This is a genomic window from Pseudomonas sp. UM16 (assembly GCF_050312595.1).
Lineage (GTDB): Bacteria > Pseudomonadota > Gammaproteobacteria > Pseudomonadales > Pseudomonadaceae > Aquipseudomonas.
The window spans coordinates 114,997-172,667 of sequence record NZ_JBNPJT010000005.1; the positions used below are offsets into that span (position 1 = coordinate 114,997).

The following is a 57,671-nucleotide window of genomic DNA, read 5'->3' on the forward strand; positions in this document are numbered from 1 at the left end:
TTTGAGCGCCTTCAAGGAACTCGAACAACAACCAGCCACCCTCGCCTTCGCGCAAGCCGTCGGCGAGCAACAGTGGCGTGGTCAACCTTTGCGCAGCAAGCAGGCGCGCCCCTTCGAGCTCACGCTGGAAATGCCGGGAAGCACTGCTGCCCACCAGCAGTTTTGCCAGCACCGGCGTACCACGCCAGATCCCAGCCCCCACATAACGCTGGCCAGGCAGCACCCGTAGCAAGCTGAGCAGCTGCAGATCGGCATCGCCAGCGGCGTCGGCCAGGCGGATGGTCAGGGGCAGATCCGGGTGTCGCCCGGCATCTTTGAGTTCGGACAAACGCATCAGCGAGCCTCTTTTTCGCGGCGGCGGCGCGTCAGGCGCTGTAGCCAGGTATCGACCAGCGGGCTATCGGCGGGCTGTTCCAGATAAGCGGACAGCATCACGCGTACTTCAGCTTCGCTCCACACCGGGGCACGACGCAACAACGGCTCAAGGTCCTTGAGTCGATCACGCATACCCAGCAGCAGGGGTCGGGTTTTCTCCAGGTCGATCAGTTGCGCCAGCCAACCATCACCGCGTTCACGCAGAAAAATGTGCTTGGGGTAGAAACAGCCATGTACTTGACCGGCAGCATGCAGCGTCCGCGCCAGCAGGCCACAGGCACGAAGAATGCCCTGGCGCTGACCAATACTCAGCGTCGGCCATAGTCCGAGCAGACTGTCCAAATCGCTCCAGTCGTCCAGGGCGCGAGTCAACAGGATCGCCCGACGCTCACCATCAATCTTGCGCTCGGCGTAAAAAACTGCCTGCAGCGCCGGAATCCCCAGCTTCTGGTAACGGCTGATGTTACGAAATTCACGGGCAAAGGTGGGTTCACCAAAGGGCCGGTGCAAGGTGCGGGTCAGGTAGTCGCTCTGGCGCTTGAGGTAGTAGCCTTTGCCCTCCAGCTCCAAACGGTAAACGCTGCTCCAGCCACCGCGGCCGGTATTGGGCTCATCCACCGCATCAAGCTGCAGCGCCCAGAGTTGGTCGAAACCGTTCAGACCATGGCGCTCAAGCAGTGCCAATTCAGCACTGGCGAGGAAATCAGTCATTCACGTCCCTCAAAAAACGTCACGACATGCCGGATGCGGCGCTTGTCCGCGGCATTCAGGCGCTCGCGCCCGCGATACTGCAGGTAAAAGCGCAAACGCTGAGTGGCCGAGAGGTGATACTTGGCCACTTTGTCCAGGCATGCCAGGTCCTTGGTAATCCGGTAGCGCAACATGAAGCCCCACCAGAAGTCACCCGTCGGGCAATCGATGAAGAATAGCCGGGCCTGGTCGTCGACCAACAGGTTGCGCCACTTCAGGTCGTTATGGGTGAAGTGGTGATCATGCATGATCCGCGTGTGGCGAGCCAATTGTCGGCTGATATGATCGACCCAGCCACGATCGGCCAGGCGTACATCCTTGCGCTCGGCCAGCAACGACAGGTCTTCGGTGCGTGGCAGCTCACGGGTGATCATCGCCCCACGACCAAAGGCCAGACCGTTACGCTCCAACCCCCAGGCGACAACTTCGGCAGTGGGGATATCCCACTTGGCGAATTGCTTGAGGTTCTGCCACTCGGCCTTGATCCGCGGGCGCCCCAAATAGCGGCGCAAGCCTTTACCGGCACCTGTGTAACGTTTGACGTAATAGTTGACCCCGTCGCGCTGGACGCGAATGACTTCACTGAGCGGGTCGTGAGTCAGGCGCTCGCCTTTGAGGGCGAAAACTGCATCGATGCTGCCAAAATCCGGCGCCAGTGCCTGGTAGTCAGACGCCAGTGTCCATCCCGCCATCAGAGCGCGTCCCCGTATCGTTGTTTACGCTCGTAGAGCTTCTGTGCCTTGCCTTCCAGCCAGCGCAGCAACGCAGCTTCTTCAGCCAGGATCTGGCGCAGCGGTTGCTGGAAGTAACCGCGCAGGAAGCGCAATTTGTCACGCTGGGTCAGGCCAATGTCCAACGCGGAGAAGTACAGCGCGGCCAGGTCCTTGTTACGCCAACGCCGGGAAATGGTCGCCCGGGTCTGCGCACGGTGCAGGTCAATGACCGACAGTTTGAAGTCATCGGCCGTCACTTCACGGTCGGTGTGCAGCAAAAAGTGGCAGATGTAGCAGTCGCGGTGATTCACCCCGGCGCGATGCATCATCCCGGTCATGCGCGCCACTTCAGCAATCAGTGCACGCTTCAGGCGCATTGGCGGTGGTTGCCTGACCCAGTCGATACTGAAGTCTTCGAGGCTGATGGTTGGCGCCAGTTCTTCAGTAACAATGAACGAATGCTGCGAGGCCGGATTGCTGCCGCGCTCGCCATAGGCCACCGCAGTCATGGTCGGTACGCCAACTTCATGCAGACGCGCAATCGCCTTCCATTCCTGGCCAGCGCCCAACACCGGCAGCTTGGCAGTGAACAGGTTCTTGAAGATCTCACCCCAGCCGATGCCGCGGTGAATCTTGACGAAATAGCCACGCCCCTCGACTTCGGTGCGCAGCGTGCGACGGCCTTCGAGCTCGCGGTACACCTGGCCCTGCAGGCCCTCCACGGCATCGAATGCATCGCGCCCAGCCCACAGGCGTTTGAACGGCTCGGCCAGTATCAGTTTCATTTACGCTCCGGGGCCAGAATCACATCGGCGGCATGCTCGGGCATGCTGTAGAGGTCGGCAGTATCGGCAAAGGCCAGGCCATTGCGCGCCCAGGTGCCGCGTGCGGCGTCGTCTTCGAGCATACGTTGCAGGTACTGATTCAGCTGCCCCTGCTCGAACGGCTCATCGAGCACCAGGCCACTGTCGGCTTCGGCAATGTAATGGGCGTAGCCGCACACTGCCGAAACCAACACTGGCAAGCCAGCAACCAGTGCTTCGAGCAATACCGTGCCGGTGTTTTCGTTGTAGGCCGGGTGGATCAGCAGGTCAGCACCGAGCAGAAAGCGCGGAATATCACTACGACCCTTGAGGAACTGCACCTGATCGCTCAAGCCGAGGGTCGCGCTTTGCAACTGGAACACCTTTGGATCGTCCTGGCCGATGACCATCAGCCGGGTACGCTTGCGCAGTGCCGATGGCAAGGCCGCCAGGGCCTTGAGGCTGCGGTCGACGCCCTTGGTCTTGAACCCGGAACCGATCTGCACCATCAGCAACTGATCGTCCTTGAGGTCGAACTCGCGGCGAAATTCAGCGCGGATCTCGGCAGCATTGGCTGGCGCCCGGCGGTCCTGGGAGATACCCGGCGGCAGCAAATGGAAACGCTCGAGCGGCGTGCCGTAGTGTTTGATGAACAAGGGTTGCTGGACTTCCGAAATCATCAGGACTTCGGTTTTGGCGTCCTTGGCAAACACCGCCCGCTCGTACTCGGCAAAGTGCCGGTAGCGGCCCCAACGTCGGTACAGCGAATTACGCAGGTTCTGCGCTTTGTCTTCGAAACAGCCGTCGGCGGCGTAGTAAACATCGAGCCCCGGCATCTTGTTGAAACCGATCAATCGGTCGACTGGGCGCTTGGCCAGGTCTGCCTCCATCCAGGCACTGAGTTTCTCGTTGCGCCGATGGTTGAACAGCGCCTTGACCGGCGCCACCAGCACTTCGAAGCCCTCGGGTACATCACCTTCCCAGATCAACGTGTAAACACGGATCTGGTGGCCACGACGCTGGCACTCCAACGCGATGCGCATGAAGTCACGCTGCAGGCCGCCGAAGGGGAAGTATTTGTACAGCACAAAAGCCAGTTGCATTAACGAACATCCTCAGCCAGCAGCAACGCGCGCAATTGGCTCGCCACACGCTCGGGATTCAGGCGAGTGAAGCACAGCGGCCACTCGCGTTTGAGATCGAACCGGCGCTGATCGTCAGCGCTCGGTTTATACGTACATTTTTTCTGCAGGCAAGGCGCGCAGGCAAAGTCGCTGGCCAGGTGTACCTGCGATTTGCCGTAGGCACCGGTCAACCCTGGATTAGTCGGGCCGAACAGCGACAGGGTCGGCACATCCAGTGCCGCCGCCAGGTGGCCGAGGCCAGTATCCACTGCGACACAAGCTTTTGCGGCCGCCAGTACGCGAGCAACGCCTGCCAGGTTCAATTTGGGTAGTACCTGGCAGTTGCTCAAGCCTTTGGCGATTCGCTCGGCGCGGGCCTGCTCGGCCGGGTTGCCCCACGGCAGGCGCACCTCAAGACCTTGCTGACCCAAGCGTTCGGCCAGCTGACGCCAATAGGCTTCAGGCCAATGCTTGGTCGCCCAGGTGGTGCCATGCAAGAACACCACGAAAGGCGCTGCGGGTGGCAACTGCAGGCGATTGAGGTCCAGGCCGTAGTCACCCAGGCCGGCGGGCAGGTCATAGCCCAAGGCCAGGGCAAACAGTTGGCGCACGCGCTCTACAGCGTGCTGCCCACGCTGCACCGAAAAACGTCGGTCATAGAAGCGGCTGGACAGCCCTTCACGCGCCGAATAGCGGTCGAGTCCGGCCACCGGCGCCTTGACGTAACGGGTCAGCCAAGCCGATTTGACCAAGCCCTGGGCGTCGATCACCAGGTCATATTTGCTTTCCCGCAGACGCTGCTTGAACTGGCGCCACTCACCGTTCTTGAAGGTCTGCCAGAGGTTCTTGCGCCAGCGCCGGATGGCGACCGGGATCACCTTGTCCACGGCCGGATGCCAGCTGGGGATTTCGGCAAAGCCTTCCTCGACCACCCAATCGAAGCGAATCCCGGGAATCGCCCGGGCGGCATCGGTCAGCGCCGGCAGCGCGTGAATCACATCCCCCAGCGAAGAGGTTTTGATCAGCAATACCCGCACTTAGTCGACCTCAGCCATGACATCGATCAGCGTCGGGCCATTGAGGCGCTGCAACGCAGCCTCCACGGCCTCGGGCTCAAGCTGGCGCAGGCAGTTGTAGTGGCCAAAGCGGCAGGTGCGGTCGAAACACGGACTGCATTCCAAGCCCAGGCGCACCACTTCAACCTGATCGGCCAGCGGCGGGGTGAAGCCCGGCGAAGTCGAGCCATACACAGCAACCAGTGGACGGTTGAGCGCGGCAGCCACATGCATCAGCCCCGAATCGTTGGACACCACCGCGTCACTGCAGGAGAGCAAATCGATGGCCTCAGCCAGCGATGTTTCACCGCTGAGGTTAGTCGCCTCTTCGCGCAGGCCAGGGATCAGCCGATCACGAATCGACTCGCCCACCGCATGATCGTTCTTCGAGCCGAACAGCCAGACCTGCCAACCCTCACGGATCTTGGTCTCGGCCACTTTGGCGTAATGCTCCGAAGGCCAGCGCTTGGCCTCACCGAATTCGGCGCCAGGACACAACGCCAACACCGGACGGTCCAGGCTCAGGCCAAACTTGGCCAGTGCTGCCTCACGGCTGGCGGCTTCGATCTGCAGGCTCGGGCGCGGATACGGCTTAGGCAGCTCGGCACCCACCGGGTAGGCGAGGGCCATGAAGCGCTCGATCATCAGCGGGTAACGCGCCTTATCCAGTTTGCGTACATCGTTGAGCAGGCCGAAACGCAGCTCGCCACGCCAGCCAGTACGCTTGGGGATACCGGCAAAAAACGGCACCAACGCCGACTTCAGCGAGTTGGGCAGCAAGATGGCCTGGTCATACTGACCGGCCAGGGACTTGCCGATACGCCGACGGGTCGCCAGTTCCAGCGCGCCGTGGCCGAGCGGAAAGCTCAAGGCCTGGCGAACTTCAGGCATGCGTTCGAGGATCGGCCGGCTCCACTCGGGGGCCAGCACGTCGATCACACACGCCGGATGTTGCTGCTTCAGGCAATGGAACAAGGTTTGCGCCATTACCATGTCGCCCACCCAGCTGGGGCCAATGATCAAAATTCTCATGCTTTATCCAGAAACGATCAGGGAGGCTGCAGCCTGTCCGCAAACAGCCTGGCCTCCCCTCTTTATATTCAGGCTATATGGCGACCAGTGTACGCCACTCGGGCTGTAGTGTGGTCGTGGCAGGCTTCCTGCCGCCTGATTCGCCTGGTTCAACCGCTTAGGTCAGTCCCAACTCAGCCCAGATCCGCCGCACCTCACGACGCTCCTGCACAAACTGCGAAGCATCGATCACCCCAGCCTGTTTCTGCAGTGCCTGGCGGTGCGCCGCCGAACGGAACGCTTTGTACACCTCGCGCAGCAGTACAGCATCACTGGCGGGCATCAGCCCGGCCTGTTCGAGCTCTTCGAGGATGCGGATGTTGTCGGTCCAGCGCAGCAGTTCCGGGTGGTCGTGAGACCAGGCCAAAGCGGCGTATTGCACCATAAATTCGATATCGACGATACCACCTGCATCCTGCTTGATATCGAAGGGCACACCAGGCTCGTAGGCGTTGCCAGCGGTGCCGGCAGCGCTGAGCTTGGTCCCCAGGTTGTCGCGCATTTTCGCGCGCATTTCACTGACTTCAGCCTGCAGTTTTGACAGGTCACGCGCCTGGCCAAGAATCTGTGCCCGCACGGCCTCGAACGCCGAGCCCACATTAGGGCAACCGGCGAGCACCCGCGCCCGCACCAGCGCCTGATGCTCCCAGGTCCAGGCCTCGTTTTGCTGATAGCGCTCGAACGCACCCAATGAGCTGACGAGCAAACCCGAAGCGCCGGAAGGCCGCAGGCGCATATCGACGTCGTAAAGTTGCCCGGAGTTAGTCTGGGTGGTCAGCAAGTGGATGATGCGTTGACCAAGGCGAGTAAAGAACTGAGCGCTGTCGATCGGTTTGGCGCCATCGGTTTCGGCCTGTGGATCACCGTCATGGATGAACACCAGGTCAAGGTCCGAACCATGGCCAAGCTCGATACCACCGACCTTGCCATAGCCAATAATAATGAACCCCGGATCGCACAGGCTGCCGTCGCTGCGTTTGGGCTGACCATGGCGCGCCACAGTCTGGCGCCAGGCCAGGGCCAGCACTTGGTTTAGGATGGCTTCGGCTAACCAGGTGAGGTAATCGCTGACCTTCATCAGTGGTAGATTGCCAGCGATTTCCGACGCCGCCACCCGCAGGTTGTGAGCCAGTTTGAAGTGGCGCAGCGCTTCCATCTGCTGCTCAAGATCGTCCTCGGGAATCCGCGTCAAGCGCTCACGCAGCTCGGCCGCCAGCTCTGGCGCCAGCGGCGGGCTGAACAAACGGCCTTCGTTAAGCAGCTCATCGAGCAGCAGCGGAAACCGGGTGATCTGTTCGGCGATCCACGGGCTGGCGGCGCACAAGGTCAGCAAGCGACGCAGCGCCCCCGGGTTCTCGGTCAGCAATACCAGATAGGCTGAACGCCGGGCCACCGCCTCGACCAGTGGCAACACGCGTTCCAGCACCAGGTCCGGGTCGGCATGTTCCACCGCCTGGGCGAGCAAGCGCGGAATGAAGGCGTCCAGGCGCTCGCGCCCCAGACGCTGCATCGCCCGCAACTGCGGGCTGGCACGCAGCCCGGCAAGCTGCTTGAGTGCCTTGCCCGGGTCGGCGAAGCCGGCGTCTAGCAACTGACGGCAAGCGGCTTCTTCATTCTGGGCTTCTTCCCACAGCGGCAGCCATTCACCGCCGACGATGACTTCGCCCTCCTCGTTTTCATCTTCATCCGGATCGGCGATGACCTGACGGAAGTGCCAGTCGATCCGCCCGCGCCAATGCATCAGCTGGTCACGGAAGCTCGCCCAGTTGGGAAAGCCGAGCATAAAGGCAATACGCACGCGGTCCAGCTCATCATCCGGCAACATCTGGGTCTGACGGTCGGCAATCGCCTGAATCGCGTGCTCGGTGTAACGCAGGAACTCATAGCCTTCGCGCAGCTCGGCAACCACAGCAGGCGGCAGGTAACCTTGCCCTTCAAGGGTCGACAGGACTTTAAGCAAAGGCCGCTGCTGTAGGCTCAGGTCGCGCCCACCATGAATCAACTGAAAAGCCTGGGCGATAAACTCGACCTCGCGAATGCCACCAGCCCCCAGCTTGATGTTGTCGGCCATGCCCTTGCGCCGTACTTCCTGCTGGATCAACTGCTTCATGGTGCGCAGTGCTTCGATGGCGGAGAAGTCCAGGTAACGCCGGTAAACGAAGGGTCGCAGCATATCCAGCAACTGCGCCCCGGCCACCTGGTCACCGGCCACTACCCGCGCCTTGATCATCGCGTAGCGTTCCCAGTCGCGGCCCTGGTCCTGGTAGTACTGCTCCAGTGCATTGAAGCTGAGCACCAGTGCGCCGGCGGATCCGTAGGGGCGCAGGCGCATGTCGACGCGGAACACGAAGCCGTCGACCGTAATCGGGTCCAGGGCCTTGATCAGGCGCTGACCAAGGCGCGTGAAGAACTCCTGGTTGTCCAGCGAGCGTTTGACCCCTTCGGTCTCACCGCCTTCAGGGAAAGCGAAGATCAGGTCGATGTCCGAGGACAGGTTCAACTCTACCGCGCCAAGCTTGCCCATGCCCAACACGACCATATGTTGTGGCAGGCCACTACGATGCCCAATGGGGGTACCGAACTGCTGGCAATGACGCGGGTACAGCCATTGGTAGGCCTGATCGATGCAGGCGTCCGCCAGGTCCGACAGGTCACGGCAGGTCTGCACCAGATCGGCTTGACGGTTCAGGTCACGCCAGATGATCCGCACCTGCTGGCGGCTACGCTGGCGACGCAGGTTGCGCGCCAGTTCGTCTTCGCTCTCGGCTGCCTGGGCGGCGTCGGCAATCTGTGTGCACAGCTCGCCCGGCGCGAAACTGCGCTCGAGTTCGCCACTGGCGACCAGATCGAGGAGCATGGCCGGGTCGCGTAGGGTCTGCTCAAAAACAAAGTCGCTGGCCGCGGTTACCCGGGCGAACTGCGCCCAGTGCTCGACCGTCCAGCCATCGAGCGATAAAGAAGGTGCCTGGGCGACCGCTGCACGCAACGATTGCTCGCTGCGACTGGCCAACGGCGCAAGGGTGGCTGGCACATCGGCAAGCAATGGCAGGCTCATGGTCTATCCTTGATCGGCGAGAAAAGATTGGCAGCGAGCAGTCGAGAGAATCCTGGCCACGGTTGGACTGTCATACAAAAGTTAGAAATAGCTGAAAAACCTGATTCTCTGGCATAAACCATCGCGGCAAACCTTTTCGTAACTTGCTTTTAACCACCGGTATCGTTTTTTCCCACAACCTGAACAGCGGCCACGAGCCATTTTTGTGTAGTTTTACTACTGCTTCTTCACTTCAAAAGCATGAAATGGTGATTCATTTGTAGTAAAACTACACAACGCCGGTACACTCTCCGGTAATCCAAGAATTTCATGTCGTCTGCCCAAAAGGCCAGTCGCAAACTCAGGCAACCGATTCTGGAAGCCTTTCCGCCCTGGAGCAAGCCATGCAAGACCTCGATCCCGTCGAAACCCAGGAATGGCTGGACGCCCTGGAGTCGGTTCTCGACAAAGAAGGCGAAGACCGCGCTCACTATCTGATGACCCGTATGGGCGAGCTGGCCACCCGTAGTGGCTCCCAGCTGCCGTACGCCATCACCACGCCATACCGCAACACCATCCCTGTTACCCACGAAGCACGCATGCCTGGCGACCTGTTCATGGAACGCCGCATTCGCTCGTTGGTGCGTTGGAACGCGCTGGCCATGGTGATGCGCACCAACCTCAAAGACTCGGACCTGGGCGGCCACATTTCGAGCTTCGCCTCCAGTGCCACCCTGTACGACATCGGCTTCAACTACTTCTTCCAGGCCCCGACCGACGAGCACGGCGGCGACCTGATCTTCTTCCAGGGCCACGCCTCGCCTGGCGTCTACGCCCGCGCCTTCATGGAAGGTCGCATCAGCGAAGACCAGATGAACAACTTCCGTCAGGAAGTTGATGGCAAGGGCCTGTCGTCCTACCCGCACCCATGGCTGATGCCTGACTTCTGGCAGTTCCCGACCGTATCCATGGGTCTGGGTCCGATTCAGGCGATCTACCAGGCACGCTTCATGAAGTACCTGGAAAGCCGCGGCTACATCCCTGCAGGCAAGCAGAAAGTCTGGTGCTTCATGGGCGACGGCGAGTGTGACGAGCCGGAATCCCTGGGCGCGATCTCGCTGGCTGGCCGCGAGAAGCTGGACAACCTGATCTTCGTCATCAACTGCAACCTGCAGCGCCTCGACGGCCCGGTTCGCGGCAACGGCAAGATCATCCAGGAACTCGAAGGCGTGTTCCGTGGCGGTGGCTGGAACGTCAACAAAGTGGTTTGGGGCCGTTTCTGGGACCCACTGCTGGCCAAAGACGTCGACGGTATCCTGCAGCGTCGCATGGACGAAGTCATCGACGGCGAATACCAGAACTACAAGGCCAAGGACGGCGCGTTCGTCCGTGAGCACTTCTTCAATACTCCAGAACTCAAGGCGATGGTCGAAGACCTGTCCGACGACGAGATCTGGAAGCTCAATCGTGGTGGTCACGACCCGTACAAGGTCTATGCAGCCTACCACCAGGCGGTCAACCACAAAGAGCAGCCGACCGTCATTCTGGCCAAGACCATCAAGGGTTACGGTACCGGTGCTGGCGAAGCCAAGAACACCGCGCACAACACCAAAAAGGTCGACGTCGACAGCCTGCGTCAGTTCCGTGACCGCTTCGACATCCCGGTCAAGGACGAAGAGCTGGAAAACCTGCCGTTCTTCAAACCAGAAGAAGGCAGTGCCGAAGCCCGTTACCTGGCCGAGCGCCGCAATGCTCTGGGCGGTTTCGTGCCTCAGCGTCGGGCCAAGAGCTTCAGCATCCCGACTCCGCCACTGGAAACCCTCAAGGCAATCCTTGACGGCTCCGGCGATCGCGAAATCTCCACCACCATGGCCTTCGTGCGGATCCTCGCGCAGTTGGTCAAGGACAAGGAAATCGGCCAGCGCATCGTCCCGATCATCCCGGACGAAGCCCGTACCTTCGGTATGGAAGGCATGTTCCGTCAGTTGGGCATCTACTCGTCGGTCGGCCAGCTCTACGAGCCAGTCGATAAAGACCAGGTGATGTTCTACCGCGAAGACAAAAAAGGTCAGATCCTCGAAGAAGGCATCAACGAAGCAGGCGCCATGTCCTCCTTCATCGCTGCCGGTACTTCGTACTCGAACCACAACCAGCCGATGCTGCCGTTCTACATCTTCTACTCGATGTTCGGCTTCCAGCGTATCGGTGACCTGGCCTGGGCCGCTGGCGACAGCCGCACCCGTGGCTTCCTGATCGGCGGTACCGCCGGCCGCACCACCCTCAACGGTGAAGGCCTGCAGCACGAAGACGGTCATAGCCACATCCTGGCCGCGACCATCCCGAACTGCCGCACCTATGATCCGACCTACGGCTACGAGCTGGCGGTGATCATTCAGGACGGCATGAAGAAGATGACCGAAGAGCAACAGGACGTCTTCTACTACATCACCGTGATGAACGAAGCCTACACCCAGCCTGCAATCCCAGCCGGCGCCGAGGAAGGCATCATCAAGGGCATGTACCTGCTCGAGGAAGACACTCGCGAAGCAGCGCATCACGTCCAGCTGATGGGCTCCGGCACCATCCTGCGTGAAGTGCGTGAAGCGGCGAAGATCCTGCGTGAAGAGTTCAACGTCGGTGCCGACGTCTGGAGCGTCACCAGCTTCAACGAACTGCGTCGCGACGGCTTGGCCGTAGAGCGCAGCAACCGTCTCAAGCCTGGCCAGAAGCCACAGACCACCTACGTCGAAGAGTGCCTGGCTGGCCGTAAAGGCCCGGTCATCGCCTCCACCGACTACATGAAGATGTTCGCTGAACAGATTCGCCAGTGGGTGCCGAGCAAAGAGTACAAAGTCCTGGGTACCGATGGTTTCGGGCGCAGCGACAGCCGTAAGAAGCTGCGTCACTTCTTCGAAGTCGACCGTCACTTCGTCGTGCTGGCTGCCCTGGAAGCCTTGGCTGACCGTGGCGATATCGAACCTAAAGTCGTGGCCGAAGCCATCACCAAGTTCGGCATCGATCCGGACAAACGCAACCCACTGGACTGCTGAGGAGTATTTTTAAGTGAGCGAACTCATTCGCGTACCTGACATCGGCAGCGGTGAAGGTGAAATCATTGAGCTGTTCGTCAAAGTCGGCGACCGCATCGAGGCTGACCAAAGCCTGCTGACCCTGGAGTCCGACAAGGCCTCCATGGAGATCCCGGCGCCTAAGGCCGGTGTAATCAAGTCGCTGAAGGTCAAGCTGGGCGACCGCCTGAAAGAAGGTGACGAGCTGATGGAACTGGAAGTCGAGGGCGCAGCTGCTGCGCCTGAGGCTCCGGCCGCAGCACCGGCTGCCGAAGACAAACCTGCCGCAGCTCCGGCCGCTGCAGCGGCTCCGGCTCCGGCTCCGGCTCCGGCTGCCGCCACTGTTCAGGACATTCACGTTCCGGACATCGGCTCCTCGGGCAAAGCCAAGATCATCGAAGTACTGGTCAAGGTTGGTGACACGGTCGAAGCTGACCAGTCGCTGATCACCCTGGAATCGGACAAAGCCTCGATGGAGATCCCGTCTCCTGCCGCTGGCGTGGTCGAAGCCGTGATTGCCAAGCTGGACGACGAAGTCGGTACCGGCGACCTGATCCTCAAGCTGAAAGTTGCTGGCGCTGCACCCGCTGCCGCTCCAGCACCTGCTGCGGCCCCAGCGCCAGCCAAAACTGAAGCTGCACCGGCCGCTGCTCCCGCACCTGCTGCCGCCCCAGTTGCCCCTGCGGCCGCTCCAGCCGCCAGCGGTGCCAAGGTTCACGCCGGCCCTGCCGTGCGTCAGCTGGCCCGTGAGTTTGGTGTTGAGCTGAACGCTGTATCGGCCACTGGCCCGCACGGTCGTATCCTCAAGGAAGACGTGCAGGTTTACGTCAAGGCCATGATGCAGAAGGCCAAGGAAGCGCCAGCCGCCGGTGCCACCGGTGGTGCAGGCATCCCGCCGATTCCGGAAGTCGATTTCAGCCGTTTCGGCGAAATCGAAGAAGTGCCGATGACCCGCCTGATGCAGATGGGTGCTACCAACCTGCATCGCAGCTGGCTCAACGTGCCTCACGTTACCCAGTTCGATACGGCCGACATCACTGAGCTCGAAGCCTTCCGCGTTGCGCAGAAAGCGGTAGCAGAGAAGGCTGGCGTCAAGCTGACCGTACTGCCGCTGCTGCTCAAGGCCTGTGCTCACCTGCTCAAGGAACTGCCAGACTTCAACAGCTCGCTGGCACCTAGCGGCAAAGCAATCATCCGCAAGAAGTACGTTAACGTCGGTTTCGCCGTCGACACTCCGGATGGCCTGCTGGTCCCGGTGATCAAGAACGTCGACCAGAAGAGCCTGCTGCAACTGGCTGGCGAAGCGGCGGCACTGGCTGAAAAAGCCCGGACCAAAAAACTGTCGGCTGACGACATGCAAGGCGCCTGCTTCACCATCTCCAGCCTCGGCCACATTGGCGGCACCGGCTTCACGCCGATCGTCAACGCGCCGGAAGTGGCGATCCTCGGTGTTTCCAAAGCCACCATCCAGCCAGTCTGGGACGGCAAAGCCTTCCAGCCGAAACTGATGCTGCCGCTGTCGCTGTCCTACGATCACCGCGTGATCAACGGTGCAGCCGCTGCGCGCTTCACCAAGCGCCTGGGCGACCTGCTGACCGACATCCGTACCATGCTGCTGTAATGCTGTTCCCTGTCTCCCTCTACCGAGGGAGACAGGCTCCCTTTTCGAGCTGCCACGCTCGTACCTCAACCCCGTCACTTTGGCGGGGCTTTTTTTGCCTGTCTGAAATGATCACGCGGCACGTGTCCCGCGATGCTTTTTCAAGAATCGCCCCAGCCTGCCGACACAGTGGCATCAGGCCCTCTGCTGTATCGCTTGTCAGCCTCAAGCACATGATGCAACCTTGCCTGAACGCCAGGTAGCAGATTGCGCTATCTTCGCGAACAGCCTTCTTGAAGCGAGCTCTCCATGAAAAGCCAACCCGATGCCGCCAGCCGTATGGTGGCCGAGGTCGTGACGCAGTTGCCCGTGCCCTCCCGGCTCGGCATGCTGCGTTTCGAGCGGCTGAATGAAGCCAGCTGGGCGCTGCTGTACCTGGATCCGGCCTGTGAACGCCAATTTGGCATGGCTGCGGTCGACCTGTGCGCGCTGGTCGGCTCGCCCTACGCCAGCCTGATGGAACCTGAAGCTCGCTACAAACTGCATGACGCCATTCAACTGCAATTGGGCGAGCGCTCGCACTACCTGGTACGCTACACCTTGCACACCGCGCAAGGGCCGTTGCACTTGCTGGAATTGGGCGAAGCCTACAAGCAGCACAATCGCCAGTTGTTGCGCGGTTACCTGATGGTGATTGACACCCAGCCCGGCGATGGCCCGGACCTCAGCGCCGCCGACCTGGAAACCCGCAACAATCGCCTGCAGATCGCCCTGCAACTCAACCAGCAGGCACAACAGGAACAGCTCGAACACCTGGAACGGGTACGCGCCCAGCAGGAGCTGATCCTGCACCTGGCCCGTCATCGCTATAACGCCAGCAACTCGCTGCTTGAGGCTGCCGAGCTGATCACCCGCAGCGCCTGTGAAATCTACAAGATCGACTGTGCGAGCATTTGGTACCTGGAAGGGCAGCGGCTGGAGCCGATTTCCGCGTACTACCGCAACACCCAGGAATACCGCCTGCCCGATCCCATCGACGCCAGCCGCTTTCCTGACTACCTCGAGGCCCTGCACACCAGCCGCGCTATCGACGCCCACAATGCCTGCCATGACCCACGCACGCGGGAAATGGCCGAATGTCTTCGCCCACGCGATATCAACGCCATGCTTGATGCCAGTATCCGCATCGATGGCCAGGTGGTCGGCGTACTCTGCCTGGAACACACCGGTTCCCCACGGGCCTGGCAGTCAGATGAAATCGCCTTTGCCGGCGAGCTGGCCGATCAGTTCGCCCAGGTCATCAACAATCACAACCGCCGTACCGCCACCAGCGCCCTGTATCTGTTCCAACGTGCAGTAGAGCAAAGCGCCAACGCCTTTTTGCTGGTTAACCGTGACGGTGTGGTCGAGTACGTCAACCCAAGCTTCACCGCCATCACCCAGTACAGCACCGACGAGGTCCACGGCCATCGACTGTCGGAGCTGCCGGCCCTGGAAAACCTCAGCGAGCTGTTGTTCGATGCGCCCTCGAGCCTGGCCATGAGCAACAGCTGGCAAGGCGAGTTCAAGAGCCGCCGTAAAAACCTCGAGCCCTACTGGGGCCAGTTGTCGATCTCCAAGGTCTACGGCGACAACCGCGAATTGACCCATTACATCGGCATCTACGAAGACATTACCCAAAGTAAGCTGGCCCAGCAGCGCATCGAGCGTCTGGCCTACACCGACAACCTGACCAACCTGGGCAACCGTCCGGCATTCATCCGCAACCTCGACGAACGTTTCGCCTCCGACAACGACAGCCCCATTTGCCTGCTGCTGGTGGACATCGACAACTTCAAGCGGATCAACGACAGCCTCGGCCACCAGACCGGTGACAAACTGCTGATCAGCCTGGCCCGCCGCTTGCGCAACAGCCTCAGTGCCGGCGGCAGCCTGGCGCGATTTGCCAGCAACGAATTTGCCGTGTTGCTGGAAGACACCGACCTCAAAGGCGGCCAACAGATTGCCCAGCAACTGCTCAAGACCCTCGACAAACCGTTGTTTGTCGACAACCAGTTGATCAACGTTACCGGCTCCGTCGGCCTGGCCTGTGCGCCACTGCATGGCCGCGATCCGCAGACACTGATGAAAAACGCCGGGCTCGCCCTGCACAAGGCCAAGGCCAACGGCAAACATCAGGCCCAGGTATTCACCGAAGCGCTAAATGCCGAAGCCAGCTACAAACTGTTCGTCGAGAACAACCTGCGCCGTGCCCTGACCCAGAACGAGCTGGATGTGTTCTACCAGCCCAAGCTGTGCTTGCGCAGCGGTCGTCTGCTGGGCCTGGAAGCCTTGCTGCGCTGGAACCACCCGGACAAGGGCATGATCCGCCCGGACCAGTTCATCAGCGTCGCCGAAGAAACCGGCCTGATTATCCCGATCGGCAAATGGATCGCCCGTCAGGCCTGCCGTATGAGCCAGCAATTGCGCACACAAGGGTTGGGTAACCTGCAGGTGGCGATCAACCTGTCGCCCAAACAGTTTTCCGATCCGGACTTGGTCGCCTCAATTGCCAACATTCTCAAGGAAGAAGCCCTGCCGCCGCACTTGCTGGAGCTGGAGCTGACCGAAGGCCTGCTGCTCGAAGCCACCGACGACACTCACCGCCAGCTCGACCAGCTCAAGCAACTGGGCCTGACCCTGGCCATGGACGACTTCGGCACCGGTTATTCCTCGCTCAGTTACCTGAAGAAGTTTCCGATCGACATCATCAAGATTGATCGCAGCTTCATCCATGAAATCCCCGACAACCAGGACGACATGGAAATCACCTCCGCGGTGATCGCCATGGCCCACAACCTCAAGCTCAAGGTGGTCGCCGAAGGCGTCGAGACCGCCGAGCAACTGGCGTTCCTGCGCCGCCATCGCTGCGACGTGGGCCAGGGCTACCTGTTCGATCGGCCGATTCCCGGCGCTGAGCTGGTCAACAAACTCAAGCGCTATCCACGCGGTCCCGGTGCCTGACAGCGGCGTAACACTCGGGCACACTACGACTCTATCCCTTATCGTCCTATCTTGAAGAGGAATGGGTTCATGGTCCTGCGCTCGGAAATCCTGGTGAACAAAAACGTCCTGCCTACCGCGGAACAGGCCCTGCCTGGCCGCGAAACCCCGATGACCCTGCCGGAGAAGCATTTCGTCTTCAAAGATACGCCGCTGCTCGGGCCGTTCTTCGAAAACGTCGACTTCGCGATCTTTGGCCTCGGATGCTTTTGGGGTGCAGAGCGGCGCTTCTGGCAGCGTGAAGGCGTGGTCAGCACCGTCGTCGGTTATGCCGGCGGCTTCACCCCGAACCCGACTTACGAAGAAGTCTGCTCGGGCCTGACCGGCCACACCGAAGTCGTACTGGTGGTGTTCGATAAAGACAAGGTCAGCTACAAAGAGCTGCTGGCAATGTTCTGGGAATTGCACAACCCGACCCAGGGCATGCGCCAGGGCAACGACATCGGCACCCAGTACCGCTCGGTGATCTACTGCACCAGCCCACAGCAGCTGAAAGAAGCGCTGGCCAGCAAAGCAGCTTATCAGGCTGAACTGACCAAGGCCGGTTTCGGCGAAATCACCACCGAGATCGACCAAGCGCCGACCGTGTATTTCGCCGAGGCCTATCACCAGCAGTACCTGGCAAAGAATCCCGAAGGCTACTGCGGCATTGGTGGCACCGGTGTCTGCCTACCGCCCAGCCTGCAAGGCAACTGAGGGTTCGCCATGTCCACCGCGAGCATGACCCTGTTCCACTCGCCGGCTTCGCCGTTCGTGCGCAAAGTCCTGGTGGTGCTGCACGAGACCGGACAGACCGACCGCGTGGCGCTGCAAACCGTTAACCTGACGCCGGTCAGCCCGGTGGCTGAACTCAACCAGGGCAATCCGGCCGGTAAAATCCCAGCCTTGCGTTTGGCCGACGGCACTGTTCTGCACGACAGCCGGGTGATCTGCGAGTACCTCGACCTGCAACATGTCGGTAATCCATTGATCCCCAAGGAAGGCTGGTCGCGCTGGCATCGCCTGACCCTTGCCTCGCTGGCCGATGCGATCATGGATGCGGCGGTACTGGCGCGTTATGAGACCTTTCTGCGCCCGGAGGAAAAGCGTTGGGACAGCTGGATCGACGCGCAGCAGGACAAGATTCGACGTGGCCTGGTCAGCCTTGAGCAGGAACACATTGCCGAGCTGACCGCGGTGTTCGACATCGCGGCCATCGGTGTGGCCTGTGCCCTGGGCTACATCGACCTGCGCATGCCAGGCTTCGGCTGGCGTGAGCAGCAGCCGCAACTGGCAGCCTGGTATGCCCAGGTCAGCCAGCGGGCTTCGATGCGGGCGACCGACCCTTCACTCACCTGACTGGCTTCCCCTCCCGTGGAGGCCGGACCTGCCAGCGATGCAGACGCCGCGCCATACCTGACACCGCAGCGATCTCATCGCCGGCAAGACCGGCTCCGACACTGACTTCAACCGTCCACAAGTTGGCAATACCCAGCGCCAACACCAGCCCCAAACGCCTTTCCTCGCGCAAGCCACTCATTGCGAGCGCCCCACGCGGGACCAATCCAAGCGGCGAGTCAGCACCATAAACACCCCCAGCAAGCCGAACAGCAACAGCGATCCCATCAACAAGGCATAGTCCTCGGCGCTGAGCAGGCCGTAGAGCATGCCGTAGAGCACCGCCAACCCCAGGGCAAAGCCCAACGCCCGCAGCAGGCTGTGCAGCACGTGGCTCAGGTAGAAACCAATCAGCAACACACAGGCACCGGCAGACAGCAGATAAGCCAGGCCAAAGCCCAGGTGTTCGGACAACGACAACAACAGCAGATAGAACAGCGCCAATGCCGCACCGACCAAGGCGTACTGAATCGGGTGCACACTGAGATTCTTGAGGATCTCAAAGAGGAAGAAGCCGGCAAAGGTCAGGGCAATGAACAGCAAGGCATATTTAATCGCCCGCTCACTCTTGAGGTACTGATCCACCGGGTCGACAAAGCTGACACCGAACGCCCGGCTATTGAATTCCTCGCACCCTTGACTGTTCACACACTGGCTCAGGGCGTCTTCCAAATTGGTGGAAAAGAACGAGGTCTGCCAGCGCGCCGAAAAGCCACCCGCGTCGACCTTGCGGTTGCTCGGCAAGTAGTTGCCGACAAAACTTGGGTGTGGCCAGTCAGCCGCCATACTGACGCTGGTGCTGCGCCCTACCGGCAATACTTGCAACTGGCCGGTGCCTTGCAGGCTGAGGTCGAAGGCATAGTCGAACAAGGTCTCAGCTTTACCGTCCAGGCTGTTGAGGACCACATGGACACCACCGCCGAACCAGCTCAGCCGAGTACCGGCCTGAAAGTCCAGGCGCTGGTCGTTGAACTGCAGTTGCAGGCCCTTTTCGATACCGCGAATGTCGCTGATCCCGACCGCGAGAAAAGCAGGGTCGAAACGGTAGTCCTCCAGGTCTTGGGTTATCCCCCAATTAGCCGGCACTTTGAATTGACCGCTGATGTGGTTATTGGCATGGAACAGACGCGTTTGGTAGATCCCTCGCGAGCGTAACTCGGTATCGATGCCGGCCTTGAGCTCGAAGGTTTCCGGCAGAAAGTACAGATGACCACTGACTTGCTTGGTTTCCTTGAAGGTTTTGCCCTCTTCGGTCTTCCAGCGTCGTTCGGTCTTGCTGTACGGCACCACTAGCATTGGCCCGCTGATCTGCTGGCTGAAGCTCGCGCTTTGAGCAATGTTCTCTACGACGTTGTCGCGCAACTCCTGACGTTCACCAATCAGACCACTGATCATCAGCAGCGGGATCAACAACAGCACAATCAGCAAGGCGATAGCGCCAAGTTTGATATTCAAGGTTCGGTTCATGGGGGCAAGACTCCGTTTTCGATGGGCAGAGTCTGCGCAATCAAAATGGAGCCCTTGCGGACGTGTGTGGAGCCAATGTGCAGAGTGTGTGAAGTTTCAATCCACGCGTTTGGCTGGCAACCACAAGCGCACGCGGACACCGTCTTCAACGTTGGCAACTTCAAGCGATCCGCCGTGCAGTTGCATGACCTCTTCGACGAAGTTCAGCCCTAGCCCTGTGCTCTTGCGCCCACTGAACGGACGCGGCAACGAGTAGAAGCGTTCACTGAGTCGAGCCATGGCATAGTCAGGAATCGCCTCCCCCTGATTGAACAGGCTCAAGGCGACCCGGGTGTCCTGTTTCTCCAATTCGAACGAAAGCAAGCCGCCGGGTGGTGTGAAGTCCAGCGCGTTGTCCAGCAGATTAGCGATGGCCTGGCGCATGAGGAAAGGCTCACACAGCAATCGGGTACTGGCCGGTACGCGCTGGCGCACCTGCAAGCGGTTGCTTTCGATTCGAGCACTCTGGGCCACTAACAGCTCGTCGATCAAGGCTGCCAGCGACACCTGTTGCTGCTCTTCCAGGGCTTGCAGTTGCTCGACCTGGGCCAGATTGAGCAAGCGCTCGATCAGATGTTGCATACGCGCGCTTTCGCTATCGATGTTGTCGGCAAAACGCTGGCGTTGCGTCTCCGGCATCGGCCCCTGGAGCAACTCTGAAGCGCCACGGATGGCCGCCAAAGGGCTCTTGAGTTCGTGGGTCAGGGTATGCACGTAACGCTCGACATAGTCCTTGCCTTCCAACTGAGTGCGCATGCGTTCCACTGCCGCCGCCAACTGCCCCAACTCGCCACCGCGATAATGTGGCAGCGCGGTACGCTCACCTTCGCTGACGGCTTGGGCGTAGTGGGTCAGGCGACGTAACGAACGGGCCAGCCACCATGACAGCCCGGCACCAACCAACAATCCCAGGCCGATCAAGCCCAGCCCCAGGTACAGCAAACGCCGCTCGGAGCGGTCGATATAGGGCTGCAAGGATTTGTTCGGCTTGGCCACGGTGACCACGCCGATAATCTCGCCTTCATCGAGAATGGGTGCTGCCACATGCATCACTGACGATTCAGGATCATCGGCATCGCTGCGGGTTGACCGCGCACCATACTCCCCGCGTAAAGTCAGGTAGACGTCGTTCCAGCGTGAATAGTCCTCACCCACCGCCACGCCACTGGAATCGAGCAAGACAATGCCCTTGGCATCCGTGACATAGATGCGGTGGTTGACCTGATTTTTCGACAGCCCCCAGATATCCGCCTTCGGTTGCCGCTGGCCGTAAGCGCGTAACAGCTGGGGCAAACGGCTCTGGCCCAAGGTGCCGGCCTTGACGTCATCGTGGAGGATTTCGGCCAGCAGATTGGCGGTATCGACCAGGGTTTCTTCGGTGGACTGGCGCACACCGGGGCGGATCTGCTCACGTACGGTGCTGAGAATGAAAAAGCCTGTCAGCCCGACAAACAGGAAGTAGACCAGGAAAATCCGGATCCCCAGGCGCATCAGCTGTGGCTCGGGCTGTAGCTGTAACCCAGGCCGCGATGAGTCTGGATCGGCTCGGCGTCGGCGGCCACCTGGCGCAGCTTGGCGCGCAGGCTCTTGATGTGGCTGTCGATGCTGCGTTCGTAACCAGCATCAGCGGCCACGCCAACAGCATCGAGCAATTGCTCACGACTGAATACGCGTTCGGGTTGTTCCAGCAGGCATTGCAACAAACGGAATTCGTGGCGAGTCAGGCTCAGGGCTTGACTGCGGTAGCTGATCTGCATGCGTAGGGTATCGACCTGAAACACCTCAGGCGTGCTGCTTACAGGCTCAACTCGTGGTGTGACGCGCTTGAGGATGGCGCGTACCCTGGCGGCGACTTCACGCGGGCTGAAGGGTTTGACGACATAGTCGTCGGCGCCAATTTCCAGGCCAACGACCCGATCGATTTCACCGTCGCGAGCACTGAGAAACATCACCGGTACTTCGCTGAAGCGCCGCAACTGCCGACAGGTTTCAAAGCCGCTGATATCCGGCAGACCAATGTCGAGGATGATCAAGTCGGCTGGGTGCTGCCGTTGTTGCTCAAGCGCCGCACTCCCCAGGGTCACCCACTCAGTGCTGTGACCATCACCTTGCAGGGCAAAAACCAGGGTATCGGCGATAGCCGCTTCGTCTTCGACAATGAGTATGTGGGGCATCTGGAGCTGCAAGCCTCAAGCTACACGCTTCAAGTAGAAGCAGATCGCGTGACGTTACACTGAACCGCTTGTTCTTGCAGCTTGTAGCTTGAAACTTACCGCTGCGCCATTAGCACTCCGGCTTTCCTGCAGTGAATCTGCGCGCTGGGTTTACCGCCGCCTTGAATTCACGCAGGGCCTTGGCACCAATCAACAACGGGTAGTTGAAGCTGCTGCGGTCGGTGAGGTTAACCTCCACCGTACGTTTGACGTCACCAAGGCATAGCTCCAGGTCCACCACCGGGCGCTTGCTGACTTCTGCCCCCTCACCGTCTTCGTCTTCATCGGCGCGGTTCTTGATCTTGCTGATGCGCGCCAGTTTGTGCTCGTAGACTTTGCCGCCGGAGTCCTTGGTCGCCAGGCGAAAACGCACCCACTCTTCACCATCACGCGTGAACAGCTCGATGTCTTTGGCCGACAACGACGCGGTCAGGGCACCGGTGTCCATCTTGGCCTTGAGGGTTTCACCACCAAACTCGGGCAGTGTGATGTATTCGTAGCGGCCATACAGGGTCGGCTCGGCAGCCATCGCCGGCAGGGCGAGTAGCGACAACAGGGCAAGTACAGATTTCACAGGGATCCGCTTCCTTGAGTTAAGACAGTGTTTAGACTGCGCAAGCAGGATAGGTTCGCGCCAATAGCTTATTCAACACAAAGTGAAACATTTGTTCCGCGCCAGCAGACTTGGGGATTTGGCTTAAACCGATAGGCTGCTTATCATTGCCGGCCGCTTACTTGAATATAAGAGCTTTCTTATGCGCCGCTTACTGACGGGCATTCTCGTGACCACGCTGTTGCTGCTCAACACCTTGGTCCTGATCGGCCCATTGCTGGTCTTTGCCCTGTTCAAACTGGTCCTGCCGGGCCGTTACCGCGACTACGCCTCTTGGGCAGTGATGTGGGTCGCCGAGACCTGGTCTGAAATCGACAAGCTGATTTTCCGCCTGTGCATCCCTACGGTATGGGATGTGCGCGGTGCTGATGACCTGCGCTTGGACACGTCCTACCTGGCCATCAGTAACCACCAGAGTTGGGTCGATATCCCGGCGCTGATCCAGGCCCTGAACCGACGCATTCCGTTCTTCAAGTTCTTCCTGAAAAAAGAGCTGATATGGGTGCCACTGCTGGGCCTGGCCTGGTGGGCGCTGGATTATCCGTTCATGAAGCGCTACAGCAAGGCGTTTCTCGCTAAGCATCCACAACTCAAAGGCCAGGACCTGGAGATCACCAAGGCCGCCTGCGAGTTGTTCAAACGCCAGCCGGTGACCGTGGTCAACTATCTGGAAGGTACGCGTTTCACCGAAGCCAAGCGCATGGCTCAGCAATCACCCTTCAAGCACTTACTCAAACCCAAGGCGGGTGGCGTGGCTTTTGTGTTGGCGGCGCTGGGTGAACAGCTGGATGCCCTGCTCGACGTCACCATTGTCTATCCCGGCGAGAAGGCTCCAGGCTTCTGGGACCTGCTCAGTGGTGCGGTACCCAAGGTGATCATCGACATCCAAGTACGCGAACTGGACCCGGCACTGTGGAACGGTGATTACGAAAACGATCCGGTTGTGCGCCAGGCAGTGCAGGACTGGGTCAACCAGTTGTGGCGCGACAAAGATGCGCGGATCGAAACCTTACGCGCGCAGCTGCGCTAAACAACTGTGCTAGCCGATTAAAATCTGTATTAATAATTAAGAAAAGGGAATTTTTGTTTGCTATTGCTGGTTTAACTGGATAAAAATCGATCAACAAACAATTACAAAAAGCCAGGATCGATCAATGGCCAACCAACCAAGCAACGCTGCCCAGGCAGATTCCGCGCAACTGCGCCGTGTCCTCGGCCTTCCCGCCCTGGTGTTCTTCGGCCTGGTTTACATGGTCCCGCTGACCATCTTCACCACCTACGGCATCGTCACCGAGCTCACCGGTGGCCGCACCGCCGGGGCCTACCTGGTAACGCTGCTGGCCATGCTCTTCACGGCTACTTCCTACAGCTTCATGGTCCGGCGTTTTCCGGTTGCCGGTTCTGCCTACTCCTACACCAACCTGGCCTTTGGACCGAGCATCGGCTTTCTCGCCGGCTGGTCACTGCTGCTCGACTACCTGTTCATCCCGATGATCAATTACCTGCTCATCGGTCTGTTCCTGAACATTGCCTTCCCGAGCATTCCGGTGTGGACCATCATCCTCGCTTCGATCGCTCTGGTTACCGTACTCAACGTGGTCGGCATTCATTCGGTGGCCAAGGCCAGCAACTTGATTGTCGGAGCACAAATCATCTTTATCGGTGTGTTCGTCGCGCTGTCGTTCAAGACGTTGGGCGGCGGGCAGCCGGTCGATTTGCTCGCGCCGTTGCTCGGTGATGGCAGCCAGCCGGGCTTCAATCATTTGATGGCCGGTGCGGCGGTACTGTGTCTGTCCTTCCTCGGCTTTGACGCGGTGTCGACTCTCGCTGAAGAAACCAAGGATCCGCAGCGCACCGTGCCGCGGGCAATCATCCTCACCACGCTGGGCGCCGGCGTGCTATTCACTCTCCTCGCCTACATCAGCCAGCTGGTGCTGCCCGGCAGCCATTTCGTCAATACCGACGCGGCGGCCAACGAGGTAATGTTCAAAGCGGGCGGACAGTTCCTGGCCAACTTCTTCACCGCCGCCTACGTCGCTGGCAGCCTGGGCTCGGCCCTGGCTTCGCAAGCAGCGGTATCGCGAATTCTCTACACCATGGGCCGTGACAAGGTCTTGCCACAGCGCTCATTTGGCCAGCTATCGCAGCGCTTCGGCACGCCGGTATTTGCCACGCTGCTGGTGTCGGGGTTCTCCCTACTCGCGTTGGTAATTGATCTGGCTACACTGGCCTCATTGATCAGCTTCGGTGCGCTGGTGGCTTTCTCAGCGGTAAACCTCGCAGTGGTGCGTACTCACCTGGTCAATCAAACCACGCACCGAAACTTCAAGGGCTTGCTGTGCTATGGGGCGATTCCGCTGATCGGCCTGTGCCTGACCTTGTGGCTGTGGACCAGCCTGTCAACGCTGACGCTAGTCATCGGCCTGTGCTGGTTCAGCGCAGGGCTTGCGTACTTGGCTGTACTTACGGCTGGCTTCCGCCGCCCGGTTCGGTTGGTAGACTTCTCTGAGGTCGGTTGAGCATCAATGAATATCTAGGCTCTGTATGAAAAATTTTGAGACAAAGGTCAGGCAAGGCGAAAACAGCCGAGGAAGCGGAGTTTACGGGTTGTAAATGAGCATTCCGAGGCTGTTTTCAACGCAGCATCACCGAGTATCAAGGCTTTTCGTACAGATCCTAGTGTCCCGAGCGCTTAATTCATTAGCTTATTTTTCATCGCACTCAGCTTTGCCATATGTACCGAACTGATGATGGCCTCTGCCGTTCTGTTCCATTTGAACGGCTTTGCCGAATGCTCGTTGGGGGCAGTGATGAATTGGCGGATCGCAGCTTTCAGATCAGTGACGCTGGTGAAGACGCCTCGATACAGCGCCCGTCTCTCTAACTGCGAAAACCAGCCTTCCACTGCGTTCAGCCAAGACGTGCTGGTCGGTGTGAAGTGCAGCTTGAAGCGCGGATGCTTTTCCAGCCAAGCCTTGATCGCAGCGGTTTTGTGGGTCGAACTGTTGTCCAGAATCACATGGATATCCAGGTCAGCAGGCGTGTTGCTATCAATCTGGCGGAGAAAATCCAGGAACTCCTTGGCACGGTGCCGCTGAGTGATCCGGCCCATCACTTCACCCGTCATGATGTCGAACGCGGCGTACAAACTTGCCGTGCCATGGCGCTTGTAATCATGGGTTCGCCGCTCAATCTGACCAGGCCGAAGTTGCAGCATTGGCTGAGTACGATCCAGTGCCTGGATCTGGGTTTTCTCGTCAACCGAGCACCATGGCGTTGTCTGGAGGGCTCAGATAGAGCCCGACCACATCAATGACTTTTTCGGCGAAGTGCGGGTCATTGCTGATTTTAAAGGTCTTCAGGCGGTGCGGTTTGAGATCGGAGGCAGCCCAGATTTGTCGAACTTGCCAAGTGGTAACGCGCGCGTATTTCGCCATCAACCGAACGCTCCAATGCGTTGCTTCCTTGGGAACCCGCTGAGTTGTCAGCATCAGGATTTCCTTGACCTTCTCAGCACTCAGCTTCAAAGGCTGACCGCTACGCGGCAGGTCTCTCAGGCCCTCAATCCCCGACTCCAGATAGCGTTTTCGCCACTTGAAGACCGTCGGAGAGGTAATCTGTAACTGGCCACAGATGGCCAGGGGCGTCCCCCCTTCAGCGAGCAAAAGGAGTATCCGCGCCCGTTGGCCGAGGCTTTGCTCCAAAGTACCCATGCGCAACCAACCTTGAAGCGTGATGACGTCGGCGGGTTGCAGTACGAAAGGAGCAACTGGTCGGGGCATGTCTGGAACCATCTGGAAGCGAGGGGCACACAGTACATCTTTATGCGTTAATAAATTAACTAACCGCTCACGACAATAGGCGCCAAGAGGGCCGTAGTGGAGCGGCATCTTGGCGCGCAGGGGCAGCTATTCTTTAACGAGGATATTATCCACCGCGGTTCCACTCGGTGGATTGTGGATCCTAACTCTTGTGATTTTTTTACCCTGTGGTGCTACGTAGTTAACATGCCCGTACCATCTATTTTGAAAATCTACTCTTATCTCGGTTCCGTCCGTTAAGTAGGCCTCTCCTGCACTACCTGGTTCTATACGCTGAACAAACTCCAAATCAAATGAAATTTCGCTTACCGGCGCACTTGGCTCAAATATAAAGCTTTCGATGGGACTAGAAAATTGATGACCCGTATACAGATAGTGTCCTGATATATTTCTTTGCGCAGGCGTACGATCACGCACCGCCAGGAACGGTTCATCTTCAGGTACACCCCATACATAAAACCGCGCATTCGCACCTGGAAGCACAATTTCTCGCTTACCCTCTTGCAGCGGAACACTTTCGAAGTCAATTTTATCTCCAGGGATATCGCCTATGACCTGATCATCCGCCCTGAACTCAAACTTGGCTTTTTGGTTTTTATCCGCCGCGAAGGTAAGCCTAATAACTGGAACAACCTGCTGATAGTTCTGATAATAACGGCGCTGGTCATCCTGTGCAGCGGCGAGCCCTGCAGTATTGGCAACATAAAAAAACGACTGAATCGGAAGCGCTGCACCGGTGCCTGTTCTCCAGGTTGCCAATCGCAACTCGTTGTTACTATTCCAATGAGTACCAGTTAACAAATTTCTACTCAGCATGCTTTGATAAAAACGGTCAGCGGTGTTGGCTTGCCCTTCTCTTACGTTCCAGCCGCATTGGCCAAGGTATTTATTGCTCGCGCGATTGAAGTGATTCAACCATTGCTGCGCCGTGTTGACACCCTGGTCATTGCAAGGCCGACTTTCAGTAGGAAAATCTGGGCTTGCGCCACAGCCTTGCTGTGGGCGTACGTCAGTCCAACCGTCGAATGGAAAAGAGCAAAGGACTGCTATATCCGAATTTTTTCCTGCCGGCGTATCGAGGACCGGATAGAACGTATAACCATTATTATAGTTGAGCGGTAGCTGCTTGAAATTCGTATCGGTTCTGATCCAGGCAAATGACACACCACCACTTGTCACTGAGCCAGGGCTGGGGTCCCACGGAAGATAACTTTGCATGCTGACCGTCCCCCGTAGCATGACGCCAGAGCAAAGAAACGCTGGACGCGCAGCAGTACCACAATTCGCCTCTGTCCGGTTGTACCAATTGGTCAACTGCACAGCGGCGTTCTGTCCCTTTAGCGTTGTATCTGGAACAGTTGCCGTTACACCCGTGACACGCTCAACCGTCGTTGGTGCTAATACAGTGGCATCATCTTTTTCGGGCACAGCTGTACAGGCGGCCAGCAATAAAGCCAGCCAGACGAACAAATACCGTTTCATAATGGATTACTCACTTGATAGCAGAGTGATGATTAATCATTGCATTGAGCGCATGCCCTGCAATCCCACTCAACACTAATAATCACTGGGAACCGCCATGTTCCACACTATCGAGTTTCGTAACGCTCAGAAACTGGTAAAAATAATAGTTACGCCAGAAATTTTATTATGCTACATGCATGGTAAATACCCGTCGCATAACGCCACGGGCGATCAGTCGGCTATGTAGGCCTCACACTGATGGAGGACTCAGCGGTGTAGGCGTGCCCCAGAGGCCACCCAAGCTTTGCAACAGCGAACCGGCAACGCCCTGCTGACCGAGGTACTGCAAGATCAGCGGGGCAAACTGACCAATCATGCCGGTGTCCATGCCCAAAGCACTGAAGGCATTGTTCAGGTCATCGGTGCTTTTAACGTTGTCGCCCAGAGCGTTGCTCAGGGCCGACGAATTGCCGCTCTTGCCAAGCAGGTCACCCAAACCACTCAAGCCACCCAAAGCATTCTCGCCGGAGAGCAGATCCAGGCCCGGAACGGCTTTGCTCAGTTGTTCGTAGTCGGTGCTGCTCAGTTGATTACGGGCCAGGCCGAGCAAGGCGCCCGTGCCCCCGATAGCTTGTTCCGGAGTGACTTTCAGCTCGCTGCCGAGGGTATTGAGCAAGTTCGCCGAGGCGGCTGGCGCCTGTACCGCAGCACCGTCCTTGTTGCCTTGCATGGCAGAAACGGCGTTGGCCGCATCGCTGAGGTTAAAGGCGAACACCGGGCTGGCAGCCAGGGTCATCAGGGTGACCAGTGCGAAACGTTTCATGAATGGACCTCGTCAGCCGTAAAGGCAGGGGAAAACGAGGGTTTGACCCTATCGACAGGGGAATGTTCCGCTTTCGGTATTGGCCGCTTCGCCAGCAGGGTCGGCTCCCACTATCGTAGGAGCCGGCCTTGCCGGCGAAAGGTCGCTTAGCTGTCAGGCTGCACTAAACAGCTTGTGCGGATCGATCACAAACTTCTTCGGCACGCCCGCATCAAACTCGCCATAGCCCTCAGGTGCCTGGTCCAGACTAATCACCTGCACGCCCACCACTTCGGCAATGTTGATGCGGTCCCACATGATCGCCTGCATCAGCTGGCGGTTGTACTTCATCACCGGGGTTTGTCCGGTGTGGAAGCTATGCGACTTGGCCCAACCCAGACCGAAGCGGATGCTCAGGCTGCCGATCTTCGCCGCAGCATCCACCGCTCCCGGATCTTCAGTGACATACAGGCCGGGAATACCGATCTTGCCCGCAACGCGGACCACGCCCATCAACGAGTTGAGCACGGTAGCCGGCGCTTCATGCTTGGCACCGGCATGGCCATGACCACGAGCTTCGAAGCCCACGGCATCGACCGCGCAATCCACTTCCGGCTCGCCCAGCAGGTTGGCGATCTGCTCGTGCAGTGGGGTGTCCTGGGACAGGTCGGCGACTTCGAAACCTTGTGCCTTGGCGTGAGCCAGGCGCACTGGGTTCACATCACCGACGATCACCACCGCGGCGCCCAGCAGGCGTGCCGAAGCCGCCGCAGCCAGGCCCACAGGACCGGCACCGGCAATGTACACCGAGCTACCCGGGCCTACACCGGCCGTCACCGCGCCGTGATAGCCGGTCGGGAGGATGTCGGAGAGGCAGGTCAGATCACGGATTTTCTCCATGGCCTTGTCGCGGTTGGGCAGTTTCAGCAGGTTGAAATCGGCGTACGGCACCAACACGTATTCGGCCTGGCCACCAGTCCAGTCGCCCATGTCGACATAGCCGTAGGCACCACCGGCACGGGCCGGGTTAACCGTCAGACAGACGCCGGTGTGTTGTTCCTTGCAGGAGCGGCAGCGGCCACAGGCAACGTTGAAGGGCACCGAGACCAGATCGCCGATCTGCAGGTTTTCCACGTCGCGGCCCTTTTCAATCACCTCACCCGTGATTTCATGGCCCAGCACCAAGCCGACCTGAGCGGTAGTACGGCCACGGACCATATGCTGGTCGGAGCCACAGATGTTGGTGGAGACTACCCTGAGAATCACCCCGTGCTCGATCTTCTTGCCACGCGGATCCTGCATTTTCGGGTAGTCAATTTTCTGCACCTCGACCTTGCCAGCGCCGAGATACACCACACCACGATTACCAGACATGCTTTTACCTCGCTAAAGTTTGTTGTTATGTAGCGGTGCAAAGTGCGCGGCCCGAAAGCGGCGCTGAGTTACTGGAATCTGTTCTGGCCTTGAGGGCCTAATCGCCGGCAAGGCCGGCTCCTACAGGGCCTGTCAGAGCACGACTGTTCTGTTGGCGTTCAAAAATACCCGCCGCTCAATGTGATAGCCCACCGCCCGCGCCAGGGTCAGGCACTCGATGTCGCGGCCCTTGGCAATCAAGTCTTCCGGATAATGGCTGTGATCCACCGCCTCCACGCCTTGGGCAATGATCGGCCCTTCATCAAGGTCGTTGTTGATGTAGTGAGCGGTAGCCCCCACCAACTTCACACCCTTGTTGTAGGCCTGGTGATAAGGTTTGGCACCTTTGAACCCAGGCAGCAGTGAGTGGTGAATGTTGATGGCCCAACCATCAAGCTTGCGGCACAACTCCGGTGACAGCACTTGCATGTAGCGGGCAAGGATCACCAGTTCCGCGCCAGACTCTTCGATCACCTGTAGCACCTTGCGCTCCTGTGCCGGCTTGTCATGCGGATCAAGAGCAAAATGGTAGTAGGGAATGCGGTGCCAGTGAGCCAATGGCTCCAGGTCCGGGTGATTGGAGATCACCGCCACAACGTCCATGCTCAATTGCCCGATGCGCTGGCGATAGAGCAGGTCGTTGAGGCAGTGATCGGCTTTGGAAACCATGATCACCACTTTCGGCCGGTGCTTGGGCGCGGTCAGCTCAAACAGCATGCCAAAGGCCTCACCCCGCTCAGCAAGGCCTGCGCGAAAACTGACTTCGTCGAAATCATCCGGCTGACGGAATTCCACGCGAATGAAGAAGCGCCTGGACAGACGGTCATCAAACGAATGGTGCTCGGTGACGTAGCAGCGTTGCTCATACAGATAACGCGTCACCACATCCACCGTGCCGAGCAGGCTCGGACAATCAGCGGTGAGAATCCAGGTGTCCGGTGCTCGGCTCATACGACTCTCCCTAGGCTTCGATGCTCAAACCGTATTCGGCTGCCGCGTCCTGCAGCCACAGCCACCAGTAGTCGGAGAAACTGCGACGGATCAGCAGTTCCCAGGTTTCCTCGCCGGTACGGCGGATCACCAGTTGCGACTTGGCAAACACCGTGCCCACGGCCTTGCCGACGGGGAAGTTGTTTGGATGTACATCGTAGCTGGTGGACTTCATCAGCACTTCACGCACATTGCGGCCACTGAGCTCTAGCAGGGTTTGTCCACCACTGACGTTGACCACCTGGATATGCTGGCCCTCAAGGGCCTCGCGCAGCTTCTGCTCGACGGCGAACTCCTGACCGCCGGGGACGATCAGCAGCCACTCATCAGGGCCCAGCCACTGCAAGGACATATCGCCGTTGGCGACGACTGTCAGCGCAACCGGCAATTCCAAGCCCAGGGCCTTGAACACTCCGCCGGCGAAGGCCGGATCGCGGCCATCGCCGCGCAGGGTCAGGTGGCCAAGGAATTTGTGCTCACGCAGGGTGACTCCAGCGTTCTTGCGGGCCTTGCCGATCAGGCTGGGCAGGTCGGCGTGATGCAGTGGCGACTCGGCCTTGGCGTCGTTGCCGGGGCGTTGCTGATAGACGTTAATCGTGCTCATTACTCACCTGCCTTGAATTCTATAGACCTTGCACCGCGATACAGTGGGGCTGGTTAAACGTTCTGGCGCTCGCCTTTCGGATCGAAGAACACCGATGAACAGATCTGCGCTTCGATCACGCTGCCATCAGCCTGAGGCGAGTAGACCCGCTCACCCAGACGTTTGAGCCCGCCTTTGACCACACCCATCGCGAAGGAATAACCCAGGGAGTTGCTGGCATAGCTGGAGGTCACGTGACCGACCATGTCCATCGGAATCGCCTGTTTCGGATCGAACACCAGCTGCGCACCTTCTGGCAGCCATTGATTCGGGTCGACCGGCTTGAGGCCGACCAACTGCTTGCGGTTTTCACGCACGCAATCTTCGCGGTTCATCCCACGCCAGCCGATCCACGAGAACGGTTTGGTACGCCCCACACACCAGCCCATGTTCAGATCGTCCGGGGTCATCGAACCGTCGGTGTCCTGACCGACAATGATGAAGCCCTTCTCGGCCCGCAGCACGTGCATGGTTTCGGTGCCGTACGGGGTGAGGTTGTACTGTTTGCCCGCTTCGGCAATTTTCTCCAGCACGCCCATGGCATAGTTGGCCTGGATGTTGATTTCGTATGACAGCTCACCGGTGAACGAGATACGGAACACCCGTGCCGGTACGCCGGCGACCAAACCTTCTTTCCAGGTCATGAACGCAAACGCGTCCTTGTCCAGGTCAATATCGGTCACTTCGCTGAGCAGCTTGCGGCTGTTCGGGCCTGACAAGGTCAGGGTTGCCCAATGGTCGGTGACCGAGGTGAAGTACACCTTGAGCTCAGGCCATTCGGTCTGCTGGTAGATCTCCAGCCACTGCAGCACACGCGCCGCGCCGCCCGTGGTGGTGGTCATGATGAAATGGTTTTCGCCGACGCAGGCAGTCACACCGTCATCGAAGACCATGCCGTCTTCCTTGCACATCAAGCCGTAGCGCGCCTTGCCAACGTCGAGTTTGGTCCAGGCGTTGGTGTAGATACGGTTGAGGAATTCTCGGGCATCCGGGCCCTGGATATCGATCTTGCCCAGGGTCGAAGCATCCAGCAGGCCGACGCTGTCACGCACGGCCTTGCACTCACGGGCCACGGCGGCATGAAGGTCTTCGCCGTTGCGCGGGAAGTACCACGGCCGCTTCCACTGACCAACGTCTTCGAACTCGGCGCCGTTCTTCAGGTGCCAGGCGTGCAACGCGGAAAAGCGCACCGGCTCGAACAGATGACCGCAATGGCGCCCAGCCACCGCGCCGAAGGTGATCGGCGTGTAGTTGGGACGGAACATGGTGGTGCCCATTTCCGGGATGGTGATGCCCATGGAGCGGGCAGCAATGGCCAGGCCGTTGATGTTACCCAGTTTGCCTTGGTCGGTACCGAAGCCCAGTGCGGTGTAGCGTTTGACATGCTCGACCGACTCGAACCCTTCACGGGTGGCCAGCTCGATGGCGGCCGCAGTGACGTCGTTCTGCTGGTCGACGAACTGTTTCGGCGCACGCGCAGTGTTCCTGTCATGGGGCACCTGGAACAGTGCCAGCGTGGCCTCTTCTTGACGTGCCAGCACCTTTGGCAAGCTACCTGCCACAGCCTTGAAGCCTGCTTCGGTGGCAGCGCGCACGCCGCCTTCAAAACCGTCTGCCAGGCTGTCGCCCAGCGCGAACACACCGTTGATACCACCGACACACACGCGTTTCTGCGGGGCGTCGCCTGGTACGAAACCGAGAATGTCGTCACGCCAAATCGGCTTGCCCCCCAGGTGCGAAGCCAGATGCACCACCGGACTGTAGCCCCCGGAGGTAGCTACCAGGTCGCAGTCCAGCCATTCGCCGGGGCTGGCAACTTTATGCGCTTTAACGTCGATAGCGGCGACACGGGCAGCGGTAACATGCTTGCTGCCACGGGATTCGATCACCGCGCTGGAGGTAAGGATGCGGATGCCCTTGGCCCGCGCCTCTTCCACCAGCGAACCACGTGGGTTGTGACGGGCATCAGCGATGGCGACCACTTTCAGGCCGGCGTCATGCCAGTCCAGGGCTACGCGGTAGGCATGGTCGTTGTTGGTCGACAACACCAGGTTGCGGCCCGGTGCCACACCATAACGACGCACGTAGGTCGACACCGCACCGGCGAGCATGTTGCCCGGCACATCGTTGTTACCGTACACCAGCGGACGCTCGTGAGCACCCGTGGCCAGCACCACACGTTTGGCGCGCACCCGGTGCATGCGCTGGCGCACGGTGCCGATTGGCGCGCGATCACCCAGGTGGTCGGTCAGTCGCTCGTGAATGGTGAGGAAGTTGTGGTCGTGATAACCATTGACCGTAGCCCGTGGCAACAGGGTGACTTCGCGCATGCCCTTGAGCTCGGCCACGACGCTGGCGACCCATTCGGCAGCCGGTTTTCCATCGAGGGTTTCACGGCTATCGAGCAAGCTGCCACCGAACTCTTCCTGTTCGTCGGCGATGATCACCCGCGCACCGCTGCGCCCGGCGGCCAATGCCGCAGCAAGCCCGGCAGGGCCAGCGCCGACCACCAGCACATCGCAGTGCTGGCTCATGTAGTCGTAGCTGTCCGGATCGTTTTCCAAAGGTGCGCGACCCAGCCCAGCTGCCTTGCGGATGTACTTCTCGTAGGTCATCCAGAACGACTGCGGGTACATGAACGTCTTGTAGTAGAAACCCGGGGGCATCAGCTTGCCGCCGACTTTACCGAGAATACCCATGACATCAGTGTTCACGCTCGGCCAGCCGTTGGTACTGGTGGCGACCAGGCCGGAATACAACGCCTGCTGGGTAGCACGTACGTTAGGCACCTGAGTGGCTTCAGTAGCACCAATCTGCAGGATCGCGTTCGGCTCTTCGCAGCCTGCGGCAATGATCCCACGTGGGCGCGAGTACTTGAAGCTACGCCCAACGATGTCGACACCGTTGGCCAGCAGCGCGGCGGCCAGGGTGTCACCGGCATAGCCCTGGTAGGTCTGGCCGTTGAAAGTGAAGTTCAAGACTTTGCTGCGATCAATGCGACCGCCGCTGGACAGGCGATAGACCTGGCTCATACCTTTTCTCCCTGACCACTGACTGCCAACTGCGGGCTGGTGTTTTTGCCGGTCACTTGCGGCTTGGCGCCGATCGGATAAGTTTCCAGAATTTCGTAGGTCACCGTGTCACGGGTGGCGTTGAAGTACTGGCGGCAGCCGGCGGCGTGAATCCACAGCTCGTGGTGCAGGCCGCGCGGATTGTCGCGAAAGAACATGTAGTCGCCCCACTCCTCGTCGGAGCAGGCGTTAGGGTCCAGCGGCCGCGGAATATGGGCCTGGCCCGCAGCGTGGAACTCTTCCTCGGAGCGCAGCTCGCCGCAGTGGGGACAGAAGATATGCAACATGGGGACTTCTCCTGTTAGTGGGCGACAGCGGCGGCGCCGTGTTCGTCGATCAGAGCGCCGTTGTGAAAACGGTCGATGGAAAAGGGTTTGGCCAGCGGGTGCATTTCGCCCTTGGCCAGGCTGGCGGCAAACACGTTGCCCGAGCCTGGCGTGGCCTTGAAGCCACCGGTGCCCCAGCCGCAGTTGAAGAACATGTTCTTCACCGGCGTCTTGGAGATGATCGGGCAAGCATCAGGCGTGGTGTCGACGATGCCACCCCACTGGCGGTTCATCCGCACCCGGGAAAGAATCGGGAACATTTCGACAATGGCCTGCAGGGTGTGCTCAATCACCGGATACGAACCGCGCTGGCCGTAACCGACCCAGCCGTCGATGCCAGCGCCGATCACCAGGTCGCCCTTGTCTGACTGGCTGATATAGCCGTGCACGGCGTTGGACATGATCACGCTGTCGATGATCGGCTTGAGCGGCTCGGACACCAATGCTTGCAGCGGATGCGATTCAATCGGCAAGCGGAACCCGGCGAGTTTGGCCATGTGCCCGGAATTGCCGGCTGTAACCACACCGACGCGCTTGGCACCGATAAAGCCTTTGTTGGTCTCGACACCAATGACCACGCCGTTTTCCTTGCGAAAGCCGATCACTTCGGTCTGCTGAATCAGATCCACGCCCAGAGCGTCAGCGGCACGGGCATAGCCCCAGGCCACTGCATCGTGACGGGCGACGCCGCCGCGCCGCTGCACGGTGGCGCCAAGGATCGGGTAGCGGGTGTTTTTCGAGCAGTCCAGGTAAGGGATTTCTTCAGCGACCTGCTGGGTATTGAGCAACTCGCCATCCACACCATTGAGGCGGTTGGCGCTGACCCGCCGCTCCGAGTCACGGATGTCTTGTAGGGTATGACAGAGGTTATAGACCCCCCGCTGGGAGAACATCACGTTGTAGTTGATGTCTTGCGACAACCCTTCCCAGAGCTTCATGGCGTGTTCATAGAGGTGCGCCGACTCGTCCCACAGGTAGTTCGAGCGGACAATCGTAGTGTTGCGTGCGGTGTTGCCGCCACCCAACCAGCCCTTCTCGACCACAGCGACGTTGGTAATGCCGTGCTCCTTGGCCAGGTAGTAGGCGGTGGCCAGGCCATGCCCGCCACCACCGACGATAACCACGTCATAGACTTTTTTCGGGGTCGGCGTGCGCCACATGCGCTGCCAGTTTTCGTGGTGGCTGAGTGAGTGTTTGAAGAGGCCGAAGCCCGAGTAACGTTGCATAGTCTCTACTCCCGAACCACTCAGCGATAAACCGGAAAATCTGCACACAGTGCCGATACGTTCTTCGCAACATCGGCCTCAACATCGGCATCGCCGAGGTTGTCGAGGATGTCGCAGATCCACCCGGCCAGTTCCACGCACTGGGCAACCTTGAAGCCACGGGTGGTGACCGCCGGGGTGCCAATGCGCAGGCCGGAAGTGACGAACGGCGACTGCGGATCGTTGGGCACGGCATTTTTGTTGACGGTGATGTGGGCACGGCCCAGGGCGGCATCGGCGTCCTTGCCGGTCAGGCCTTGGCGAATCAGGCTAACCAGAAACAGGTGGTTGTCAGTACCACCGGAAACCACATCGAAGCCGCGCTCGATAAACACCTTGGCCATGGCCTGGGCGTTGTCGATGACCTGTTGTTGATACGTCTTGAAGCCTGGTTCCAGCGCTTCCTTGAAGCACACTGCCTTGGCGGCGATCACATGCATCAGCGGGCCGCCCTGGGCCCCGGGGAATACTGCGGCGTTGAGCTTCTTCTCGATCTCCTCGTTGCTACGCGCCAGGATCAGGCCGCCACGTGGACCACGCAGAGTCTTGTGGGTGGTGGTGGTGACCACATCGGCGTAAGGCAGCGGGTTCGGGTACAGGCCAGCGGCAACCAGGCCGGCAACGTGAGCCATGTCGACGAACAGGTAGGCGCCGACTTTGTCGGCGATCTGACGAAAACGTGGGAAATCGAGGGTTTTCGAGTAGGCCGAGAACCCGGCAACGATCATCTTCGGCTTGTGTTCCACAGCAAGACGCTCGACTTCGTCGTAGTCGATCAACCCGGTGTTGGTGTCGATGCCGTACTGCACCGCGTTGTACAGCTTGCCCGAGGACGACACTTTGGCGCCGTGGGTCAAGTGACCGCCATGGGCCAGGCTCATGCCCAGAATGGTGTCGCCAGCCTGCAGCAAGGCCAGGTACACGGCGCTGTTGGCCGAGGAGCCTGAGTGCGGCTGGACGTTGGCGTAACCGGCACCGAACAACTGCTTGGCGCGATCGATGGCCAACTGCTCGACTTTATCCACATGCTCGCAACCGCCGTAATAGCGCTTGCCCGGGTAGCCTTCAGCGTATTTATTGGTCAAACCGCCGCCTTGGGCCTGCATGACGCGCTTGCTGGTGTAGTTCTCCGAGGCAATCAGTTCGATGTGATCTTCCTGGCGTTGCTCTTCGGCATTGATCGCCGCCAGCAGTGCGTCGTCGTAACCCTGGATCTGGTCTTGCTTGCTGAACATTGAGAGTCTCCCGGCAGCGATCATTTCTTGTCTGATAGGCCCAATGAGCCTTTGCAGCGATGGTATGACCGGCGCGGGGAGCCCAGATGCCTGCGCACGCCTTGCAATGGTGCGTTTACGACATGGGGGGGGTTCGCTTTCGATACAGGGTGACTGAAGTAAAAGCTCTGATCCATACAACAATGCGCCAAGAACTGCAGCGGCAACGCCCTTGCGTAGCAGACAATCGGGGAATTTCAACCTGACAAATATGCCAGTTACGGCTATTTGCGAACTCACCTATGGTGATACTTCTTCAAACAGGAATTTCATCATGACAACCTCAATCGTGAAAAAGTCTGTTAGTGAAAAAAACATCGCAGCCGGCGACTATCCTCCACTCCCCGAACAACTCGCGTATGCAAACACTGGCTCTTACTACTCTGACACATTGATTGGTCCGGAGCGGGCGGGCATTGTGATTCAGCGAATCTTAACGCTGAGTGGTTCGACCGCAGCGGCAATTAAAATTGTGCTGGACAATGGACATACAGTTGAAGCCGACATTGATCGACAACAGGCATTCTTAAGTTGCGACCATAGCGATGTGATTATTGATTATGGACTTCAATTTACGCTTGAGCAAAAAAGGATAACTCGCGAAGGGCAATCCAATAATCTGACGGTAGAACTGCGTTTAATTCCTCTTCCTAAACTTGATCAACAGCAGAAAAACCCATCACTCTAGGCACTGTACGAAAAGAGATGTCGCAAACACCGCATGGAACAAGCCAGCGAGACCATAGCGGCATAGCTTTTCGCGAGCCTGTCGAAGCGTGTCACGATCCGGCGGTTCTCTTTCAGCCAGCCAAACATGCGCTCGATGATGTTGCGCTGTCGGTACTTGGGCCGATCAAACAGTCTGGGTAAGCCAGGCTTGGGTTTGCGCTTCATCGAGCGCAGCGGGATGACGGGTTGCATTCGATGTTGGTCGCAGTAGCGGCGTAGCGCTTCGGCGTCGTAGCCCTTGTCGGCAAGCAACCATTTACAGCGTTTACGCGGGCGGCCACGTTGGCTCGATGGAATGCTGACCTCGTCCAACAGGGGTTGGGCGTAGCTGATGTCACTGGCTTGACCGCCAGAGAGGAGGAAGCGCAACGGTGTCCCGTTGGCGTCGCAGAGCATGTGGACTTTGGTAGTCAGGCCACCGCGACTGCATTTTACGAAAATTGACAACTACTAAAACAGTCAGTTGCGCACACTTTTCCAGCACTTAGTTTACGACTTCTGGAAACACGCTTGAATGCTCCCATGTCAAAACAACCGCAGGGTTTGCCCCATGAAAAATCTCGAAGAACGCGCCCCCAGCTACGAAGATCACCTGAAATTAATTAGCCCCTCTAAGAAAGCTAAAAACCCCGAGAGCCTTCTGTATGCACACACGGGGAATTATTATCCAACCCGCAGCTTCAATCAAAGAGTCTCCATACGTTTTATTGAATTGACGGGACCTGATACGGCCATCATCACGATCCGCACAGGAAATGAGTTTTACTCCACTACCGTCAGCCGCGACGCAGCCTACGCCAACTCCGAAACCCATGACATCATCGTGGAAAATGGTCAATTTCGATATATCACGGAGAAAATTGTATCTGATACGAACAAACCCGTAGAGCTGATAACGTATGAAATTCCATCTGACATTCTGGAAAGTGGGGAAAATCATCCGATTGCACTTTACGCCCCCAAAAATACCGTGATTAGAATTACGGGAACATTGGACACCGTCAAGTACAGAACACTCCACCATTTAGAAGACGGCACATCAAAATTCGTCATAAGAACTATCGGCAACAAAGTATTTGAGCACAGCATTGACACCCGTGACTTTGGAACATTGGCACTACCAGGCGACTTCGTTGTTTATGAAAACACGGGCTACGTTAGCCTGGTCACCATGCGTACAATGCCTTTTGACAATTATATTCGCGAAGAAACTGCCCCCATCGTACTCTCTGAGGAATCTTGAGTTAGCGTTTTGCTGCCGTGGGTGGTGCCCTTCACTCACGGCAGCACGGTCCTATGGGCAAGCTGTGAGCCAATGATTTAGAGTGCTGTTCTGCTTCATTCACAGGACAGTGTCATGACAGAGCAAAGCCAGCAATTCGCCAGCGACAACTACTCAGGCATCTGCCCTGAAGCCTGGGCCGCCATGGAAAAAGCCAACCACGGCCATGACCGCTCCTATGGCGATGACCAGTGGACCGCCCGCGCCGCCGAGTACTTTCGCAAACTGTTCGAAACCGACTGCGAAGTATTTTTCGCCTTCAACGGCACCGCCGCCAACTCACTGGCACTTTCGTCCTTGTGCCAGAGCTACCACAGCGTGATCTGCTCAGAGACCGCCCACGTCGAGACCGACGAGTGCGGCGCGCCAGAGTTTTTCTCCAACGGTTCTAAACTACTTACCGCCCGCAGCGTTGCGGGGAAGCTGACTCCCGAGTCGATCCGCGAAGTCGCTCTTAAGCGCCAGGACATCCACTATCCCAAACCACGGGTGGTGACCATCACCCAGGCCACCGAAGTCGGCACCGTCTACCGCCCCGACGAACTCAAGGCAATCAGCGCCACCTGCAAAGAACTGGGCCTGAACCTACATATGGACGGTGCCCGCTTCAGCAACGCCTGTGCCTCTCTTGGCTGCACGCCTGCCGAATTGACCTGGAAGGCAGGCGTTGATGTTCTGTGCTTTGGCGGAACCAAGAATGGCATGGCGGTGGGTGAAGCGATCCTGTTCTTCAACCGCAAGCTGGCCGAAGATTTCGACTACCGCTGCAAACAGGCCGGACAGCTGGCTTCGAAGATGCGCTTTTTGTCTGCCCCTTGGGTCGGGCTACTGGAAAACGACGCCTGGCTCAAATACGGCCACCACGCCAACCGTTGCGCGACCTTGCTCAGCGAGTTGGTCAGTGACGTGCCGGGGGTCGAGCTAATGTTCCCGGTGCAAGCCAACGGCGTGTTCCTGCAGATGTCGGAACCGGCTCTGGAAGCCTTGCGCAACAAGGGCTGGCGCTTTTACACCTTCATTGGCAGCGGTGGAGCGCGGTTTATGTGTTCGTGGGACACCGACGAGGCGCGAGTGCGAGAGCTGGCGGCGGATATCCGCGAGGCCATGGGCGCCTGAAAACCTCATCGCCGGCATTGCCGGCGATGAGGTTCAGATTGCTCTAGAGCCTGAACCCACCCATCTGCCGCGCCAGGTCATCGGCCAATCCGCGCAACGCCTGGCACTCCTCCCGACAGCCCTGCACATCCGCCGCGGTCGCCCGTGCCAGGTCGGAAATCCCCTGCACAGTACGATTGATCTCCTCGGTCACCGCCGACTGTTCCTCGGTCGCGGTGGCCACCTGATGGTTCATGTCGCTGATGTGCTCGACCTGATCGGTGATGGTGCTCAGTGACGCACCGGTCTGCTGACTGGACTGCACACCCGTTCCCGTCGCTGCCTGTCCGGCCTGCATCGACGCAACCGCACTGCCGGCGCCCTGCTTAAGGCGCAGGATCATCTGCTGCACTTCATCGGTCGAAACCTGAGTACGCCGGGCCAGCGTACGTACTTCGTCAGCAACCACAGCAAAACCGCGGCCCATCTCCCCGGCACGCGCCGCTTCAATCGCCGCGTTGAGTGCCAGCAGGTTGGTCTGCTCAGAAATGCTACGGATCACCGCCAGTACTTCATCGATTGAAGCGACTTCGCTGGCCAACTCGCCCACCGCATTGGCGGCCTGGCCTATTTCACCGGACATGCCTTCAATATGCGCAATCGAGCGCCGCACCACTTCGCGGGCCTCAAGCGCTTCAGTGCGAGCCGTTTCCGAAGCCTGTGCTGCGTTGCCAGCATTCTGGGCGATGTCTTGCACGGTCAGGCCCATCTCATGCACCGCGGTGGCGACCATTTCGGTCATTTCCTGTTGACGCCCGGAACGCTCGGCGGTGTTCTCCACTACCTGGGTCACTTGCGTGACCGAGCTGTGCAAGCGCTCTGTGGTACGCAGCACTTCGCCGATCAAGTCGCGCTGGCTGTTGAGGAAACGGTTGAAGCCGCGCGCCAGGTCGCCCAGTTCATCGGCACGGGCTTCATCCAGACGCTGGGTCAGGTCACCGCCACCCTTACCAATCGCCATCAACGCCGCCGTTACTCGACGAATTGGCCGGACAATGCCTCGGGCCAATAGTACAACTAGCAACAGCGACACCAGCGCCACGGCAGCACCGATCAAGCTGGTTAACCCTACGGTCTCGCGGACCGGGGCGTAGATTTGCGCCTCCGGCACTTCAGCGACCAGGGTCCAGTTCAGGTCACGCAGCGGCAGGCTCAAGGCCAGGTACTCTTCGCCATCGCGCTCGAATCGGCTGCTACTCACGCCCTTTTCGTGGTTCAACAGCACCGTTGCCGCCGTTTCGCCGATTTGCTCGGCGAGCTTTCGCTTGCCACTGAATTGTTGCTCTGGATGCACCTGGATCAAGCCGTCGTTACGCACCAGGAAAACCCGGCCACGCTCACCAAAGCTGAAGTTGTGAATCAGTTCCGACAACTCGGTCATGCGCAAGCCAAGCCCGGCAATGCCCACCAACTTCCCGGCCTTTTCCACCCGGTAATCGATAAACAGTGCCAGCTCTCCGGTACTGCCATCGGTGTCGATGTTGAGCAAACGCGGATTGCCACTGTCGATAAAGCCGTAAAACCACTTGTCAGCTGGGTTGCTGCGACTCAAGGTACGGTCCAGGCCTTTTTCGTTGTAGTAGTGGTTGCTTTCGGTGGCCGCAAACAGCGCGGTGAACGCCTGATTCTTCTGCCGCAAGGCCTCGAGGTACTCGATAAACTGCGGCGCCTGGGCTGGATCTTCGCCCGCTGCCAGCCAGTCGCGCAGCAAGGTATTGTTGGCGATATCCGAAGCGGCGGTGAGCGGACGGCTCAACATCCGTTCGATGTCGTTACGAATCGCCTCAATGCTCGCCGGTAAAGCAGTGTCGACCAGGTAACGTTCGGTCAGGCGATTGACCGCCACCGAGTAGATCGCCACGACGATAAGAATGCTCACCAACAGGGCTGCGCCCATGCTTGCGATCAGTTGCCACTGGATACTGCGCCGCCAGAACTGCATGAACCTTCCCCTGAGCAAATAAGCCTTGTGCTGCAATAGCCAGGCCAATTGTATACAGATGAAAATACAATAACTCCATTGACCCACGACAATGCCACTCACTGCCGAACAGGCAGTGAGCAAGCAAAAGGAAGTAGAACGGTTTAGCGGGAGCCTATCAGCTGTTGCCGATGGTCCGGGCAATGACATCGACCGTGGCGCTGACTTGCTCTTGGTAACGGTCGAGGGCCTGCTGGTGCTGCTGTTGCAGATCAATCTGCTGCGAGCACAGGTTGAGGGCTGCCAGAACCAGCAGCTTGTCACCGATCAGGGTCGGGTATTTGCGCTTGGTCTCGGCCAGCGACGCATTGAGCATCTGCACGGCCTGCGCCAGGGCCTGCTCCTGGCCTTCGGGGGCCTTGATCGAATAGTCACTGCCAAGGATCGACACGACATTGATCGGCTGTGCTGAAGTTCTCATGCGTTGACGGTACCGCCACTGGCGCGCTCAACCAGAGCCTGAATGCGTGCGGCAGTAGCGCCGTGCTTTTCTTCTTGCTCCATCAACGACAGCTGCAGGCTCTCGTTTTCATCTTTGGCTTGAGCCAATTCAACGCTGATCTGCTCGTTGCGCTCGCTCAACTCCTGATTTTTTTGTACCAGGTCGATGACGAGTTGTTCCAATTGACTAAGGGATGTTTCCAACATGATTGCCTTCTCGGGATTTTCAGGGGGCGCACACGATAAAGAAAAGTCCGCGTGCTCGCCAGGGATATCGGGTTAGACGCTTCGGCCTGGTGCAGATTGACCCACTGATAGCGGTCCGGTTCCCCCTTCAGGTGCCCGCCTGTCAGGAAAGTCGATAGCTGACTTCGCCGTTTCATTTCCCCGCGCCTCAAGTCTGCTTCAGGTCGACCGATATACGAGGAGGAAACCCCGACTTTGTCGCACGGATCGCGCGCCTTTTCCCTTTCCGGAAGACTCACTATGTCCCTACGCAATATGAATATTGCCCCGCGCGCGCTCCTGGGCTTTTTCTTGATTGGCGCGCTGATGCTCGGCCTGGGCCTGTTCGCCCTCAACCAAATGGGCAAAATTCGCCAGGCCGGCGTATTTATTGAAACCTCCTCGATGCCCAGCATCACCAACGTCGATAAGCTCACCCAACTGACCCTGCGTTTGCGCACATTGTCCTATCGCCTATTGCTCAATCGGGAAGACGACACTGTACAAAACACGCTCAAACTGTTCGACCAGCGCAATCAGCAAATAGATGAAACACGAAAGGCCTATGAACCGCTGATCACATCTGCTCCAGAGCGTGCCGCTTACAACGACTATGTGCAGTTGCTCAACCAGTACCGGCAACTGGAAAGCCGCATGCGCCAAGCCTCGCAAAGCAATGACCTGGAGACGCTACGCAGCCTGGTCAACCGTGATGTGCTCGACAACTCCGAGAAAATCAACGGTGTTATGGATCAGTTGGTTAGCATCAACACCGAACAAACCCGGCAGATCAACCAGACCGCTGCCGAGCAGTATTCCGACGCTGTCACGCTGGTTATCAGCTTACTGTTGACCGCCACGGCGCTGACCCTGATTTGTGCCCTGTTGCTGACCCGCAGCATCGTCAAACCGATCAGTGAAGCACTGCAGGTCGCTGAGCGAATTGCCGAAGGCGACCTCACCCGCAGCATTGAAACCCAAGGCCAAGATGAGGCTGCACGCCTGTTGCAAGCCATGGCCAAGATGCAGAACAAACTGCGCGACACCCTGCAATTGATTGCAGGCTCCGCCACCCAGCTGGCTTCTGCCGCCGAAGAACTGAACAGCGTCACCGACGAAAGCGCTCGTGGCCTGCAACAGCAGAACAATGAAATCGAGCAGGCCGCCACTGCGGTTACCGAGATGACCAGCGCCGTTGAAGAAGTAGCGCGCAATGCTGTGAGCACTTCCGAAGCGTCCAAGGAAGCTACCCGTTCGGCAGGCGACGGCCGCGATCTGGTTCTGGAAACAGTCAATGCTATTGAGCGTATGAGCGTTGACGTACAGGGCACCGCCAAGCTGATCGGTAACCTGGCGGAAGAGTCGCGGGATATCGGCAAGGTGCTGGACGTGATTCGCGGCTTGGCTGACCAGACCAACCTGCTGGCCCTCAACGCCGCCATCGAAGCAGCACGTGCCGGTGAAGCTGGCCGTGGCTTTGCCGTGGTGGCTGATGAGGTACGTGCCCTGGCCCATCGCACCCAACAGTCCACCAGCGAAATCGAACGGATGGTCGGTAGCATTCAAGGCGGCACCGAACAGGCAGTCAACTCGATGCGCAACAGTACCGAACGCGCCGAATCGACCCTCAACATCGCTCGCGGCGCAGGCCTTGCACTGGACACCATCACCGGCGCGGTCACCGAAATCAATGAACGCAACCTGGTGATCGCCAGTGCCGCCGAAGAACAGGCCCAGGTGGCCCGTGAAGTGGACCGTAACCTGGTTAACATCAATGATCTGTCGGTGCAGTCGGCCACTGGCGCAAACCAGACCAGTGCGGCGAGCGCCGAGCTGTCGCGCCTGGCGGTAGACCTCAGTGGACTGGTGGCACGCTTCAGCGTTTGATCAATATTCGATGCGCACGTCGCCTTTGGGCACGCTGCAGCACGACAGGATATAGCCTTCGGCGACGTCATCATCGGTGATGCCGCCGTTGTGCTCCATCTCCACCTCACCACCGAGCTTGAGCACCTTGCAGGTGCCACAGATGCCCATACCGCAGGCTTTGGGAATCATCAGGCCAAGCTTGGCTGCCGCCGCGTGCACAGTTTCGCCCGGCGCCACGCGGATACTCTTGCCGGCAGCGGTGAACTCCACCTGATGCAGGTCGGCATTGTCCACTTCCGGCGCGTCAGCGGCTTGCTCGGCGAGCTCCACGGCGTCGGCCTTGACCTCGGCCGGAGTCGCACCAAACGACTCCTCGTGATAGCGGCTCATGTCATAGCCGCTGCCTTCCAGCAGGCGCTTGACCGCGTGCATGTACGGTGTCGGGCCGCAGCAGAATATTTCCCGCTCCATGTAGTCCGGGGCGATCAACTCCATCAGCTTTTGATTGAGATAGCCACGGTAGCCTGCCCAAGGCTCGCCCAGACCATGCTTTTCACAAATGATATGCAAACTGAAGTTGTCGATCCGCGACGCCATGTGCTCCAGCTCGCGGTGATAGATGATGTCTTTCGGTGAGCGTGCGCTGTGCACGAAAACCATATCGACATTGGCGTTAGTGTCATAGAACCAACGAGCCATGGACATTACCGGAGTGATTCCGACACCACCACTGAGGTAGAGCACTTTGGGGCTGGGGAAGTCGATGGCGTTGAACAACCCGACCGGCCCGTGCACTGCCAGTTCCTGGCCTTCGTGCAGGGTGTCGTGCAGCCAGTTGGAAACTTTGCCACCCGGTACCCGCTTGATCGTCACCGAGAAGCTGTAAGGCACCGAAGGCGAACTGGAAATGGTGTACGAGCGCATGATCGGCTGGCCTTCGATCTCCAGCTCCAGGGTCACGAACTGGCCTGGTTTGAAGAAGAACATGATTGGCTGGTCGGCCATGAAACAGAAAGTGCGCACATCCCAGGTTTCCTGGATCACCTTGACGCAACGGACGATGTGACGGCCGTTGGCCCAGGTCTGGGTGCTGACCGGATTGAGGAAGTTGGACATGCTCGTCTCCACGGCCGACGGTGGCCTGATGGCTGCGATTCTGCGCAAGCTGTGCGGCGGACACTTTCCTATCCGCGACATCGGCGTGCTTATCGCGACCAGCCCCCTGTTACAAGGGCTGGCGCGTCGGAAACGGATCTGATCATGTCGCCCGTAGATATGGTTCGCGAACACTTCAATCGCACACTCCATCGCAAATGATCCTGCTGTATTTAGCCTTGCGTCGCCATAACAACGATTAGCCACTTTCACCGGCCACAAGCACTGGCCATGAGGACCTACACGATGGACGTCACCGCAACTTTGAGTCTGGGCGATCCACTGGAACCTGCGCGCAAGGCGACTGCCGAGATGTTGCAGAGCCGCGAGCGCACCTTCTCGCTGCCTCAGCCGTTCTATTGCGACGAGCGCCTGTTTCAGATCGACATGGAAGAGATCTTCCAGAAGGAATGGCTGATTGCCGGGATGACCTGTGAAATCCCGACCAAGGGCAACTTCCTCACCCTGCAGATCGGCAAGAACCCGATTCTGGTGGTGCGCGGTGCTGAAGGTCAGGTGCATGCCTTTCATAACGTTTGTCGTCACCGTGGCTCACGCTTGTGCACCAGCGACAAGGGCAAAGTCGCCAAGCTGGTCTGCCACTACCACCAGTGGACCTACGAACTCGACGGCCGCCTGCTGTTTGCCGGCACCGAGATGGGCGCCGACTTCGACATGAAGCAGTACGGCCTCAAGCCGGTCAACGTCAAGACCGCCGGCGGCTACATCTTCATCAGCCTGGCCGAAAACCCGCCAGCCATCGATGACTTCCTGGCAACCTTGACGCACTACATGGAACCCTACGACATGGAAAACACCAAGGTGGCGGTGCAAACCACCTTGATGGAAAAGGCCAACTGGAAGCTGGTGCTGGAAAACAACCGTGAATGCTACCACTGCAGCGGTTCACATCCGGAGCTGTTGAAAACCCTGCTGGAGTGGGACGACGTTACCGATCCTCGGGCCGACCAGGCCTTCAAGGACCATGTCGCCGCCTCGGCCGCAGCCTGGGACGCAGAGAAGATTCCGTACGCACACGCCAGCTTCGGCCTGCGCAACCGCATTGTGCGCATGCCGTTGCTCAAGGGCACGGTGTCGATGACTCTGGACGGCAAGCAGGGCTGCCAGAAGCTCATGGGGCGGATTAAGAACCCGGACCTGGGGTCGATGCGCATCCTGCATTTGCCGCACTCCTGGAACCACTGCATGGGCGATCACATCATCGTCTTTACCGTGTGGCCGATCAGCGCCCAGGAAACCATGGTGACCACCAAGTGGCTGGTGCATAAGGATGCCGTCGAAGGGGTCGATTACGACCCGGCGCGCATGCGTCAGGTCTGGGACGCCACCAACGACCAGGACCGGCGCCTGGCCGAAGAGAACCAGCGCGGGATCAACTCCACGGCTTACCAACCGGGGCCGTATTCCAAGACCTATGAGTTTGGGGTGGTGAACTTTGTGGATTGGTACAGCGAGCGGGTGTTGAACAATCTTGGCGCGGCGCCAGCGCCTTATCTCAAGGGAGTTGCAGCGCAGTAAAGCAGCGCCGCTGTGCGGCCCATCGCCGGCAAGGTCGGCGATAGGCCGCAACAGGCTGTACAAATTTTAACCATCCGCCGCAATCCCCCGGCGCCACTGGCCGCCTCCATACAGCAAACACTTTATCCACAGGACAACCCACAGCTAATGTGGGCAAGTCATTGTTTTTACCATGGAAAATTATTGGTCACTATTTGATCAATCCTCTGTAGCCCTTTAAATACGAGGCTCATAGCAGAAGGCAAACACCTTATCCACAGAGAGGCCAACAGACTTTGTGTGCAAAAGTCATAAGCTCAGAAAAGGCTTGTGGATAACGGCCTAAAGAGCAGTAATACAGGGCTTAGACAAGCGTAAAGGTAGTAATTGGACGTTTTTTGATCAAACCTTCACAGCCCTTTCCGTACGGGGCTCTTAGCCATAGGCAAACATATTATCCACAGAGCCGCCAACAGCGATTGTGGGCAATCTGAGTAAAGGCTATGGGAGAAAGCCCCATAAAATCCGCAACTTAGATTGGTTGTTTTTTAACCTTAACGCCGAAAGGCACGCAATGCGTGCCCTCCAGCCATACACAAACACTTTATCCACAGATCGGCCAACAGACTTTGTGAGCAACTGCTCAGCGCAGCACGCCCTCTTCCACCAGCAACTTGAGGATAGCTTCAGCCCCCGCCTGCGGACTGACGCCTTTGAGCACTTGTCCACCGCCGCCGCTGGCCTTGGCGGTGGCCGCTTTCATGCGCTCAGCACCGCTTTTGGCCTTGATCACCTTCAAACGCTTAGGCCGAGGCTTGGCCGGCTGCAGTTCGGCGCCTGTGAACAACTCGTCTTCGACGATCTCTACTTGGCGCGCGGCCAAGACACCGCGGCGCGCAGGACCGAAAGCGTTTTGCCGCGGCTTGGGCGCGGCGTTATCCACAGTCGCCAGTAGCGGCAAGCGTACTCTGAGCCGACGCCGCTGACCCCGTGGCAACGCCTGCAGCACCTGAGCTACGCCATTGTGGATAGATTCCACTTCGGCCAGCCCGACCACCAGCGGCCAGCCCAGGCGTTCTGCCAACAGGAAGGGCAGCATGCCTGAGCCTTCTCCGGTTTCCGCTTGGCTTCCGGTGAGGACCAACTGTGCACCGGCTTCACGCAGATAGTCGCCAAGCACCCCGAGGGCATCCGCCCCCTGAGGCTGTTCAAGCACATCCAGTTGCGCCAATCCCATCCCTAGATAGGCGCGCAAGGCCGGCTCCTGGGGGTCGCCAGCATGCAGCACCTGCAGGTTATCCCCAGCCAGCTGCAAGCCCAACTCTACCGCCCGTGCATCCTGCTCGGCACGTCGGCTACGACCGGAGCTAGGGTGCGCACCGATTGAAACCAGACTGATAACCGTGGTGTTCATAATTGCCCCTTGCCCTTATGCCGCATCACGCTTGGCGTCGTTGCGATAGTTTTCCACAGCCTCGATCAACGCCTGCAGAATTGCCGCGCTGTCGCCGATGACTGACAAATCGGCACGTTTGATCATGTCGCAGCCTGGGTCCATGTTAATCGCCACCACCTTATCGCAGGCACCAATGCCCTGCAGATGCTGGATCGCCCCAGAGATACCCACAGCCACGTAGACTCGCGCCGTCACCCAGGTGCCGGTAGCACCTACTTGGCGGTTGCGCGGCATGAAACCGTCATCCACCGCCACCCGCGATGCCCCTTCGGTCGCCCCCAAGGCCACGGTGGCACGGTGGAACAGGTCCCAATCCTTGACGCCGTTGCCACCAGAAACAATGAATTCAGCTTCAGCCATGGCAATGGCCGCTGGATCGACAGCCACCGGACCGAGGTCCTCGATGCGAGGCAGGCTACGCGCCACGCTTGTGGATAAGTGTTCAGACAAAACCTCATGACGAGTTTCGCTGACCGGCTCGGCGCATTCGGCTGCCGCCAGGATCAAGCGTGGCAGGCCACGAATCAGATCCTGTTGCCCTGCGCCGGCGCGACCGCTGCATTGTCCATCCTTGACTTGCCAAACTCTGGTCGCTGGCCGCTCGCCAAGTGCTGCAGCAAAACGCCGCCCCAATTCACCGCCGCCGCTGCGACTGTCGGGCAGCAGCCAGTGGCGCGGATTGAACTGGTTATCCACAGCGCGTAAACCCTGCACCAATTGCTCCGGTGCATATCCTTCAAACTCGTCCCCCTCGATGACGAGCAAGCGATCAACACCGGCTGTGGAAAAATTACGTTCCTTGTGTTCACCAAACACTACAGCCAACACCGCACCGTCACTACCGGCCAGGCTATGAGCCAGGCCGAGTAGATCACGGTCGTGGCTGCCCAGACGACCACCAAGCATGTCCGGCACCACGGCAATGTAGAACGCCGGTTGCGGTACTTGATGCAGCGGCAACTCTACAACGACAGCGGCGCTGCGCTTGTTGCTGGTGCCTTGCTGGGCACCGCTACGGTCAATGCGTTTGATGCCATTAGGGCCGATGAAACCAACCCCATGCGGGTTCTTGCGTATAACACCGTTGGGGCCCATCCAGTTGTGCTGCTGAGTTTGCTGCATGGCCGCATGCAAAGGATGCAGGCGGTTACGGGCAATCCATTCGGCGCGCGGGTCACGGCGAATAATGTCGCTCATCAGTGCACCTCCGCAGGTTCGCGTTTGGCGGGCGCGGGTTTACTTGCCGGGGTTTGTTCTTCAAGCAAGGCATCGGCTACCAACTCGGCCAGGTCCTTGATCAACGGTCGCGGTTCAACCACGCCTTCAAGCATCGCTGTGCACTGTGGACAACCGACGGCGACCAGCTCGGCGGCGGTCTCACGGATGTCTTGCATACGCATGTCGGGAATCCGCTGTTTGCCGGGAATGTCGGTGATCGGCGCACCGCCGCCACCGCCGCAGCAGCGCGAACGGAAGCCCGAACGCTGCATTTCCTTCACTTCAATGCCCAAAGCCCGCAGAACCTCACGTGGCGCTTCGTATTCCCCGTTGTAACGGCCCAGGTAGCACGGATCGTGATAGGTGACGCTGCCGCCTTTGTGTTGCCCAAGGTTCAGCGCACCTGCGCCAATGAGTTCGGCGATGTAGGTGCTGTGGTGCTGCACCAGGTACTCGCCACCCAAGGCGCCGTACTCGTTCTTGAGCACATGGAAGCTGTGCGGGTCACAGGTGACGATGCGCTTGAAGTTGTACTTGGCCATGCTCTGGATATTACGTTTGGCCAATTGCTGGAAGGTCGCTTCATCACCCAGACGACGGGCCACGTCACCACTGTCGCGCTCTTCCAGACCGAGCACGGCAAAATCCACTTGGGCCGCTTTCAGCACTTTGACGAACGCCCGCAAGGTACGCTGGTTGCGCATATCGAAGGCGCCGTCGCCTACCCAGAACAGCACCTCGGTGGCTTTCAGGTCGCTGAGCAGATTCAGGTTAAGGTCGGCAGCCCAGTTCATCCGCCCACCCGGTGCAAAACCGCCTGGGTTGTCGGTGGCAATCAGGTTTTCCAACACTTCGGCGCCTTTGTTTGGCGTGGCGCCTTTTTCCAGGGTCAGGTGGCGGCGCATGTCGACGATGGCATCGACGTGCTCGATCATCATCGGGCACTCCTCCACACAGGCGCGGCAGGTGGTGCACGACCACAGGGTTTCGGCATCGACCAGGCCGTTGACGATTGGCTGATGCGGGTTGCCACCGTGTTCACCAATCGGCTTGCCAGGGTAAGGACTGCCGGCAAATTTGGCATCGGTGCCACCCGCCAGTCCGACGACCATGTCCTGGATGAGTTTTTTCGGGTTCAGTGGTTGTCCGGCAGCAAACGCCGGGCACGCTGCTTCACACTTGCCGCATTGCACGCAGGCGTCAAAACCGAGCAACTGGTTCCAGGTGAAGTCCTTGGGTTTCTCCACGCCCAGCAATGCCTGCGGATCTTCCAGGTCGATGGGTTTGAGGCCGGTCGAACGTCCGCCGCCGAAGCGTTCGGCGCGGCGGTGCCAGGCCAGGTGCAGGGCACCGGCAAAGGCGTGCTTCATCGGCCCACCCCAAGTCATGCCGAAGAACAGTTCAGATACACCCCAGAGCACGCCAAGGCCCAAAACACCGACCAGCAACCAACCACCAAAACCTTCAGGCAGGATGCCGGCCACAGGCAATGTGGCAATGAAGAAGCTTGCGGCAAAGACCAACAGGCTTTTTGGCAGGCGCATCCACGGCCCTTTTGACAGGCGCGACGGTGGATTGAGGCGGCGCTTGTAAACGAACAATGCACCGGCAAACATCAGCACGGTGGCGAACAACAAGGCATAGCCGAGGATCTTGTTGTGCAGGCCAAAGCCGTGCACCAGGATCGCCAGCACCGCCGCCAGAACAAAGCCACCCGCGGTCGCGACGTGGGTGTTGGCCATGTATTTATCACGGGCGACCACATGGTGCAGGTCGACCATATAGCGCCGTGGCATGGCCAGCAGACCGCCAAGCAGGTCGACTTTGGAAGGCCGGCCTTGGCGCCACATCCGCACGCGCCGCAAGGCGCCGAGGACGGTTAGGCCCAAGGCGGCGAACAACAGCACAGCTAGCACAAAATTCAACATCGGAGCACCGTTCAGCGCCAAGCTGCAAGCCATAAGCTGCACGCAAGGGCAACACAGCGTCGCCCTTGCTTGCCACTAAAGCTTGCCACTTGCAGCTGCCTTAAAAGTCCTTACAGAGCCGGAGTGCGTCATAAATGGCAGCATGCGTATTGCGCTGCGCTACGCAGTCACCGATGCGATAGAGCAGGTAGCCTTCGCCCGATTGGCTGAGAATCGGCTGCGGCTGGATCGCGAACAGTGCCTCAACATCAATCTGGCCTTTGTTGCGCGAACCTTCCTTGAGCCCGTAGTAGAGCGCTTCGTCCGGACGCACACCGTTCTCGATCACCACTTGATCAACCACCCGCTCCTCTTTGGCGCCGGTGTATTCGTTTTCCAGCACGGCCACCAGCTTGTCGCCCTCGCGGTAGACCTTCTCCAGTGCCAGGTCGCCGGTCATGATCACCTCTTTGGGGTACATGCTGCGGTAGTAGGTCGGGAACGACGTACCGCCAATGGCCACACCCGGCTTGATGTCGTCGGTGACGATCTCGACCTGGCTACCTTTGTCGGCGAGATAGTCGGCCACCGACATCCCGGTGAACTCACAAATGGTGTCGTAGACCAACACGTTCTTGCCCGGTGCGACCTTGCCGTCGAGCACGTCCCAGCTGCTGACCACCAGCCCCTCGGCGGCGCCCCAGTGCTCGTTCTGCTCTAGAAACGGATGCCCACCCACCGCCAGCACGATCACATCAGGGCGCAGGTCCTTGATGGTGTCGATGTCTGCGGCAGTACCCAGGCGCAGGTCGACCTTCAGACGCGCCAGCTCCAACTGGTACCAACGGGTAATACCGGCAATCTGATCACGTTGCGGGGCCTTGGCGGCGATGCTGATTTGCCCGCCAATGGCCTCCTTCTTCTCGAACAGGGTCACGTCGTGGCCACGCTCGGCCGATACCCGCGCCGCTTCCATTCCGGCAGGGCCGGCACCCACCACCACCACCTTGCGTTTGGGCCCGGTGGTTTTTTCGATGATGTGCGGCACTCCCATGTATTCACGGGAGGTTGCAGCGTTCTGGATACACAGGACATCCAGGCCCTGATACTGGCGGTCGATGCAGTAGTTGGCACCGACACATTGCTTGATCTGGTCCACCTGGCCCATCTTGATCTTGGCGATCAGGTGCGGGTCGGCGATATGCGCGCGAGTCATGCCGACCATGTCCACGTAGCCGCCTTCAAGGATGCGCGTGGCCTGGTTCGGGTCTTTGATGTTCTGCGCGTGCAGCACCGGAACCTTGACCACCTCCTTGATCCCGGCCGCCAGGTGCAGGAACGGTTCCGGTGGATAACTCATGTTGGGAATGACGTTGGCCAGGGTGTTGTGGGTGTCACAACCCGAACCGATCACGCCGAAGAAGTCGAGCATACCGGTGGCGTCGTAATACTTGGCGATCTCCTTCATGTCTTCGTGGCTGAGGCCATCGGGATGAAATTCGTCACCGCAGATACGCATGCCCACGCAGAAATCCGCGCCGACTTCGGCACGCACGGCCTTGAGCACTTCCAGGCCAAACTTCATCCGGCCCTCAAAGCTGCCGCCCCATTCATCCGTACGCTTGTTGACCCTTGGGCTCCAGAACTGGTCAATCATGTGCTGGTGCACTGCCGACAGTTCGACGCCGTCCAGGCCACCTTCTTTGGCCCGGCGAGCTGCTTGCGCATAGTTGCCGATCACCCGCCAGATTTCCTCCGGTTCGATGGTCTTGCAAGTAGCGCGGTGCACAGGTTCGCGAATGCCCGATGGCGACATCAGCGTCGGCCAGTTGAAACCGTCCCAGCGCGAGCGACGGCCCATGTGGGTAATCTGAATCATGATCTTGGCGCCGTGCTTGTGCATGGCATCAGCAAGATTCTGAAAATGCGGGATGATCCGGTCAGTAGAGAGGTTTACCGAGGCCCACCATTCCTGCGGGCTGTCGATAGCGACCACCGAAGAGCCACCACAGATGGCCAGGCCTAATCCGCCCTTGGCTTTCTCTTCGTAGTATTTGACGTAGCGCGCGGTGGTCATGCCGCCGTCAGTGGCGTAAACCTCGGCATGCGCGGTGCTCAGCACCCGGTTGCGGATGGTCAGTTTGCCGATCTGGATCGGCTGGAACATTGCTTCGAAAGCCATGACAGGATCCTCGACTTACAACGGCTTGACGATGAACAGGCCGTCTTCGTGGCCTTCTTCCGAGCCGCCGTAGAGCTGCTCGGCAACCGTACGAATCGTGCTGCCGCGGGCGGCCAGAATCTGGTCCATAGCACCGGCGAACCAGCCGGTGAACATGTAGTCGACTTTGCGTCCGACTTTGCCGTAGACATAGACGAATGCCGAGTGCTCAAGCTTGACGCTGGCAGTGCCTTTTTCCAGATCGATATCCTGAATTTTGAACAGGCCCCAGCCGCGCTGCGACAGGCGTTTCATGTAGTGTTCAAACACCGCCACGCCTTCCAGATCATGGCATTCGGCCTCCTTCTCGCACCAGTGCCAGGCGGACTTGTAGCCGGCCTTGTAGAGAATCTCGGCATAGGCGTCAGCACCCAGTACTTCCTCGATACCCATGTGGTTGTTGACGAAGAAATGCCGTGGCACATAGAGCATCGGCAGGGCGTCGCTGGTCCAGACACCGGTTTCACTGTCGACTTCGATAGGCAATTGCGGGGCGATCTTGGCCATGGAAACTGAACTCCAGAAAATTAGGTTGGCTGCCCCTGCACCTATGGCAGGGGTTGGAAGACGGTTACTGGCGGCTTATTCGCCCCAGACATCCTTGAGCACGTTGACCCAGTTCTCGCCCATGATCTTGCGCACCACGCGCTCGCTATGGCCGCGTTTGAGCAGGGTTTCGGTGAGGTTGGGGAACTCGCCCACGGTACGGATGCCCAGCGGGTTGATGATCTTGCCGAAGTTGGTCAGGCGCCGGGCGTAGCCCTTGTCGTGGGTCAGGTATTCGAAGAAGTCCTGGCCATGACCCTGGGTGAAGTCGGTGCCGATACCGATGGCGTCTTCGCCAACGATGTTCATGGTGTATTCGATGGCCTCGGCATAGTCATCGATGGTCGAATCGATGCCTTTGGCCAGGAACGGCGCAAACATGGTCACACCGACGAAACCGCCGTGGTCGGCAATGAACTTCAGTTCTTCATCGGACTTGTTGCGCGGGTGCTCCTTGAGCCCGGAGGGCAGGCAGTGGGAGTAACACACCGGTTTTTTCGATTCGAGGATGACTTCTTCGGAGGTCTTGGAGCCGACATGGGAAAGGTCGCACATGATGCCGACACGGTTCATCTCGGCAACGATTTCGCGCCCGAAGCCCGACAGGCCGCCGTCGCGCTCATAGCAGCCAGTGCCGACCAGGTTCTGGGTGTTGTAGCACATCTGCACGATACCGACGCCGAGCTGCTTGAACACGTCTACATAGCCGATTTGGTCTTCGAATGCGTGGGCGTTCTGGAAGCCGAAGAGGATGCCGGTCTTGCCCAGCTCCTTGGCCTTGCGAATGTCGGTGGTGGTGCGCACCGGCATCACCAGGTCGCCGTTGTCGCGAATCAGTTTCTGGCTGGCGGCAATGTTGTTGACCGTGGCCTGGAAGCCTTCCCAGACCGACACGGTGCAATTGGCCGCAGTCAGGCCACCTTTGCGCATGTCTTCGAACAGCTCGCGGTTCCATTTGGCAATGATCAGCCCGTCGATAACGATGCTGTCGGCGTGTAACTCGGCTGGGCTCATCAGGCTGTCCCCTTTTATTGGTAGTCCTTGCGCCGAGTCGTCTGCCGGCGCTTTGGGGCCAGCATATGCCTAGGGGCCAGGTCGCCCAGATGCAAAAACGACAGGGGGTTTGCCGAAAGCGTCAAGAGCAGCCGAAGTAGAGGCCGACACCAAGATGAAATCCTCTGCATCCGCTGTTCTTCACGCCGGCTGTAGGCCAGAATTGCGCCCACAAGACCCACCAACAGATGGAGCTTCGCTAATGAAATCAATGCTGTGGCTGCTGGCTGCACTGTCCTTGAGTACCTTTGCTGCCGACGACGATAGTCCTACGCCTTGCGACAGTGTCGAAACCACGCAGCAAGCTCAGGAATGTTCGGCTTATAACCGCAAGACGGCAGAACAGCAGCTGACCGAGGCTTACAACGACCTCAGACAGCGAGCGCAGACGCAGTTCAGCGACCGACCTGCAATGCTTAAAAACTATCTGAACAAGATCGCTGCTGCCCAGGATCTGTGGCACAAGCTGCAGGACGCTGATTGTGCGGCGCAAATTCTCGAAGCCGAGACGGCCGATAGCCGCCAGTCGGCGCTCAATGACTGCATGGCGCAGCACAGCGATGAGCGCTCGGAGTACTTGCAGTCGCTTGTCGGCCAAGCTGAAGAGGCGGCTCCAGACGAGGACTGAATGCCCCTGCCCTATGGAAAGGTATGCTGCTGATGTCGCTCGACGGTTTTCGACAAAGTGAATGCCAGACCCCTCAAGTCGAGGCGTGTCAGTACTCTCACTTTAAGGAAACAACATATGAGCACCAGCATTACCAAAGCCGACATGGACAAGGCAATCGAGAAACTGAAGAAGGAAGGCGAAGAGCGCGTTCTGATGGTTGCCAACACTGTCTGCATTTTCGCGGCCGATGTCCCGGCCGGCGTAGCTGAAGATGTTTTGGCAGGCATGCGCTTGATGAACCTGTCGGCGAACAAGAAGTTCGACAAGGAAACTCAGCAGCGCGAGTGGTACAACTACTACAACGATGGCCTGGGCAAGTTCGGTTGGACCCTGACCGGTGCTGCCCACGTAGAAGAAGCCATCGACAAGGACGACTTTACTCCCGCCACCCTGACCTCCCATATCGTTACTGTCAGCCTCGGCCGTAATCACCGTCTGGGGCGTTGTGTAAACCGCGCCTTCGAGGTCACCGTCAAAACGCCGAAGGCCCAAGCACTGCTGGAAGAGAGCAGCCTGAGTGCTTCGGGTAAGTCCAGCACCATTCAGGTAGCCGCCTGTGAGATGACCCCACAAGGCTTGCCGATCATGCACATGACCAGCGTCCAGATGAGCTACGACAAGGCAGAGAAAGCGCAGGGTTCGATGGGGCGCACCATCAGCAAAACCAACACCCGCGTCTACCGTGCATCCCAACAAGGCTCCTTCAGTGTTCGTCAGTTCGAGGCCATGCGCAAAGCCGTGACCGACAAGCTGGCAAGCCAGGCAAACGACATCCTTGACCTGGACATCTAAGGTCCTGGCCAGGTATCAACCTATTGGTGCCTGGCCTTAA

The 57,671-nt window shown here is 59.0% G+C and carries 46 protein-coding genes and 3 pseudogenes (1 of these 49 running past the window's edge); 15 read left to right on the forward strand and 34 right to left on the reverse strand.

Going from position 1 to position 57,671, the window contains the following annotated elements; all coding sequences use genetic code 11:
- From ACQRAX_RS07440 to glnE, 8 genes are all read right to left on the reverse strand, one after another.
- Window positions 1–334 carry the start of a lipopolysaccharide kinase InaA family protein gene (locus tag ACQRAX_RS07440; RefSeq protein ID WP_412039005.1) on the reverse strand. Its footprint begins 1,109 nt before the window's first position, so the window shows 334 of its 1,443 coding nt (coding positions 1–334); its start codon is at window positions 332–334; the stop codon falls past the left edge of the window.
- Complete coding sequence (locus ACQRAX_RS07445) at window positions 334–1,086, reverse strand: lipopolysaccharide kinase InaA family protein (protein WP_412039004.1); 753 nt, start codon at window positions 1,084–1,086, stop codon at window positions 334–336. The genes ACQRAX_RS07440 and ACQRAX_RS07445 overlap by 1 nt, the downstream gene beginning before the upstream one ends.
- Window positions 1,083–1,817, reverse strand: a complete 735-nt coding sequence (locus ACQRAX_RS07450) for a lipopolysaccharide kinase InaA family protein (RefSeq protein ID WP_412039003.1) — start codon at window positions 1,815–1,817, stop codon at window positions 1,083–1,085. The genes ACQRAX_RS07445 and ACQRAX_RS07450 overlap by 4 nt, the downstream gene beginning before the upstream one ends.
- Window positions 1,817–2,623 carry a lipopolysaccharide core heptose(I) kinase RfaP gene (rfaP, locus tag ACQRAX_RS07455; RefSeq protein ID WP_412039002.1) on the reverse strand — a complete coding sequence of 269 codons (807 nt, stop codon included), beginning with the start codon at window positions 2,621–2,623 and terminating at the stop codon, window positions 1,817–1,819. The genes ACQRAX_RS07450 and rfaP overlap by 1 nt, the downstream gene beginning before the upstream one ends.
- Window positions 2,620–3,744, reverse strand: a complete 1,125-nt coding sequence (locus tag ACQRAX_RS07460) for a glycosyltransferase family 4 protein (RefSeq protein WP_412039001.1) — start codon at window positions 3,742–3,744, stop codon at window positions 2,620–2,622. Before ACQRAX_RS07460 ends, rfaP begins: the two co-directional genes overlap by 4 nt.
- A complete protein-coding gene (gene waaC, locus ACQRAX_RS07465) occupies window positions 3,744–4,802 on the reverse strand; it encodes a lipopolysaccharide heptosyltransferase I (protein ID WP_412039000.1) in 1,059 nt (352 codons plus the stop codon). Before waaC ends, ACQRAX_RS07460 begins: the two co-directional genes overlap by 1 nt.
- Complete coding sequence (gene waaF / locus ACQRAX_RS07470) at window positions 4,803–5,852, reverse strand: lipopolysaccharide heptosyltransferase II (RefSeq protein ID WP_412038999.1); 1,050 nt, start codon at window positions 5,850–5,852, stop codon at window positions 4,803–4,805.
- A 157-nt stretch (window positions 5,853–6,009) separates the two neighbouring features.
- A complete protein-coding gene (gene glnE, locus ACQRAX_RS07475) occupies window positions 6,010–8,946 on the reverse strand; it encodes a bifunctional [glutamate--ammonia ligase]-adenylyl-L-tyrosine phosphorylase/[glutamate--ammonia-ligase] adenylyltransferase (protein ID WP_412038998.1) in 2,937 nt (978 codons plus the stop codon).
- A 383-nt stretch (window positions 8,947–9,329) separates the two neighbouring features.
- Between glnE and aceE the strand changes: the two genes are divergently transcribed.
- The 5 genes from aceE (at window position 9,330) to ACQRAX_RS07500 (ending at window position 17,973) form a co-directional block, all read left to right on the forward strand.
- Entirely contained in the window at window positions 9,330–11,975 is a 2,646-nt protein-coding gene (gene aceE, locus ACQRAX_RS07480; protein ID WP_412038997.1) for a pyruvate dehydrogenase (acetyl-transferring), homodimeric type, read from the forward strand.
- Window positions 11,976–11,988: 13 nt separating this feature from the next.
- A complete protein-coding gene (aceF, locus tag ACQRAX_RS07485; RefSeq protein WP_412038996.1) occupies window positions 11,989–13,614 on the forward strand; it encodes a dihydrolipoyllysine-residue acetyltransferase in 1,626 nt (541 codons plus the stop codon).
- A 288-nt stretch (window positions 13,615–13,902) separates the two neighbouring features.
- The gene (locus ACQRAX_RS07490; protein WP_412038995.1) at window positions 13,903–16,596 is read left to right on the forward strand and encodes a putative bifunctional diguanylate cyclase/phosphodiesterase; all 2,694 of its coding nucleotides are present in this window, start codon (window positions 13,903–13,905) and stop codon (window positions 16,594–16,596) included.
- 69 nt (window positions 16,597–16,665) lie between these two features.
- Entirely contained in the window at window positions 16,666–17,331 is a 666-nt protein-coding gene (msrA, locus tag ACQRAX_RS07495; RefSeq protein ID WP_412038994.1) for a peptide-methionine (S)-S-oxide reductase MsrA, read from the forward strand.
- A gap of 9 nt (window positions 17,332–17,340) precedes the next feature.
- Entirely contained in the window at window positions 17,341–17,973 is a 633-nt protein-coding gene (locus tag ACQRAX_RS07500; RefSeq protein ID WP_412038993.1) for a glutathione S-transferase, read from the forward strand.
- A gap of 177 nt (window positions 17,974–18,150) precedes the next feature.
- On the opposite strand, the gene creD is transcribed toward ACQRAX_RS07500, so the two are convergent.
- The 4 genes from creD to ACQRAX_RS07520 all read right to left on the reverse strand — a co-directional run bounded on the left by creD (window position 18,151) and on the right by ACQRAX_RS07520 (window position 22,305).
- Window positions 18,151–19,479 carry a cell envelope integrity protein CreD gene (creD, locus tag ACQRAX_RS07505; RefSeq protein WP_412038992.1) on the reverse strand — a complete coding sequence of 443 codons (1,329 nt, stop codon included), beginning with the start codon at window positions 19,477–19,479 and terminating at the stop codon, window positions 18,151–18,153.
- 96 nt (window positions 19,480–19,575) lie between these two features.
- On the reverse strand, window positions 19,576–21,009 hold the full coding sequence (gene creC / locus ACQRAX_RS07510) for a two-component system sensor histidine kinase CreC (RefSeq protein WP_412038991.1): 1,434 nt from the start codon (window positions 21,007–21,009) through the stop codon (window positions 19,576–19,578).
- Complete coding sequence (creB, locus tag ACQRAX_RS07515) at window positions 21,009–21,692, reverse strand: two-component system response regulator CreB (RefSeq protein WP_412038990.1); 684 nt, start codon at window positions 21,690–21,692, stop codon at window positions 21,009–21,011. Before creB ends, creC begins: the two co-directional genes overlap by 1 nt.
- Window positions 21,693–21,801: 109 nt before the next feature.
- Window positions 21,802–22,305, reverse strand: a complete 504-nt coding sequence (locus tag ACQRAX_RS07520; RefSeq protein WP_412038989.1) for an ATP-dependent zinc protease family protein — start codon at window positions 22,303–22,305, stop codon at window positions 21,802–21,804.
- 181 nt (window positions 22,306–22,486) lie between these two features.
- On the opposite strand from ACQRAX_RS07520, the gene ACQRAX_RS07525 reads away from it, so the two are divergent.
- Window positions 22,487–23,374: an acyltransferase gene (locus ACQRAX_RS07525; protein WP_412038988.1), complete on the forward strand. Its 888-nt coding sequence runs from the start codon at window positions 22,487–22,489 to the stop codon at window positions 23,372–23,374.
- A gap of 124 nt (window positions 23,375–23,498) precedes the next feature.
- Window positions 23,499–24,863, forward strand: a complete 1,365-nt coding sequence (locus ACQRAX_RS07530; RefSeq protein ID WP_412038987.1) for an APC family permease — start codon at window positions 23,499–23,501, stop codon at window positions 24,861–24,863.
- Between the two features lie 173 nt (window positions 24,864–25,036).
- Here ACQRAX_RS07530 and ACQRAX_RS07535 read toward each other — a convergent pair.
- The 10 genes and pseudogenes from ACQRAX_RS07535 to glyA form a co-directional block, all read right to left on the reverse strand.
- Window positions 25,037–26,126, reverse strand: a pseudogene (locus ACQRAX_RS07535) (IS630 family transposase).
- A gap of 126 nt (window positions 26,127–26,252) precedes the next feature.
- A complete protein-coding gene (locus ACQRAX_RS07540) occupies window positions 26,253–27,647 on the reverse strand; it encodes a hypothetical protein (RefSeq protein ID WP_412038986.1) in 1,395 nt (464 codons plus the stop codon).
- 232 nt (window positions 27,648–27,879) lie between these two features.
- Window positions 27,880–28,452: a DUF2780 domain-containing protein gene (locus tag ACQRAX_RS07545; protein ID WP_412038985.1), complete on the reverse strand. Its 573-nt coding sequence runs from the start codon at window positions 28,450–28,452 to the stop codon at window positions 27,880–27,882.
- Between the two features lie 153 nt (window positions 28,453–28,605).
- Window positions 28,606–29,805, reverse strand: a complete 1,200-nt coding sequence (fdhA, locus tag ACQRAX_RS07550) for a formaldehyde dehydrogenase, glutathione-independent (protein WP_412038984.1) — start codon at window positions 29,803–29,805, stop codon at window positions 28,606–28,608.
- Window positions 29,806–29,937: 132 nt separating this feature from the next.
- Window positions 29,938–30,795 carry a formyltetrahydrofolate deformylase gene (gene purU, locus ACQRAX_RS07555; RefSeq protein WP_412038983.1) on the reverse strand — a complete coding sequence of 286 codons (858 nt, stop codon included), beginning with the start codon at window positions 30,793–30,795 and terminating at the stop codon, window positions 29,938–29,940.
- Between the two features lie 10 nt (window positions 30,796–30,805).
- Complete coding sequence (locus ACQRAX_RS07560; protein ID WP_412038982.1) at window positions 30,806–31,438, reverse strand: sarcosine oxidase subunit gamma; 633 nt, start codon at window positions 31,436–31,438, stop codon at window positions 30,806–30,808.
- A 53-nt stretch (window positions 31,439–31,491) separates the two neighbouring features.
- Window positions 31,492–34,509: a sarcosine oxidase subunit alpha gene (locus ACQRAX_RS07565; protein WP_412038981.1), complete on the reverse strand. Its 3,018-nt coding sequence runs from the start codon at window positions 34,507–34,509 to the stop codon at window positions 31,492–31,494.
- Window positions 34,506–34,835, reverse strand: coding sequence for a sarcosine oxidase subunit delta (locus ACQRAX_RS07570; protein WP_412038980.1), 330 nt, complete (start codon window positions 34,833–34,835; stop codon window positions 34,506–34,508). The genes ACQRAX_RS07565 and ACQRAX_RS07570 overlap by 4 nt, the downstream gene beginning before the upstream one ends.
- A gap of 14 nt (window positions 34,836–34,849) precedes the next feature.
- Complete coding sequence (locus ACQRAX_RS07575) at window positions 34,850–36,100, reverse strand: sarcosine oxidase subunit beta family protein (RefSeq protein ID WP_412038979.1); 1,251 nt, start codon at window positions 36,098–36,100, stop codon at window positions 34,850–34,852.
- Window positions 36,101–36,120: 20 nt separating this feature from the next.
- Window positions 36,121–37,374, reverse strand: coding sequence for a serine hydroxymethyltransferase (gene glyA / locus ACQRAX_RS07580; protein ID WP_412038978.1), 1,254 nt, complete (start codon window positions 37,372–37,374; stop codon window positions 36,121–36,123).
- Between the two features lie 313 nt (window positions 37,375–37,687).
- On the opposite strand from glyA, the gene ACQRAX_RS07585 reads away from it, so the two are divergent.
- Window positions 37,688–38,101 carry a hypothetical protein gene (locus ACQRAX_RS07585; RefSeq protein WP_412038977.1) on the forward strand — a complete coding sequence of 138 codons (414 nt, stop codon included), beginning with the start codon at window positions 37,688–37,690 and terminating at the stop codon, window positions 38,099–38,101.
- Here ACQRAX_RS07585 and ACQRAX_RS07590 read toward each other — a convergent pair.
- A pseudogene (locus ACQRAX_RS07590) lies at window positions 38,098–38,568 on the reverse strand (IS5 family transposase); the annotation flags it as partial. The gene ACQRAX_RS07585 and the pseudogene ACQRAX_RS07590 overlap by 4 nt on opposite strands.
- A gap of 124 nt (window positions 38,569–38,692) precedes the next feature.
- Between ACQRAX_RS07590 and ACQRAX_RS07595 the strand changes: the two are divergent.
- Together ACQRAX_RS07595 and ACQRAX_RS07600 are read left to right on the forward strand one after the other, a co-directional pair.
- Window positions 38,693–39,385: a hypothetical protein gene (locus ACQRAX_RS07595; RefSeq protein WP_412038976.1), complete on the forward strand. Its 693-nt coding sequence runs from the start codon at window positions 38,693–38,695 to the stop codon at window positions 39,383–39,385.
- 114 nt (window positions 39,386–39,499) lie between these two features.
- Window positions 39,500–40,540 (forward strand): low specificity L-threonine aldolase, encoded by a 1,041-nt coding sequence (locus ACQRAX_RS07600; protein ID WP_412038975.1) that lies wholly within the window; start codon window positions 39,500–39,502, stop codon window positions 40,538–40,540.
- 43 nt (window positions 40,541–40,583) lie between these two features.
- Here ACQRAX_RS07600 and ACQRAX_RS07605 read toward each other — a convergent pair whose 3' ends face one another.
- The 4 genes and pseudogenes from ACQRAX_RS07605 to ACQRAX_RS07620 all read right to left on the reverse strand — a co-directional run bounded on the left by ACQRAX_RS07605 (window position 40,584) and on the right by ACQRAX_RS07620 (window position 43,208).
- Window positions 40,584–41,321, reverse strand: a complete 738-nt coding sequence (locus ACQRAX_RS07605; protein ID WP_427867735.1) for a methyl-accepting chemotaxis protein — start codon at window positions 41,319–41,321, stop codon at window positions 40,584–40,586.
- A 126-nt stretch (window positions 41,322–41,447) separates the two neighbouring features.
- Window positions 41,448–42,710: pseudogene (locus ACQRAX_RS07610) on the reverse strand (HAMP domain-containing protein); the annotation flags it as partial.
- A complete protein-coding gene (locus ACQRAX_RS07615; protein WP_301843263.1) occupies window positions 42,679–42,981 on the reverse strand; it encodes a cell division protein ZapA in 303 nt (100 codons plus the stop codon). The gene ACQRAX_RS07615 and the pseudogene ACQRAX_RS07610, both read right to left, overlap by 32 nt.
- Window positions 42,978–43,208 (reverse strand): hypothetical protein, encoded by a 231-nt coding sequence (locus tag ACQRAX_RS07620; protein WP_412038974.1) that lies wholly within the window; start codon window positions 43,206–43,208, stop codon window positions 42,978–42,980. The genes ACQRAX_RS07615 and ACQRAX_RS07620 overlap by 4 nt, the downstream gene beginning before the upstream one ends.
- 279 nt (window positions 43,209–43,487) lie before the next feature.
- Between ACQRAX_RS07620 and ACQRAX_RS07625 the strand changes: the two genes are divergently transcribed.
- Window positions 43,488–45,113 (forward strand): methyl-accepting chemotaxis protein, encoded by a 1,626-nt coding sequence (locus tag ACQRAX_RS07625; RefSeq protein ID WP_427867734.1) that lies wholly within the window; start codon window positions 43,488–43,490, stop codon window positions 45,111–45,113.
- Here ACQRAX_RS07625 and gbcB read toward each other — a convergent pair whose 3' ends face one another.
- On the reverse strand, window positions 45,114–46,211 hold the full coding sequence (gene gbcB / locus ACQRAX_RS07630; protein ID WP_412038973.1) for a glycine-betaine demethylase subunit GbcB: 1,098 nt from the start codon (window positions 46,209–46,211) through the stop codon (window positions 45,114–45,116).
- Between gbcB and ACQRAX_RS07635 the strand changes: the two genes are divergently transcribed.
- Together ACQRAX_RS07635 and gbcA are read left to right on the forward strand one after the other, a co-directional pair.
- Window positions 46,210–46,353, forward strand: a complete 144-nt coding sequence (locus tag ACQRAX_RS07635; protein WP_412038972.1) for a hypothetical protein — start codon at window positions 46,210–46,212, stop codon at window positions 46,351–46,353. The two genes, gbcB and ACQRAX_RS07635, sit on opposite strands and share 2 nt — an antisense overlap.
- A 143-nt stretch (window positions 46,354–46,496) precedes the next feature.
- Window positions 46,497–47,789, forward strand: coding sequence for a glycine-betaine demethylase subunit GbcA (gbcA, locus tag ACQRAX_RS07640; RefSeq protein WP_412038971.1), 1,293 nt, complete (start codon window positions 46,497–46,499; stop codon window positions 47,787–47,789).
- A gap of 622 nt (window positions 47,790–48,411) precedes the next feature.
- Here the strand turns inward: gbcA and ACQRAX_RS07645 are convergent.
- From ACQRAX_RS07645 to ACQRAX_RS07670, 6 genes are all read right to left on the reverse strand, one after another.
- Entirely contained in the window at window positions 48,412–49,182 is a 771-nt protein-coding gene (locus ACQRAX_RS07645; protein ID WP_412038970.1) for an electron transfer flavoprotein subunit beta, read from the reverse strand.
- Window positions 49,183–49,197: 15 nt separating this feature from the next.
- Window positions 49,198–50,421 carry an electron transfer flavoprotein subunit alpha/FixB family protein gene (locus tag ACQRAX_RS07650; RefSeq protein WP_412038969.1) on the reverse strand — a complete coding sequence of 408 codons (1,224 nt, stop codon included), beginning with the start codon at window positions 50,419–50,421 and terminating at the stop codon, window positions 49,198–49,200.
- The gene (gene dgcB, locus ACQRAX_RS07655; protein WP_412038968.1) at window positions 50,421–52,370 is read right to left on the reverse strand and encodes a dimethylglycine demethylation protein DgcB; all 1,950 of its coding nucleotides are present in this window, start codon (window positions 52,368–52,370) and stop codon (window positions 50,421–50,423) included. Before dgcB ends, ACQRAX_RS07650 begins: the two co-directional genes overlap by 1 nt.
- A gap of 100 nt (window positions 52,371–52,470) precedes the next feature.
- Window positions 52,471–54,531, reverse strand: a complete 2,061-nt coding sequence (gene dgcA / locus ACQRAX_RS07660) for a dimethylglycine demethylation protein DgcA (RefSeq protein WP_412038967.1) — start codon at window positions 54,529–54,531, stop codon at window positions 52,471–52,473.
- 15 nt (window positions 54,532–54,546) lie between these two features.
- Window positions 54,547–55,077 carry a DUF5943 domain-containing protein gene (locus ACQRAX_RS07665; protein WP_412038966.1) on the reverse strand — a complete coding sequence of 177 codons (531 nt, stop codon included), beginning with the start codon at window positions 55,075–55,077 and terminating at the stop codon, window positions 54,547–54,549.
- 75 nt (window positions 55,078–55,152) lie between these two features.
- Window positions 55,153–56,130 (reverse strand): dipeptidase, encoded by a 978-nt coding sequence (locus tag ACQRAX_RS07670; RefSeq protein ID WP_412038965.1) that lies wholly within the window; start codon window positions 56,128–56,130, stop codon window positions 55,153–55,155.
- A gap of 241 nt (window positions 56,131–56,371) precedes the next feature.
- Here ACQRAX_RS07670 and ACQRAX_RS07675 point away from each other — a divergent pair, with 241 nt between their 5' ends.
- Together ACQRAX_RS07675 and ACQRAX_RS07680 are read left to right on the forward strand one after the other, a co-directional pair.
- Window positions 56,372–56,797: a lysozyme inhibitor LprI family protein gene (locus tag ACQRAX_RS07675; protein WP_412038964.1), complete on the forward strand. Its 426-nt coding sequence runs from the start codon at window positions 56,372–56,374 to the stop codon at window positions 56,795–56,797.
- A gap of 117 nt (window positions 56,798–56,914) precedes the next feature.
- On the forward strand, window positions 56,915–57,631 hold the full coding sequence (locus ACQRAX_RS07680) for a hypothetical protein (protein ID WP_412038963.1): 717 nt from the start codon (window positions 56,915–56,917) through the stop codon (window positions 57,629–57,631).
- The last annotated feature ends 40 nt before the right edge of the window (window positions 57,632–57,671 follow it).

Coding starts and splice junctions, on each gene's coding strand:
- ACQRAX_RS07445 (WP_412039004.1), bottom strand. CDS start 1,086: ATGACTGATTTCCTCGCCAGTGCTGAATTGGCACTGCTTGAGCGCCAT.
- ACQRAX_RS07450 (WP_412039003.1), bottom strand. CDS start 1,817: ATGGCGGGATGGACACTGGCGTCTGACTACCAGGCACTGGCGCCGGAT.
- rfaP (WP_412039002.1), bottom strand. CDS start 2,623: ATGAAACTGATACTGGCCGAGCCGTTCAAACGCCTGTGGGCTGGGCGC.
- ACQRAX_RS07460 (WP_412039001.1), bottom strand. CDS start 3,744: ATGCAACTGGCTTTTGTGCTGTACAAATACTTCCCCTTCGGCGGCCTG.
- waaF (WP_412038999.1), bottom strand. CDS start 5,852: ATGAGAATTTTGATCATTGGCCCCAGCTGGGTGGGCGACATGGTAATG.
- glnE (WP_412038998.1), bottom strand. CDS start 8,946: ATGAGCCTGCCATTGCTTGCCGATGTGCCAGCCACCCTTGCGCCGTTG.
- aceE (WP_412038997.1), top strand. CDS start 9,330: ATGCAAGACCTCGATCCCGTCGAAACCCAGGAATGGCTGGACGCCCTG.
- ACQRAX_RS07490 (WP_412038995.1), top strand. CDS start 13,903: ATGAAAAGCCAACCCGATGCCGCCAGCCGTATGGTGGCCGAGGTCGTG.
- msrA (WP_412038994.1), top strand. CDS start 16,666: ATGGTCCTGCGCTCGGAAATCCTGGTGAACAAAAACGTCCTGCCTACC.
- ACQRAX_RS07500 (WP_412038993.1), top strand. CDS start 17,341: ATGTCCACCGCGAGCATGACCCTGTTCCACTCGCCGGCTTCGCCGTTC.
- creD (WP_412038992.1), bottom strand. CDS start 19,479: ATGAACCGAACCTTGAATATCAAACTTGGCGCTATCGCCTTGCTGATT.
- creC (WP_412038991.1), bottom strand. CDS start 21,009: ATGCGCCTGGGGATCCGGATTTTCCTGGTCTACTTCCTGTTTGTCGGG.
- creB (WP_412038990.1), bottom strand. CDS start 21,692: ATGCCCCACATACTCATTGTCGAAGACGAAGCGGCTATCGCCGATACC.
- ACQRAX_RS07525 (WP_412038988.1), top strand. CDS start 22,487: ATGCGCCGCTTACTGACGGGCATTCTCGTGACCACGCTGTTGCTGCTC.
- ACQRAX_RS07530 (WP_412038987.1), top strand. CDS start 23,499: ATGGCCAACCAACCAAGCAACGCTGCCCAGGCAGATTCCGCGCAACTG.
- ACQRAX_RS07540 (WP_412038986.1), bottom strand. CDS start 27,647: ATGAAACGGTATTTGTTCGTCTGGCTGGCTTTATTGCTGGCCGCCTGT.
- ACQRAX_RS07545 (WP_412038985.1), bottom strand. CDS start 28,452: ATGAAACGTTTCGCACTGGTCACCCTGATGACCCTGGCTGCCAGCCCG.
- fdhA (WP_412038984.1), bottom strand. CDS start 29,805: ATGTCTGGTAATCGTGGTGTGGTGTATCTCGGCGCTGGCAAGGTCGAG.
- purU (WP_412038983.1), bottom strand. CDS start 30,795: ATGAGCCGAGCACCGGACACCTGGATTCTCACCGCTGATTGTCCGAGC.
- ACQRAX_RS07560 (WP_412038982.1), bottom strand. CDS start 31,438: ATGAGCACGATTAACGTCTATCAGCAACGCCCCGGCAACGACGCCAAG.
- ACQRAX_RS07565 (WP_412038981.1), bottom strand. CDS start 34,509: ATGAGCCAGGTCTATCGCCTGTCCAGCGGCGGTCGCATTGATCGCAGC.
- ACQRAX_RS07570 (WP_412038980.1), bottom strand. CDS start 34,835: ATGTTGCATATCTTCTGTCCCCACTGCGGCGAGCTGCGCTCCGAGGAA.
- ACQRAX_RS07575 (WP_412038979.1), bottom strand. CDS start 36,100: ATGCAACGTTACTCGGGCTTCGGCCTCTTCAAACACTCACTCAGCCAC.
- glyA (WP_412038978.1), bottom strand. CDS start 37,374: ATGTTCAGCAAGCAAGACCAGATCCAGGGTTACGACGACGCACTGCTG.
- ACQRAX_RS07585 (WP_412038977.1), top strand. CDS start 37,688: ATGACAACCTCAATCGTGAAAAAGTCTGTTAGTGAAAAAAACATCGCA.
- ACQRAX_RS07595 (WP_412038976.1), top strand. CDS start 38,693: ATGAAAAATCTCGAAGAACGCGCCCCCAGCTACGAAGATCACCTGAAA.
- ACQRAX_RS07600 (WP_412038975.1), top strand. CDS start 39,500: ATGACAGAGCAAAGCCAGCAATTCGCCAGCGACAACTACTCAGGCATC.
- ACQRAX_RS07605 (WP_427867735.1), bottom strand. CDS start 41,321: ATGACCGAAATGGTCGCCACCGCGGTGCATGAGATGGGCCTGACCGTG.
- ACQRAX_RS07615 (WP_301843263.1), bottom strand. CDS start 42,981: ATGAGAACTTCAGCACAGCCGATCAATGTCGTGTCGATCCTTGGCAGT.
- ACQRAX_RS07620 (WP_412038974.1), bottom strand. CDS start 43,208: ATGTTGGAAACATCCCTTAGTCAATTGGAACAACTCGTCATCGACCTG.
- ACQRAX_RS07625 (WP_427867734.1), top strand. CDS start 43,488: ATGTCCCTACGCAATATGAATATTGCCCCGCGCGCGCTCCTGGGCTTT.
- ACQRAX_RS07635 (WP_412038972.1), top strand. CDS start 46,210: ATGCTCGTCTCCACGGCCGACGGTGGCCTGATGGCTGCGATTCTGCGC.
- gbcB (WP_412038973.1), bottom strand. CDS start 46,211: ATGTCCAACTTCCTCAATCCGGTCAGCACCCAGACCTGGGCCAACGGC.
- gbcA (WP_412038971.1), top strand. CDS start 46,497: ATGGACGTCACCGCAACTTTGAGTCTGGGCGATCCACTGGAACCTGCG.
- ACQRAX_RS07645 (WP_412038970.1), bottom strand. CDS start 49,182: ATGAACACCACGGTTATCAGTCTGGTTTCAATCGGTGCGCACCCTAGC.
- ACQRAX_RS07650 (WP_412038969.1), bottom strand. CDS start 50,421: ATGAGCGACATTATTCGCCGTGACCCGCGCGCCGAATGGATTGCCCGT.
- dgcB (WP_412038968.1), bottom strand. CDS start 52,370: ATGTTGAATTTTGTGCTAGCTGTGCTGTTGTTCGCCGCCTTGGGCCTA.
- dgcA (WP_412038967.1), bottom strand. CDS start 54,531: ATGGCTTTCGAAGCAATGTTCCAGCCGATCCAGATCGGCAAACTGACC.
- ACQRAX_RS07665 (WP_412038966.1), bottom strand. CDS start 55,077: ATGGCCAAGATCGCCCCGCAATTGCCTATCGAAGTCGACAGTGAAACC.
- ACQRAX_RS07670 (WP_412038965.1), bottom strand. CDS start 56,130: ATGAGCCCAGCCGAGTTACACGCCGACAGCATCGTTATCGACGGGCTG.
- ACQRAX_RS07675 (WP_412038964.1), top strand. CDS start 56,372: ATGAAATCAATGCTGTGGCTGCTGGCTGCACTGTCCTTGAGTACCTTT.
- ACQRAX_RS07680 (WP_412038963.1), top strand. CDS start 56,915: ATGAGCACCAGCATTACCAAAGCCGACATGGACAAGGCAATCGAGAAA.